Raw genomic sequence first — 57,671 nt, 5'->3', positions numbered from 1 at the left:
GATGCCCGCATTGACAGACTGGTCCATGGCCAGCGTGATGTGTTGACCGCCCAATTCGATATCGAGTTTGTCATTGCCTTTCTTGAGCGTGGTCTTGCGGGTATCGCCGCCGAATGCAGCTTCGCCGATGGTCCGTGTCTCGGTGTCCCGGACCGTCACGTCATGGTCCTTCTCGGCATGCACCGTGATCTTCTCGGACCCCTTCTTGTCCTCGAAGCTCCACTCGTTGAAGCCGCCGCCACCTTTGGTGGAGTCCGACTTCAAGCCGCCAATCGTCTTTTTCGACGGCAGATCGTAAGGCAGCTTGTATTCGTCGTTGTACACGGTGCCGATCACCAGGGGCCGGTCCGGATCCCCTTCCAGGAACTCGACAACGACTTCCTGTCCGACACGCGGAATGATCTGACCGCCCCAGCGCTTGCCGGACCAAACCTGGGCGACGCGCAACCGGCACGACCGCTTCTTCTTGCGATCCCAGAAAAAGCGGACATAGATTTCGCCGAGCGACTCGACGTCGATTTCCTCGCTCGAATTGTCGTCTTTGGTCACTACCTTGGCAGTCTGGATGCCATTGATCCTTGGCTTCGGCGTCGTCATTGGCGCTCGAAACGGCCGATCGCTCGGCAGAAACTCGTAGCTGCCGAAATAGACGTGTTGCCCGGCGTCGCTCGGACCTCCGGTGCGATAAGATTCGATCGAGAACGAGTGCGTGGCTCGCACCACGAGATATTCCACGTTCTGCGAATCCTTGGAGTGCTTTTCAAGCTTCGTTAACCCACCGGGGAACAGGTTGACGGCGTCGCCGTTGCCGCGGCGCCTTCGGTCCATTGCCTGCTCGGCCTGGAGCTGGATCTTCGCGTAGCGCTCGCCGTCGGATTTTTCCTTGAACTTCCCTGGATAGTCGTAAAACTCCATCTCCGACCGGGTGTAGTGCTCGGAGCCCTTGGCGTCGCTGATCATCTGCGCGTTGGGCTTTTGATAGTTGTAGTCGTTAAGCTCGATCTTGCCGGTTCGAAACCGGCGCTCCGAGACCCATTCGTAGATATGCTGCTCGCCTCGACGATCGGCCCCCGTTAACGGGATATAGGGAATCGTAGCAAGACCGTTGATCGGGCTATGCGACGATTTGGAATCCGCCAACACCAGCGTATGTTTGCCGCCCTCGTGTTTGAAGAAGTAGTAGATGCCGTGCTGTTCCATCAGCCGGCACACGAAATTCATGTCAGTCTCGCGGTACTGAACGCAATATTCGAGCTTCGGACAGGACCCCTCTTCGGTCAGTTTGGATTCATAATCGGTGAAGCCGCGTTCGTTGAACACCTCCTTGATGATGTCGGGCGCTTTCTTGTCCTGAAAGATCCGGCAATCGGTGGTCCGCGACAACAGCCAAAACCAGGGCCTCAGCACGATCCGGTAGCTGAAATAGTCGTTCCTTACCCCGAGCCACTGGGCCTCCGTCAGAATGCCACTGAACTCGCGCTCCTTTTCATGCAGCTTTATGGTCAGCGTGCATTGCTGACCGATGGCTCGGTCGAAGTCGAGGTCGGCATCCTCACTGAGACACTCTATGCGATACTCGAACAGTTCGCTGAGACCTTCCGAGCCCTCGAATCCGGCAAAAACCAGAACGTCCTTGCCAAGAGGCGTCTTGAGTTCGCAGAGGCGGGTATCCTGAGTAAGCTGGCCCATGTGGGCTTAAACTCCCTCCTTCGATCGAATGACCCGCTGCAAAGAGCTGATCAGACGTATGCAAGATCCGCGGAAATCCTGCCCCGCCAATTGGCAGTGCCGGCAAGTCCGCCCCGGGGCTGGCCTCCTGACGTTTCACGACAGCCGTCCAAAGAACCACCCCGGCCATCAAGTAGTCGGCTCCAAGAGCTTGCCGGTTCACGAGAAAATGGCATGATCTTCGGGAATGAACCAAGATCAGCAGGCATCTGACCCATAGGTATAGAATCGGATCATGCGCCCCGCGCGATCCCTTAGTCGTCACGGCTCGGCAGCGGGGCCGTGACCGAGCAGATGGACGATCCTCGCATGCTTGATGTCGCCTCCCTGACGCTGCCCATTACCGCTGACGATCCCTGCGGGCCGGATCTCGACGCCATCGGAGACGTCCAATATCTGAACTTCTTCGCAGGTGCGGAATCCCTGCTGCCAATGTCGTTCTTCGAGGTCGTCAATGCCAATGGGGAGCGTGGACGCTTCGATCCAAAGGCAGTCGATTTTGCCGGCCAATTTGCCGCTGCACAGCCCCTCCTGGCGCGTACCCGCGATCTGCGCCTAAACCTGCTGCTCGCGAAGTTTTCAATCCTCAACCGCGATCTCGACGGCTTTCTTAACTGCCTGAGGGCGACCAACTTGCTGCTGCGCGAGCAGTGGGAAGCGGTACATCCGAGGGGCGAGAACGGCGACTACGCGCTTCGGGCCGTCACGGTCGAAGCAATCGACGTGTTTCCGACCGTGATCAACCCGCTCCAGTTCCTCCCCCTGATCGAGAACCGCAGACACGGCAACCTCCACTACCGTGCCTATCAAATCGCGCAAGGCGAAATTCCCGCCGGCGATGCCGACGCCGACGGGCTCGATCTCGCGACTATCGAGCGCATCGTCAGCGAGACGGATCTCGATACTCTCAAGGCAATCAGCGCGCGGTGCTCCGCGGTCGCTGCTGAAATCGCAGGTATCAAGGCGACCTGGCGTGAGAAGATGAATTCGGGGCAACCTATCAGCCTCGACAGGCTCTCCGGCTTGGTTGACGGCATGGCTGCATGGCTTGCGGGTCTTGTCGCATTGCGTGATCCGGTGGCGATTGCCGCAACTGCGGAAGATGCCGGTCCCGTCGATACGCAGGTGCCGTTGGACGCAACCACGATGTTTGCTTCATCTGCACAGGCGTCCGCAGCGCTCGGCGCAGCGGCCGCCTATTTTGCCCGAATGGAACCATCCAACCCGGCGCTGTTGCTGGTACGTCAAGCGCAGGAGATGGTCGGCAAATCATTTATTGAAGTGATGCGGATGCTGGTGCCGTCCCACGTGGAGAGCGCTGCCATCAACATCGGGCGGGACAAAGTCTTCGACCTGCCGATCGAACGGATGGCGGAGCTCGCGACCCCGCTCTCATCAACGACCGATGAGAGCGCCCAAGATATTGTTTTTTCGGTGGAAAATAGAGCGCAGGCCTTGGGTCTGCTGACGAAGGTGGCGTCGTTTTTCCGAACCACGGAGCCGTCCAGCCCGATCCCCTTTTTGGTCGATCGCGCGCGCGACCTCGCACAGCGGGATTTCCTCAGCCTTCTGAATGATGTCCTTCCTGAGGGCGCTCTCAAGACAATCGACAAATCGTATTGAACCACCTTTCTCTCGAAGGCACTAACTGGACATAAGGATGTTTTGCCGACCGCAAGTTGAGACGCCTTAGTCAATCTGCGTCGTGCAATTTGGCTTCTGATGCGATTTCGCAGGGAGGGGAACCATGGCTACTGACAGCGGTCAAAAATTCATTCGACGAAACCGCGCACCACGCGTGCACATAACATACGAGGATCCTTACGATGCCGAGCGGCTGATCGAGCTGCCGTTCGTCATGGGCGTCCTCTCCGACCTCTCCGGCAATAATCCCGGCATCGAGAAGTCGAAGGTCGAGGAGCGTAAGTTCCTCGAGTTCGATATGGACAATTTCGACAACCGCATGGCCGCAATCCAGCCCGGCGTGACGGCGCGCGTCGCCAATCGCCTCAGCGATGGTTCCGACGAAAAGATCTCGGTCAACTTGCGCTTCAACAAGATGGCAGACTTCACTCCGGTGGCAGTCGCCCGCCAGGTGCCGGCCACCGCCAAGCTGCTCGAGGCACGCGAACAACTCGCCAACCTGCTGCGCTACATGGACGGCAAGGTGGCCGCCGAGGACCAGCTGAAAAAACTTCTCGCCGATCCTCAACTGATGGCAGCGCTGCGGGAACGCGCGACAAGCCAGTCGAGCGAACCTGGCACCGAGAGCTAAGGAAGGAATGGGGACCATGGCAAAAGAAGCTGTTCACACAGAGAGCCCTACCCAAGTCAAAACCGTCGAAGCTGATGAGTTTGCCAGCCTGCTAAAGCAAAGCTTCAAACCGCGCACTGAACGTGCAGCGACCGAAGTCGAAAACGCCGTATCCACGCTCGTTCAAGAGGCGTTGAAGGACACAAGCGTCATAAAGTCGGACGTCCTCGACACCATCGAGGAGATGATCGCGCGGATCGACCAGAAGCTGACCGCGCAAATGAACGAGATTCTTCATACACCTGAGTTCCAGGCAATCGAAAGTGCGTGGCGCGGTCTCCACTACCTCGTCTTCAATTCCGAGACCGACGCCAACCTGAAAATCCGGGTGATGAACGTCTCAAAGAACGAGCTGTATCGAAATCTGCGGCTTTATCCCGATGCACGCTGGGACCAGAGCCCCCTTTTCAAGCAGATCTATGAGTATGAATTCGGCCAGCTGGGTGGCGAGCCTTTCGGCTGCCTGATCGGCGACTATTATTTCAGTCACCTCCCCACCGATGTGCAACTGCTCCGCGATCTCAGCAAGATCGCCGGCGCCGCACACGCCCCCTTCTTCAGCGGCGCCGAGCCGACGCTGATGGGAATGGACTCTTGGACCGAGCTGTCCAACCCTCGGGACATCGGCAAGGTGTTCGACACGCCGGAATATGCCGCATGGAAGGGACTGCGCGATCAGGACGACTCGCGCTATCTCGGCCTGTGCATGCCGCGCGCGCTCGGCCGCCTCCCCTACGGCGCGAAATCGGAGCCCGTGGAAGAGTTCGCCTTCGAAGAGGAGACGGACGGACACACCGGCGACAAATACGGCTGGATCAACGCCGCCTACGCAATGGCCGTCAACATCAACCGCGCCTTCAAGGAGTTTGGCTGGTGCACGCGCATCCGCGGTGTGCAGTCCGGCGGTGAAGTTATCAACCTGCCGACGCACACGTTCCCGACCGATGACGGCGGCGTCGACCTGAAATGCCCGACCGAGATCGCCATCAGCGATCGCCGTGAGCACGAACTTGCGAAGGCGGGCCTCATCCCGCTGATCCATCGCAAGAACACCGACAAGGCGGCGTTCATCGGCGCTCAGTCGCTCTACAAGCCGAAGAAGTATTTCGGCGAGAAAGGCGTGGATGCCACCGCCTCTGATAACCTGTCGTCACGACTGCCCTACATGTTCGCTGTGTCTCGCTTTGCGCACTATCTGAAGTGCATGGTTCGCGACAAGATCGGATCCATGAAGGAGAAGGATGAGCTGACGGTCTGGCTGCAGACCTGGATCAACGAGTACGTTGATGCCAATCCAGCCCTGTCGTCAGAAGCTCAGAAGGCGCGCAAGCCGCTGGCCGCTGCGAAGGTAGAGGTCATAGCAAACGAGGAGAACCCGGGATATTACAACGCGCGCTTCTTTCTTCGTCCACACTTTCAGTTGGAGGCGATGGACGTCGGCCTCAGTCTGGTTTCGCGCCTTCCCGGCCCCGGCCCCGGCTCCTGACGCCGCAGCATCGCAACCGTAACATGCAGAAATTTGAAAGGACTATGCTATGGCTGTCGACATTTTCCTGAAACTCGATCCGATTAAGGGCGAGTCGCTGGACGACAAGCACAAGGACGAAATCGATATTTTGAGCTGGTCTTTCGGCGAGAGCCAGTCAGGCACTTTCCACAGCGGTTCGGGCGGCGGTGCCGGTAAGGTCAGCATCCAGGACCTGCACTTCACGCACTTCGTCGACAAGGCCACGCCGGAGCTTTTCAAAGTCTGTGCGAACGGCAAGCACATTGATACGGCGATCCTCACGGTGCGCAAGGCGGGCGAAAATCCGCTGGAGTATCTCAAGATCGAGATGAAGCACATTCTGGTCACGAGTGTATCGACGGGCGGATCGCACGGCGAAGATCGCCTCACTGAAAACGTGAGTCTGAATTTCGCCAAGGTCAAGATGACGTACAAGACCCAGACGGAAAAAGGCGGCGCTGGAGCGGCGCCGGTGTTTGGCTGGGACGTTCCCGCCAACAAGGAATGGGCCTGATCGTCGGCTTCTGCTTGGCGTTGGTTGCGATTAGCTGAGCCGGCGCCGCACGGTGCGATTGCGTTGACGTCTCGGCGGGAGCGGTTACGAGCACGACCGCCTGCCGAGGCGACAACCATCCTAGAGACCAGCTGATGCTCCGCGAAAGGGCATAGCGGGCCCGGCATCTTGGGGAAGGTAAATGACCATTACTCCAAAGAGGGATCGTCTCTCTCCCCCGCTAATGCTGGCCTTTCGCTTGGCTCATGAAGCTCGCGATGCGCGCAAGAAGCTCAATTTGCGCGATGAATTCGGTGAACGGGTCATTGCCGGACGGCGTAGCGCCGGCCGCTTTCCGATCTCGGAAACGCTGTTGCGGCGGGAAATCTCTCATGACCTAGAAGCCCTTCTCAATACCATTGCTCTGGAATCGACTTTGGATCTGAGCGACCGGGATTGCGTCCGGAGATCGATCTTGAACTACGGCTTCCCCGATATCGCCCACCGCTCGATCGACGAGGTTACGGACGACGAACTCACCGACGCGTTGCGCGAGACGCTAGCGACCTACGAACCCAGACTCGACCGCAAGACGATTCGGGTTCGTCGCGACGGCTCGGTCGGCCCTGAGCAGCTGAAGCTGCGCTTCATCGTTCACGCCGACCTCAAAGCTGAGCCGCTCAACGTCCCCGTGGAATTTGTCGCCGACGTCGATCTCGACAGCGGCGACATCCAGATCAATCGACTTTAGCATGAATCGCGAATTCCTCGATTTCTACAATCGTGAACTGTCATTGCTGTACGAGCAGGCGGGAGATTTCGCCGAAGAATATCCAGGTATCGCAGAGCGCCTCGGCGGCCTGATCCGAGACCGCTCGGACCCGATGATCACGGGACTGCTGGAAGGCGCTGCCTTTCTTGCCGCCCGCGTTCAACTCAAGCTCAAGCACGAGTTCCCGGAATTCACTGCAAACCTGCTCGAGCAACTGGTACCGAACTATCTTGCGCCGACACCTTCGGCCATGCTGGTGACCGCACGGCCACCCTATGCCGACCCGGCGCTGCGTGACGGCAGGAAGATCGCGCGCGGCGCCTATTTCGACGCGACCTATCGCGAGAGAGAGCGAAGTCTTTCCTGCCGGTTTCGACTTTGCCGCGACATCGTGCTCTGGCCATTTGACGTCACAAGCGCCGAGTATTTCTCGACGGCGGGCGCTCTGCAGGCGCTTGGTATCCCGATCGACAGTGACGTCATCGCGGGGCTGAGGCTATCGTTGACCCATCGTAGTGCGGCCCGGCTCGAGGACGAGCCGCCGGACGCGGAGGCTCGGACCAAGCCGGAAACGTGGTTCGCAGGCTGCCGCGTGAGCGAGCTTCCGATCTACCTGTCCGGTGCGGAATCCGACGCCATCGCGCTTTACGAGCAGTTGATCTCGAATTGCAGGGGGGTCTACTTCCGGCATCTCGACGACTTTGGCGATCCGGTGGTGACTCGTGCCCCCCATGACAGCGTGCAGCAAATTGGTTTCGACGAGAATGAGTCTCTATTTCCTAACGATAACCGGATCTTTCGTGGCTCGGAATTGCTGCGTGAATACTTCATGTTTCCACGCAAGTTCCTCGGCATTACCCTCACCGGACTTCGCGGCGTGATGTCACGGCTGCGCAGCAAATCGATCGATATTGTCTTCGCATTCGATGAACACAGTTCACGATTGGCCGCCTCGGTGCGCCCCGAGACGTTCAGGCTCTATACCGCGCCGGCGATCAATCTGTTCGAGAAGACGAGTGACCGTATTCCGGTCAAGTCGAATACGCACGAGTACCATGTGGTGCCAGATCGCAGCCGCTATCTGGAATACGAACCGCACCAGGTGCTCGAAGTCTACGCACACCTTCCGGCAGAGAAGGATAAGCGCCCCGTGCGCCCGCTATATTCGGCCGCCGTCGACCGGAGCGGCGGGTCGGCCGACAGGCTTTATTTCACTGTGCGCCGCTTGCCGCGGCGCCGCACAGTGGAAGAAAAGACATACGGCGCCTCCTCAGACTACACCGGGACGGACATGTTCCTGTCACTGCTCGAGCCCGGTGAATTGAGCGGCAAAGGCTCTGTCGCCGAACTGAGCGTTCGGGCTCTCTGCTCCAATCGCCATCTCACGGAGCACTTGCCGGTCGGCCAGGGCGGCGCCGATTTTCGTTTGCTGGACGACACATCTCTTGATCTGATGTGCGTCGCTGGTCCGACTCCGCCGCGCGAGCCGGTGGTGGCCCAATTGCGCAGCCGCAGCGAAATCGTCAACAGCGGCGTTGTCAGCTGGCGGCTCATCAACATGCTCAGCCTCAACTATCTTGGGCTCGTCGAGCGCGGTGGCGGCAAGAACGCCGGAGCGCTGCGCGAGATGCTGTCCTTGTTCGCCGACCAATTCGACGACGCCACGGAACGCAAGATCCGCGGCGTGCGCAGCATAGAAAGCCGCCCCATCGTGCGACGCGTGCGTGAGCGCACCGGCAGCGGCGCAGCACGTGGCTTAGAGATTATCGTCACACTCGACGAGAAGGCATTTGAGGGCAGCGGCGTGTTCTTGCTCGGGGCGATCCTGGAACGCTTCTTTGCCGACTATTCCGGCTTCAACACCTTCACCCAGACGGTCATCTCGACGCCGGAGCGCGGCGAGATCATGCGATGGCCGCCGCGCATGGGCACGCGGAGACCGCTATGACCCTGATCGACCAGATGAAGGCCGAGCCCTGGCGTTTCGATTTCTTCCATACGTTACGCCAGTTCGAGCGCGCCAACCCGGATCGACCGCGGATCGGTGACAGTGCCGCGCGCCGCGACGAATATGTCGACCTCGGCCAAGTGCCTTATCTGGAGTTTCCCGCCTCGAATCTCGCGGCCGTGGACGACCAGAGTGGCCGGCTCAGGATACTCGTCAAATTTCTCGGCCTCCTGGGCCCGCAGGGCGCCCTGCCCATTGCCACCACCGACGAAAGCCTCAGCTGGTGGCTGATGCGGGATGACGCTTTCCCGCGCTTTCTCGATCTGTTTAACGGGCGCTTCCTGCAACTCTTCTTTCGTGCCTGGGCCGACGCGCGCCCGATCGCGCAGCACGACCGCCCGGCGGACGATCGCTTCATTGCCTATGTCGGCTCCTTCGCCGGCTTGGGCACCGATGTTTTCGCCGATCGCGATACCGTTCCGGACATGGCGAAGCTCAGCTTCGCTGGACTGGTCGCGCCAAGGGCGAAGTGTGCATCACGGTTGACGCGATTCCTGCAAGGACTGTTCGAGGTCAAAGTCGAGATCGACGAATTCGTCGGCACTTGGCTCTCGTTCGACCCAAGTCACTGCAGCCGGCTCGGCGGAACGCATGCGAGGCTCGGTCAGGACGCCCTTCTGGGCTCGCGCGTGTTCAGCGTCGAGGACAAGATCAGAGTTCGGGTCTTTGTCAGAACATTTGCTCAGTACGAACAATTCCTGCCGACCGAAACACCCAACCTGTCGGAGCCACTGGCCGACGCCGTTTTCTTCTATGTCGGCGACGAATTGGAATGGGAGGTAGAGCTCGCCATTCCTGCCGGAGAGGTTGTACCGGTCAGGCTCGGACAAAGTGGTCGACTTGGATGGACTTCTTGGGTCTCGCCGAACTGGGCCTCCACAGAAGAATATCGCCGCGATGCCCGCTTTCAGCTCGGGGAGCGATTGAGATCCCGCCGGAGCGCCGCAGCCAATGCCACGGCGATTTGAACCTATCCATAGTGCTGATCGCCTAATACTATGGAATTTGAAGCCAATTCCGCATGATGACAAGCATCCGCGGAGGAGTTGAGCAGGAGGAGCCGCCGTGACCGACATCAGCATTGAAGCTGTAACGGGCAAGCTGAACCGGGCCGGCTATGATGCCTTCATACAGGCCCTGCGCCACGCAAAGAGCGCCGGCAATCGCAACGTCGAGCTTGCGCACTGGCTGTTTCATATTCTGCAGCAGGAGGGCAACGATCTCAGCCTCTCGGTCGATCACTACAAGCTCGACCGCGCGCGCTTATTGTCGGACCTGGCCGGCGTGATCAGCGGCTTTTCTAAGAACGAGACCGACATGCCGGGCGTCGCGAATTCGGTCATCGATCTGCTCGATCGCGGCTGGCACTATGCCACGCTCTTCTTTGGCGAGACCCAGATCCGCACCGGTCATCTGCTCGTTGCCGGCCTGAAATCGAACGATATTCGTCGCGCGCTGAACAACCTCTCGCGGGAATTTGCCAAGGTCAACGTCGACGCACTGGCGGCGGAACGCCGCGCTGTCTGGACCGGCTCCGACGAGGAGGACATGCGGCCGATGGACGGATCGGGCCTGGTTGGCGCCGGCACGGAAGGCGCGGCCCAAGCTGGTCCGAAGGGCACGACGCCGCTCGACCGGTTCTCCCAGGACCTCACTGCCAAGGCTAAATCGGGCGAAATGGATCCGATCCTTGGCCGGGACGAAGAAATCCGCCAACTGATCGACGTGTTGATGCGTCGGCGGCAGAACAATCCAATTCTCACCGGCGAGGCTGGCGTCGGCAAGACCGCAGTTGTAGAAGGCTTTGCGCAGCGCATTGCTGCCGGCGACGTGCCGCCACCGCTGCGCGGTGTAAGGCTCTGCGCACTCGACATCGGCCTGATGCAAGCCGGCGCCTCCATGAAGGGCGAGTTCGAGCAGCGCTTGCGGTCGGTGATCGACGAGGTCCAGAGCTCACCTACTCCCATCATCTTGTTCATCGATGAGGCCCACACACTCATCGGCGCCGGCGGCGCCGCCGGTACCGGCGATGCGGCCAATCTCCTGAAACCTCCCCTCGCCCGTGGCACGCTGCGTACGATCGCCGCCACCACATGGGCGGAATATCGCCAGTACATCGAGAAGGATCCCGCGCTCACCCGGCGCTTCCAGCCAATCCAGATCGATGAACCTGATGTGGAGACCTGCTGCATAATGCTTCGCGGACTTCTCGGTCCGATGGAAAAGCACCATGGCGTTCGCATTTCGGATGCTGCGATCGTCGCAGCAGTCAACCTGTCCCACCGATACATTCCTTCACGGCAGTTGCCGGACAAGGCGGTCAGCCTGCTTGATACAGCCTCGGCACGCGTAGCCATCAGCCAGAGCGCGACGCCGGCCTTGATCGAGGATGCACGCGTGGCGATTGCCGCTCGTGAAGCTGAGAGATCTGCGCTCGTCAGCGACGGCGACCTTGGGATAGAAGACAACGAGCGCATTGTCGCGATCGACAACGACATCGCCGCACTGAAAGACAAGCTGACGAACCTCGATGGCGATTGGGCGGTCGAGCAGGAGCTCATCAAGGACATCCGCAGCATTCGTGAAATCCTGTCCAGGCCCAAGGAAGGCGAAGATCCGGCTGCCAGGCGCGCGGAGCTGCGCGGCAAGTTCGACACACTTGAGACCATCAATCCGGAAAAGCGACTGGTCTATGCCCATGTAGACCAGCAGTCGGTGGCGTCCGTTGTCTCTGATTGGACCGGCATCCCGGTCGGCCGGATGATGCGCGACGAGATCGAAACCGTGCTGAAGCTACCGGAGATCCTCAACCGCCGCGTCGTCGGCCAGTCCCATGGGCTGACAATGATCGCCAAGCGAATTGAGACCAGCCGCGCTAAGCTGGACAACCCGTCGAAACCGATCGGCGTATTCATGCTAGCTGGCCCGTCCGGTGTGGGCAAGACCGAAACCGCCCTGGCGCTTGCCGAGACTCTTTATGGCGGCGAGCAAAACATGATTACGATCAACATGTCAGAGTTCCAGGAAGCGCACACCGTCTCGACCTTGAAAGGCGCACCTCCCGGGTATGTCGGCTATGGCGAAGGTGGGCGCCTCACCGAGGCCGTCCGGCGCAAGCCCTATAGCGTCATTCTGCTCGACGAGGTGGAGAAAGCTCATCCTGACGTCCATGAGATTTTCTTTCAGGTATTCGACAAAGGAACCATGGAGGACGGCAACGGGCGACGGATCGACTTCAAGAACACTTTGATTATCCTTACCACCAACGTCGGCACCGATATGATCATGGGCCTATCACGCGATCCAAAGTATCGCGACGAGCCGGAAGAGCTGGCCAGGATGCTAAGGCCGGAGTTGCTCAAGGTGTTCCCAGCGGCGCTGCTCGGACGCATCGTCTCGATACCTTACTTCCCGCTGTCGGACGAGATGCTGTCCGGGATCGTGCGTTTGCAACTCGACCGCATCGGAAGGCGCCTTCGCGACAATCATAACGCGACCTTCGGTTATGACGACGCGGTCGTCGAGCACATTGTGTCGCGCTGCAACGACCCCGACTCCGGTGGGCGAATGATTGACAACATCATCACCAACACCCTGCTCCCCGAGCTGTCGCGCGAATTCCTCAGCAAGTCGCTCGCCAAGGAAGAGGTGAAGGAAGCACGTGTCTCGATCGAGAACAACAAGTTCGCATATTCGTGGAATTGAGCACGATGAACATTCAAACCGAGCATCGTCACCCAAACATCGGTCCAACGCCATACGACGAGGTCTACTACCCGGGCCATGTTTATGGGCTTACTCATCCCAACCATCTTGCTACCATGGCTGCCCTTTACGGCATGCAGCCGGCGCCGGTCGAGCGTTGTCGGGTGCTGGAGCTTGGCTGCGGCGTCGGCGGCAACCTGTTGCCGATGGCCTTTCAATACCCGAACAGCACGTTCGTCGGCGTCGACCTGAGCCGCGTGACGATCGAGCGCGGCCAGCAAAATATCGCCACATTGGGCCTCGGCAACATCAAGCTCCTGCATTGCGACATCATGAATGTCGATGCAAGCTTCGGGGAGTTCGACTACATCATCGCTCACGGCGTGTATTCCTGGGTCCCGGCGACAGTGCGCGAGAAGATGATGATGATCTTCAAACAGAACCTCGCGCCGCAGGGGGTCTGCTACGTCAGTTACAATGCGCACCCGTTCTCACATATGCGCGACATGGTCCGCGACATGATGCGGTATCACACCCGCCGCCTCACCGGCATGAAAGAAAAAGTAGGACAGGCCCGCGCAATCTTAAAGTTCTTGAGCGAGGGATCGAAAGCCAACTCGGTTCACGGCGCGGTCATGCGCGATCAGTACAACCGCGTCCTCAAGGCGCCCGACGAGCTGTTGTTTCATGACGATCTCGACGAAGGCGCCGAGGCCTTCCTGCTGCACGAGGTTGTCGAGCTTGCAGGCTCTCATGGCTTGCATTATCTAAGCGACGCCGATTTCTCGCGACGCAATCTGGCGGGCTATTCCGAGGAGGTACGCGCGACGTTGCAACGCTTCCCGGAAAGCGAGTTCATGGCACGCGATCAGTATCAGGACTTCATCGACGGTAACGGCTTTCGCCGTACCTTGCTCTGCCACGACAACGTCTCGCTCTCCCGCCAGACCGACCTCGATTTCGTCACCCGGTTCTATTTGCTGAGCACGACGAGCCCGGTTGATCCGGACGCCTGCGTAACGAACGATTCAGCGATGGAATTCGAAAATGAGGACGGTAGCAGGATCACGGTGACCAATTCGCTCTTGAAGGCAGCGCACCTATGCCTCGGCCGCGCCTGGCCTCGCGCGCTGTCATTTGACGAATTGCTCGATGGTGCCCGAGCGCTGCTTGGCGGCGGGCAGGCAGATGATGACCAAAAGGCGTTGACCGAGGCGATGTTTATCCTGGCTTGCAGCGGCGAGGTCTCGTTCCTGCTGTCGCGTCCCTTCTTGTTGACGGAAGCGACCGAGCATCCGCAGGCGAGCCTGCTGGCGCGAAAACAAGCGCAAACAGGTCCGCTCGTCACCAATCTCCTCCACCAAACCGTGCAGTTGGAGGACGACCGAACCAGGGATTTCCTGCAATTGCTCGATGGTACGCGGACCATCGACCAGATCACGGCCGAAATGACCGAGAAATTCGGCCCGACCATCCAGGTAGATCAGAAGGATCGTGCCAGGAAGCCCGCCGAGCCGCTGCTGCTATCAACGCGAGAAAGCGTTCAACGCTCGCTTGCGGTGGTCGGCAAGCTGGGCTTGCTAATCGCCTGACGCGCTCATGTGCGCCGGGCACCGTGGAAGGAGTGGCGGAAGGAACCAGAAGATCTGCTACCTCCCGAAACAGGCGTGGTGCCCATCACTCAGCCATCGTGGGTGTACTGCTGGCCGAGCAGCCATCCGGTGAGAATACCACCGGGTCCGCTGGTATAGACCGGATGAAGGCCCACACCGGCGCGCAGCATCCGCCATTCACTCTCTCCGACCCAGGGAATGCCAGGTTCACCCTTTTGGTATTGCGACAGTAACGTTTTGGCGACTTCGGCGGCATTGGCGTAGATCGGGCCGTTGGCCCAGCGCGGCCGCGGGAGGCCGGTCATGCGGCAATAGAGCGCCGTGCACACGTACGCGGACGCCTCTTCGGCATTGGCGTCGAGGCCGGTACGCAACAGATCGTAGGCTGCATGCAGGCTCTCATGGACGATATAGGCTCCGTCCATCCGCCCCGCCGCCGACACGACCTCCAGCGTGTTCGCAGCGACCGCTGTGCCGTCCGCCCTGGTTCTCGCCACATCGTTATATTGTGCGGCAACGCCAGCCGCGAGATCCGTCGGAGCCCTGACGGTGACCCGCCCCAACCGGATCGCGCGGGCGACGTGATGGAACGTTTGCGGCGCAATCGTCACGTGGCTGCCGCGGATCGGAAATCGGAAACGAATGCGTGCGACCGCCGGCCCATTGAGTATATCCAATACCCTGCCTCGCAGTGACATCTGATCATCCTCGCCGCTTAAAGTACCCCCTGCATAGTGGTCGCCGATTCCAGTTGGCGGGTTCAAACTGCATCGGTGCTGGGGCAATAGGGGTTTGACTTTTGCCGGAATTGGCATGGGGCCTTCGGCAACTTCATAGAACGAGCAGACATTGAACCCGAACCCGTTCGGGCGAGACCAATCTGAGGTGAGGATTGCCACGGAGGGCGCGCCATGACGACGACCGATCCGACGACGACCGACACTTACCGGAAGATCGCGGCGCGACTGACCATGCTGCGACCGCAGATCGATTTGAAGAATTACTTTGCCGGCGCCAACCCGAATGTGCGCCTTTATGACGAGAAGCCCTACATCCGACACCAACTCGAGAAGTATGGTGTCGCTGCCGCGACGACCACGCTCGACGGCGTCACCTTCCTGCCCAAGGACTGGGAAGAGCTGATCAAGAAGCTGCGCATTGCCAAGACGACGGACGGATTCGACGCATTCGCCGAAGGGCAAAGCCCGGAAAAGGCGTCGCATTGGGCTCTCGATCTGTCGATGGCGGCAACGATCGGCAAGGGGTTTCGGGAGATCTGGCGCCCAAAGCTGTCCGACAAGCCACTCTCAACGCGGGATCTCCCGGGCCGGCACGGCTTCGGGCTCGGACGCGACCGCGGACAATGGAGCGATGCCTACAGCTCGCAATTCGGCAAAGACCCGCAGCCCCAGGACATCACCTCGCTGCATTTCGCAGTAGCACCCGACCGGGTGAACGTGCACATCGACGAAACAGGCTTCGTGTTCGAGGGCGTGGACGGTGCCCTTACGGTCGGGCCGAACTTCATGCACCACGCCGGCAACGAGCTGTTCTGGAAGAGCAACTCACATGTGCCGCGTTGGGCGGCCGAACACATCGACTTGATATTGCCGAACAGCGCGAACGACTTTTCGCGCGTGGGCGTTTCGGTCGACATGTACCAGCGCAAAGATCTGCGCGTCACGGTCACCGGCTCCTGCGGAATTTTCGGCGGTTTCGAGTGCTCCGGAACCGTGAGCGTCAGCGGCACGCATGACCTGCTAGGCTCGAGGTCAAAAGGCCGGCGCTAAAGCGGAGATTGCTGGTTCGATTGTCCACGCCTCCAAGCTACGAATGAGGCTCCTCCCTAGCCTACCTGTTCGCGGCCCGAATGGAATGGAACCATCGAACCGCCTCAAAGTAACGGCGACCAATGAATATTGGCGGCAAGATCGGGTAGTTCTGCAGGACTCAGCAAGGGAGGTCCTTACATTGCCGAACCAGGAAAGACCCTTGAAGCCTGTCGTCGAAAGCTACGTACCGCCAGCGGGAACGCGACATGCGGTGGCGGCAGGCGAGACTTGGATATCCCTCGCCAAGCGGATCGGCATCGATCCATGGGACCTCATCGAGTTCAATTTTCCGGGCATCAAGCTCGTCAAACAGCGCGATTTCCAACAAGCCGCAAGGCAGGTGAACTGGTACCTGGCCGAGTATGTAGGCTGCCGCGCGATATCGCCCGACCGCCAGAATTTTGCGTTTTCTTCCGGTACGACCGGCGGGAAAGGTGGATGGAAAGGCGGCTTCATCTATCTACCGCCAGGTACGCCGCCTCCCCCGCCGATTGCGCCCATTCCACCGGTTGCGCCCACCCCAGTGGCCCCGATCCCACCGGCATGTGAAGGAAGCCGACCCGACTTCGCCCGCGTGCTGGACGTCAGCGAACGGGATTTCGCGCGCAACGTCTTTGGCCCGACCCTGCCGCCGTGGGAGACGATCGCGATTACCAATGGCCTGGGAGCAGGCGGAAGACCGTGGACGAACGACGGACCGTTCTTTAGAGGAAGCAATCCCATGGTGCCGAGCATGCGGTATGCCATCAATCTTGGCAATGTCGCGTTCAGTAACCTGGCATCTCCTAGCCCCACCTTCGGCCTCCTGTGCGACAACTTCGGTCGAATTTGCGACCTCTTCGTGCACGAAATGACCCATGTGTGGCAGGCGTTCAACGATTCGAACTGGACGATGGCGCGCTCTTTCTGGGCGCAGACAATCGGTGCCGGCTACCATTACACGCCCGGCGACTCCTGGGACTCATACAACGTCGAGCAACAGGCACACATCGTTGAAGATTGGCACAAATACAAAATCAGTTTGCCGATGCTTGCCGAGGAACGCTATCCGTACGTCCGGCTCGTGATCCGATCTGGACGCCTCACTTTTCCTCGCGGGCTGGATCTGGCGGCATTGAAAAAGGACCTTCAAGATCTGCGCGCAAGGCACCTGGAGTAGGTCCGTCGCAAGGGAGTGGTCGGGAGCTTACTCAAGTGATGCACCAACACGCCGATAATTCGCCGCGGTGCGGTAGCGCATTCTTCCTCTCTCCGAGAGTAGTTTTACGACTTGTCCAGCGTGCTGGTCAGCTTCATAGCGCAAGCACACGGAGAAGAATTGCGCGGCCGCCATGCGACAGGCAATCGACGTCCTGGCAGATTGTTTTCTGCGTCGCTAGCGCGCGGCGCATAGCTCGGGACATCCGCGGTCAGAATAGCCTCGGCTCGACGTACAATTTGCTCGCCCTCGCAGCCGCCGACGAAATCCAGACCGCAAAATCATCGATCGAGGTTCAAATCTACACCAACCAAACTCGACACCAGCACATTGCCCCGCATGACGAATTTCCGGTATGTTACCGGCTCAACCGGCGAGCAACGATCCGGATGATTATCCCCGGCGCGGTGAACCGGCGCGACACTATTGTGGATTAAGGTTGGGGAAAGCTATAGCAAGCTTCGCACAGTCCTTGCAGGATTCCGGTGTATACGCGGCGCAAAGCTTCATGATCGTTCCTCGGAGAGGCTTCAACCTGGTCTGCCCTCACGGGCTTTCAACGGGCCTGGGGACGAGTAAGATGCTGTCTCGTGGCCCGGAGGCGGCATGAGCCAGCGCAAGTTCATGGGACTTGTCGGCGGTGCGACAGCATCAGGGCCGGGCATTGCGCCAGCGAGCCAGCGATCAGCCAACGCAGCCGCCGAGCCCGCTTACGATGATGAGCAAGAATTCCCACTGATCATCGCGAACATCCCCGCAACCCCTCGTCAAAAGGCCTGGGCGGTGGGTGTCGCCGTCTTGCTCATCGTCCTTGCAGCGGTCATCGCGCCGTTCGCCCGGATCCAATTGGGCCAGATTAATGGTTTCGTTCCAGTGTTGCAGACCGCGTTGGCCTTGGCCGAGTTCATCACGGCAGCCCTGCTATTTGCTCAATTTTCGATCCAGCCTCAACGGGCACTTCTCGCACTGGCAAGCGGATACGTTTTCAGCGGATCATTCGCATTCTTGCAAACGCTCGCCTTTCCGAACGGATACGCTTCCGCGGGTGTCATTGGGGATGGACTGAACAGCCCCGCTTGGCTTTACGTGCTATGGCACGCAACGTTCCCCGCGGCGATTTTCGGCTACGGGTTCACGAAGGATCATACCGCCGGCGGCAAACCAGGCAAACCTGCAACAGCCGCGATCATAATAGTTGTCGGGTGCATCGGCGCCGCCGTGGCAGGACTGGCGTGGATCGTGAACGCGAAAGCCGAATGGCTTCCTAATTTCTACGTGAACGACGTCAGGCACCAGACCCCTCTCGGCAATCAGGTCAACCTGATACTTTTGCTATGGAATCTGACTGCTCTCACCGTTTTGTTTGCACGCATGCGCACCATTCTTGACCTTTGGCTGATGGTGACTTTGCTCGCCTACTTGCCGAACTTTCTGGTAGCAATCATCGGCAGCTCGGTTCGGTTCACCATCGGTTGGTACGCAGCACGCGGTTTCGTTCTCGTCGGCAGTTGCATGTTGCTGACCGTATTGCTCATCGAAACGATGTTTATCTATTCGCGCCTTGCCAGCGTCATTGCCCTGCAACGACGCGAACGAGCGAACCGGCTTCTCAGCATCGACGCGGTCACTGGCGCGATCGCCCACGAGCTAAGATCGCCATTGGGGGCCATCTCGCTCAATGCTGCGACAGGCCTCAGTCACCTGCGAGCTGCCCCCCTTGAATTGGAGGACCTCGAAAACATCCTGTCTGACATCGAAGCGGACAGCAGCCGCGCCGCTGACATCATATCGAACATTCGCGAGATGACAATCAAAACGGCGCAGGGCGGCGCTTCAGCAAACGTCGAGGATGTCGCCGAGCTTGCGCTGCGACTGTTGAGGCACGATCTCCTTGCCAATGGCGTATCAGTAATTACGGAGTTTCAGGGCAACATTCCCCCAGTCGCTCTGGGCGGCACTGAGCTTCAGCAGATTGTCCTGAACCTCTGCAAAAACGCGCTTGACGCAATGAGTTCTGTCCCCGCCGATCAACGACAGCTCCGTATGAAAACCAGCCTTGATGGTGGCGCAACGGTCCATTTGTCCGTAGAAGACTCCGGCACCGGCATCACACCCCGTCACCAAGAGCGCATCTTCGATCCGTTCTTCACGACGAAACAAGGCGGTATGGGGTTGGGGCTGGCCATCTCCTCCAACCTGGTCGGAAGGTGCGGTGGAAAGCTGAGGCTGGTCAAATCGGACGTCAGGGGCTCCGTTTTCGAGCTGGAAATGCCCGTCTCCGCCCCCGCTTCGGTGCAATGACGGTACGGGACCGTCACGACCATTCCGCCTTTCGCGCGCTCACTTCAGAGAGATCATGATTGTGCTGAGATTAGCGGCGAATTCCACCCCGGCTTTTGGTCCCTGCAGCACCATCGTGACCCCTTTGTCGTTGCGCAGCTGAGCGCCATTGATGCCGCCGATCAGGGCAGCCCCGCCACCGACCGAGCTGTATGCGCCGGCAAAATCGCTGACCTCTCGAATGCCTGAAGCCCAGCCCTCGAGCCACCCAACGGTAGCGCCGACGGTAAAACCCAAGCTTACCCCGCTGATGCGGAACGGATGATGGCGGCCGCGATAGGTCAGCACGCCGCTCCCAGCGCCACCGCCCACGAGCAGCCCCGCCTTTACGATCTTGATCCGGACCTGCGCGGATGCCTGTGCAAACGACGGGGTCGTCGGGATAAGGAGTGCGAGCAGCACGAGGCGTGCCAAACGCCAAAGAAGCCCACGCAAGATCTGCGTGCGTCGCTCAGGGTTTTACACCATCCAGCTTCTTCCAGGTCTGGTCCGGATCGAACGCGCTGATGCGGGAAACGAGGACCTTGGTCCGAGGCCCGAGATCCTTCTGGTAGACAACGCCCGCATGGTTGACCAGGAAGGTCATGACGCCGGAATTGCCGTACTCGGCCGGCCAGGCGACCAGTGCGAAACCTCCGATCATCTTGCCGTTGACGATATAGTTCAGCGCGCCGCCTGGCGTGTTCGATCCCTGCCCCTTCAGGATGCGGAAATAGTAGCCATGATAGGGCGCCGGCCCCTCCTCGGCCTTGTAGCCTTCGGCCGAAGCCTGCGCCGCCAATGCACCGAGCGGGCTCGGGTCGCTGTCGTCGCGCCAGAACAACCCGTCCTTCTTGCCTGCGCTGCTGACGATGCGCTGCGCGTACACGCCAGTACCCTCACCGCGATCCTTGTCGGCGTATTCGTTCTCGGCATCGACAAAGGCGAGACTGGTCTGGATCGCGTCGAGTTCATTGCGGCCGATGCGGCGATACAGGACCTCAATGCGGCCTTCGGCGGTATCGAATTCCCAGCCGGTCCTGGTGTTGACGAGCGGAATCGGGAACGGAAAGTCGTCCGGACCCAACATCAGCACTGCCTTCCTGTTACCTTCCGCCTTGATCGCATGCTTCGCATCATACATCGAGGTGAAGCGTTTCCGGATGTCGACGTCGGCGACCTCGTCGCCGGAGGAAACGATGTCCTCGGCAGCGCTGCCGAGGACTTTCAGGATGGCCCGGTCCGGCCCGCTTTTCACGGCGGCAGCGAGCGCCCCTGCCGCATCCTCCGGTGTCGGATAGGACTGCTGCGCAAGGGATGGCGAGCTCAGGAGCCCAAGCGCAATAATGGCCGGCAAGATGGCGAGACGAAGCGACTTCAAACCCATCATGGCGTCACCTCGCCAGGAATCCGCGCGCCGCTCTCGAGCCAGTCGCGATAGGTACGGAATTTCAGACCGAGCTTTTCGTAATAGACCCGGAGATAGCCGTCGGCTCCGCGGGTGACGGCTACCGGCTTCACGTCCTCGACTTCTTGCGCAATGACGCCGACATAGGCCTTGTCGCTGCCGATATAGCTGAAGCGGTAATAACCAAGACCGCTTGCGAGATGGCCGAGCAGAACGACGTCATGCTTCAGCGCGATATCGGAACGCCGTCCGCCGCCACCACCACCACCACGGCCTCCGCCACCCTGGAAGCCTCCGCCGCCGCCTCGGCCGGCGAAGCTCGCACCTCCGCCACCGCCACCGCGCGGTCCCATGCTCGCCATGCTCGCATGACCACGCGCCGATGCTGCGGCCGCCGAGCGGCCCGACGACACGTTCAGCACGCTTCCGCTACCACCGCGGTTCGCGGCTTTGGCGCCCCCGCCCTTGGCGCCGCCGGCTTTAGGGCCAGCACTCTTTGCGCCGGCATTCTTGGCACCACCGCCCTTGGCCGCGCGATCGCCACCGCCTTTGGCGCGATCGCCTCCCGCCTTGGCGCGATCCCCGGCGCCTTGACGGTCGCCACCTCGGTCGCCAGCGCGATCTGCCGCACGATCCCCAGCGCGATCTGCGCCACCAGGCCGATCCTGTCCCGGCTTCAAGACTTGCTGTCCGTCGCGGCCGCGGAAATCCATGCGGTCGGCGGCGCCGGCCTTCAGATTGCTATTGCCGAAGCGCTGCTGAACGTTGGCGTTGTTGTAGCGTACCCCTTGGCGATGCGACGGATTGTGCTGCCAGCCAGTTCCGATGTTGGTGGTGCGGTGATTGATATAGACGTTGCGGTTACCCCAGTTGCAGCCGCCGCCCCAATAATTGCCCCAGCGACCGATAGCCCAGGCTGTGCCGAACGCGAGACCCGCCGCGACGACGCCTGCGCCGATGTAGGACGGGTAGCCGAAGTAATATGGTGGATACTCGGTGTAGGGCCACGCGCCGTAGACCGTCGCAGGCTCGTAGTACGGCACGTACATCGTATCGGGAACCGCCGGCTCGATCACGACCACCTGCCTGCTTTCCTCGGTCTTGACGCTCACCTTCTGCTGCGTGGTGGTCAGCAGCTTCTTGTTGTCATAAGCCTTGGTCCGCAGCCGCTGGACCGCATCCATCACATCCGATTGCTGCGCGAGCACCGCGTCGCCCAGCACCTTGGTCCAGTCGAGCTTGTCGCTCATCATGGAAAGGACCTCAGCAGTCGAGGCCAGCGCCTTGATGCTGTCATCCCACGGCTGCTTCTCGACTTCAGTCTTTAGGGCATCACCCCTCAGAGTCTTGTGCTCTTTCAGCCAGCGATCGGCCTGAACGACTTCCAGAGGATAGGTGGATGCCGCCAGCACGTTGGCAAGCAACTCGTCGGGATAGAGCGCGATCGGTGCGACCAGAGCTTCGAGCTGCTCGGGCTTGAGCATTTCGGCAGCCGCCCGCGGCTGACCCGGCGTTTGGGCTTGGGCACCTGTGGCGGCCGAAGTGTCCGCAGTTTGGGCTGCCGCGGGCACGGGCGCCAAGAGCAGGACCATCGCGATCAGAGTTCTACCGCAACGAAGCATCGCGTCCTCCCTTGAACCCTCATTGGGCCAAGCATCTTGGACGATCAGTGACCTTTATTGATCAAGATCAAGGAACAAGGAGCTCTCTCGAAGTCCGCGCTATACATTCCACGGCGGCCCGACGTTTGATCCGGTCGAGATCCGGCCGCGCCGCTCAGGCGCTGGAGCCCGGGAGCGCGGACAGCAAAACCCGGCGATCATGAATCAGGCTCTGAAGGCGATGCGCCGCGACATTCAAGGTCGTGACATCGAGCGCATTTTCGTCTCCTGCCGCGGCTTTGGCCTGCTGAGCCTGGAGAACCCGGTCGATTTCGGCCTCGATATCGGACAGTTCGGCTACTGCCTCCGCCCTGCGTATCCGCACACCCAACGCATACAGCAAGTCCAGCCCCCGTTCGGCCTTCGATGGATCGCCTACCCGAAGGAATTTCCAGGCAGCCGCCAGTACCGAGATGAGGCCGCCGAAAATCATGGGCGCGAGAAAGATGATGTTTCCCCATTCGTCCAGAAAGCTCTGCTGCGTTCCGTTGTAGAATGCCGCGGCGCCGGGATGAACCGGGAGAAAGGCGTCCGAATCCGTGCTCGGCGCGGTCATTTGAGAGAGTATCGGCAATTCGCCGAGCAGGTCCCTGCGCGCCTTCATCAGCGCGTCGGCCAGGCTGCCCGCCACCTCTGCGCTGAGCTGCTTTTGCGCGACCACATAGAACGAAACCCGCAGCGTGGTAAGATCCTCGCTCGGGACAGGCGGCGAACCGCGCAACGTGCCCTTCGGGACATCGAAGCTTTCATAGGCGCGCTGCTTTTCCGCGATGGCACCAGCCGCCTCGACGGGAAGGAGGACCGGCGCGGTCTTCGGCGTCTGCAGAAAGAGACCGCGCAAGAGGGCCAGATACTTTTCGGCAAGAGGAACGACGATCAGAATCGCCCGTACCTCCTTGGCATCGAGTGCCCGCCGCGCGTCTGCCGGTTGGAGATTGCGGAATGTCACGTTGGCGCGTCCGAGGCCGTATTCGTCGCTGAGGACGTCGACGACCTTGCGATTTATCTCGCCGCCGATCACGCCGACGCTGGTGCGCTTCAGACCAGCGATTTCGGTAATGGAGGAGCCCGGCGGCGCAACCAGCAGGACAACGGCGTGGGCGAGAACCACGATAGCCTGCGCCTGCGATAGGTCGCCGACGTCGCCGCGGACGACAGCAAGCTCGACCTTTTCCGCCGCAAACTGCTCGGCAGCATCAACCGCGTTGGTCGTTTCCACCAGTCTGAGCCGGACCGGGGCGTTCACCACGGCAAGCCGGCTCGCCAACGCCGATACCAGACGCGTGGCTTCGCCATCCAGCGACCCGACCGCGATGGTCAGCGTCGTCGGGTGAGAGTACCAGCGGTAGCCGAACAGGCCCGCTCCAAGCACGAGCACAACAGCGCTGGCGACAATGAAGGAACGAAGCCAGATCGGCATTTTTGCAGGGACCATGTGGCCCTCATAGTGAATATGCGCTGGGTGGTCGGACTGGCTCATGATGCCAGACCGGCTCAACTGAGGCGCATCGCCGAACCGAAGTGCGATTCAAACCAAAGCGAAGCCGGTCAGTGCCCGCTCAGCACCAGCGTCTTGATCGGCAGCAGCAGCGCCTGAATCCGCAAGAGCATGGCGTGCACGAGGCCGACACCGTCGACAACATGCAGAGCGACGGCCCGACCCGTGCCCGTCTCCTTCGCGGATATCTCCTCGTGATTGCTGGTATAGGCATTGACGATGCAGCTGCTACCCGGCGTCACGCCTTCGAGGCCGCCCTTGTAGAGGGGCTCAAGGAAGGCCAGGATCGTGCCGGGCCGCCCGACGTTCTGCGCCTCGATCAGCTGCTCACCGCTTCGGAACTGGCCGGCTGCGATGTAATCCTGAACACTGGTGACGACCATGGGAATGATCACCCACGGCTTCGAGATGCAGGTTGCTTCCGCCACCATGCCGACCTTCATCACCTGTGCCTCGATCTGACCAAAGCCGGCCTGCAAGGCGCGCCGGCCGGCGCCGTCCGGAACCAGCACGCCGGCCGGCCGCATCAGCTGATTGACGACATCACCGGTGCGGACCAGGAATTGCTCCACGCGGCCATCGACGCCGGCGCGAACGAAGGTCTTGTCCAGATCGACCTGCGCTTCGGCCAACGCCGCCTGGGCGCTCGCTTTTTCAGCCGGCAACAGGGTTGAAAGCCGCAACGTCGCCGACGTCTTGGACGCAGTGGCCGAGTCCACACCAGCCTGCCGCTGGCTGACCACGACCTGTAATTTCTCGATATCGCGTTGCGGGACGATGCCGGGGTTGCGGCGCTGCAATTCCGTCTTCACGTCCAACTCGTCCTTGGCCTGCTGAAGGCTGGCCTTGGCTTCCTGGATCTGCGCTTCGGCCTTGACCACGTCGTTTTCCGCGCTTGTCATCGCGGCATCGACCTCAGCGATCTTGCGAGTGGCCGTCTCCAAAGCCGCCTTTTGCTTCGAACTGTCCAGCCTGAAAAGTACGTCGCCTTTCTTCACTGCCTCGCTGTAGCCGACATTGACTTCCGCGACGCGGCCCGAACCCTCGGGCAGGATCGGCACCGTGCGGAAATAGAGCGTGGCCGAGGTCGTCGACGGATGAAAGTAGAAGATCATCGTGATCAGAGAAATCGTGAGCATCAGGCAGCCGGTGATGCCCCATCGCAATTCGTACCAAATGGAAAAGAACGTGATCTCTTTGCCGAAACGTTTGCCTTGGGCATAGCGGCGGTAGAGGTAGTCCGGCAGGATGGTCAGAAGAGAGCAGAACATGAGCTCAAACATGGCTGTGTTCCTTCCCCTTGACGATCGGCTTCTCGACCGGCGGCAGGATTGGCAGTTCGGGCTCGCGGCCCTCACCGGGCGCCGCGTCAGCGATTCTCTCGACCGAGCCTGCGATGCTCCGCAGCGGCGTGCCGAAATCCGGTAGGTCGATCATCGCGAGCAGAAGACCGGCCACCCAGAAAATGTGCATGTGCGTAAAGAGCGAGATGATGCCCAGCACGGCCACGATCTCGAACTGCAGCTTCTGCGACTTGTGCGCCATTCGTTCGGGGAGGCTGTGCAGCTTCCAATAGAGCGTACCGACCCAGAGCACGCTGCCGATCAGGAAGATCCCCATCACCACCATCAGCACGTCCGTGCCGCTTCCCGGCGCGAGATAGAACGGCAGATGATGCGGGGCCAACGGGTGAATTTGCTCGGTCAACGGTAGCTCTCCACCAAAAGGAATGAGGGCAGTACGCGCTCTAGACAACGACCGTGGCAACGCAGGCGAGAAATTGATTGATATGAATCAAAGGTCCGAACGGCGCGGAACCTAGCCTAGCCCTGACTCTACCCCACAGCAAGCCAGGAGCTCGTCAGTCATGCCCGGCATCGATGATCTCATCCCCCACGCCGCGCAAATCCGCAAGGAAGCGGCGCTCGAAGACACTAAAAAGGCCGAAGAATATGTGCGCCTCGCCGCCGCCGCCGAAGCCGAGAAGCGCGCCCTGATCGAGCGGCTGAGCAAGCCGTCCGGCAAGACCGAGGAGGAGAAGATCAAGCTCGCCTCGACCATCATCCAGCGCGCGGTTCGCAACGGTCTGACCGAGGTGCAGGTCTACCGCTTCCCGAACACCCTGTGCACCGACAAGGGCCGCGCCATCAACCAGATGGAGGGAGGATGGGAGAAAACGCTGACGGGAATTCCAAAAGAGATATTCGAGCTCTGGACCGAATACCTCAAGCCGCGCGGCTACCGGATCGGCTATCAGGTCATCGACTTTCCTGGCGGCGTGCCCGGGGATATCGGCGTCATCATTTCGTGGGGCGACTGATCACGTTTCGGCCGGATTGACGGAAGGCGGAGCAGCATGGCGAAGGATCGAGCCACAGAGCGGATGAAGCGCAAGGACTACGAGAAGGAGCTCGAAAAGCTCCAGATCGAGCTTTGCCATCTTCAGGATTATGTGAAGGAAAATAGACTTCGGGTCATCGTCCTGTTCGAAGGCCGCGACGCGGCCGGCAAGGGCGGCACGATCAAGGCGATCACGGAAAAGGTCAGCCCGCGCGTGTTCCGGGTGGTGGCACTGCCGGCGCCATCGGATCGCGAAAAGACGCAGCTTTTCTTCCAGCGCTACATGAAGCAGTTTCCGGCCGGGGGCGAGATCGTGATCTTCGACCGGAGCTGGTACAATCGGGCCGGCGTCGAGTATGTCATGGGATTCTGCTCGCCCGCCGAGCACGATCGTTTCCTCGCGCTCTGCCCGCAAATGGAAAAGTACGCCATCGACGGCGGCATCATCCTGATCAAGATCTGGCTCGAGGTCGGGTTGGACGAGCAGGAGCGCCGCTTCAACGCCCGCATCGACGATCCGGTGCGGCAATGGAAGCTCAGCCCAATGGACATCGAATCCTTCAAGCGCTGGTATGATTATTCGCGCGCGCGCGACCTGATGCTCAAGAAGACGAGCACGAAGGACGCGCCTTGGTACATCATTCGGTCCGACGACAAGCGGCGGGCGCGGCTGAACTGTATCGCGCACATCCTGGAGGCTATCCCGCACAAGCGGATCAAGAAGGACAAGGTGAAGCTGCCGAAGCGCTCCGACAAGGGACGTTACAATGACCAGGCCCCCTTGCGCGGGATGAACTTCGTCGCGGAACGATATTGACGAAGTGATCGCGGGCCGCACGGCGGGCGCGGTCCGATCGTTGACGGTCAGATCGATGCTGCCGACGGACTTCGCTGGGTCCGTCAGCAGCGCATTCTTTCAATACGGATACTGGTTGGGGCAGACCCAATTGCCGTACGTGTCCTGATAACAACCGTTATTGTAGTTGTTGTTGTAGTATCCGTAGGCGCCCGCGGCGGCCGCACCGACGGCGGCGGCACCGTAAGCCGCGCCTCGATAGCCATATCGCGGATAGCCTCCGGGATAACCGGCGACCGGACGACCGGGACGGCCCGCAACGGGGTAACCTGGACGGCCAGGACGACCGGCGATCGGATGGCTTGGCCGCGGACCTCCTGCATAGTGGCGCCCGCCTCCGCCATGGATCCGTCCGGCGTGAACGGCGCCGCCATGAAAACCTCCGGCGCGCATGCCCCCTCCACCTCCACGATAGCCACCACCGCCACCTCCGCGGCGGGCATAGGCATCATCGGGAATGAGCGTGGCCGTGAGAAGAACGACGGCCGCAACAAGAGCCAGAAGATAACGAAGCATGGCATGTCCTCCCTCGATATGGGTGCCGTGATCCGCTTTCGACGATGCCTCGCGGAACGCGGTTGGCACCCGAACGTGGCACTGAGTTGCGGCCGCTTCCCTGACCTATGTGCATGAGAGAAGCAGCCGCCATTCAAGCTAGAGCGCCGCGACCGCCGAAGCGGCGCGACTGCCGCTCTACCGCTTCAAAGCTATCGTCACGCCCCCCACAGCGGCTGACAGCTCCGCACCGACCTTCGGCCCGCTAAGCTGCAGAATCACGCCGTTGCCGTTTTGCAGCTGAACGGCACCTGCGCCGGCGGCGACGGCACCGCCCGCACCGCCCACAGCATAAGAGCCTTCGATCGACTCCGGCCCCCTCAGGTTAAGAGCGCGGCCGACCAGCTTGGTGGTCGAGGCGCCGATTGTGAAGCCGACGCTCATGCCCGAGACGGTGAAGGGATATTTGTGGCCCCGCAGCAGCAGAACGCCCTCGCCGCCACCGACGCCGACGATGAATCCGCCTTTGGTGAAGACCACGGCGACCTGGCCGGTCTCTGCCTGCGACGGCGTGCTGAAGCCGGCACTTATCAGCAGAGCAGTCAAGGCGACACGGATGGCGACTTTTCTCATGAGATTCGTTTCCTCTGGTTGTTATGCCGATCTATTGAGCCAGTATCATCGCGAAGTAGCCAAACACGGTGAGCAGAATGCCCGATACGGCGTAGCCGACTGGGAACCCGATCCAGGGCACGGAGCTCTGGATTTCCACCGCGGCTTCGCGGCACGGACCGGAGTGCGACCGCGCACCGGCAACGCCGCCCATCAGCACGGCCGGATTGATCTTGAAGACGTGGAAGCCGATCGCCCAGACGACGAACGGCGGGATCGTGCAGGCGATGAAGCCAGCGACGAAGATCTTCAACGCGACCGCACCCGTGAGCTGCGCCAACAACCCGGCGCCGGCATTGATGCCGACGATGGCGACGAAGACCACGAGGCCGAGATCCTCCAGCACATTGCGCGCCGCGTTCGGTGTGTTGCCGAAGAAGCGCAGTCGGGAGACCAGCGACGAGACGATCACGCCGGACAGCAGCAGTCCGCCGGCATTGCCGAGGCCGATCTTGGCGCCGAAGGCTGGAAATTCGATCATCCCGATCAGGAAGCCGATGATCATGCCGGCGGCGAGCGTCAGCAGATCGGTCGAAGTGTTGGTCCGCGCAATGCGTCCCCACATCTCGCCGAGCTCGTTGACGGCCGACTTGATACCGACCACCGAGACGATGTCCATCCGCTGCAACTCCGTCTTGAGACCGGCCGGAATCTGCACGCCGCCACGTTCGACCTTGGTGACCTGCAGCTGGCCGGCAATCGCGGTCTCACGGAAGGACTCGAAGGTGCGTCCGACCATCTCCTTGTTGGTGACCAGGATGTCCGCCTGATCCATGGGAATGCCGAGCGCCTTGGCGTCGGCAACCTCAGGGCCAATCAGTCCCATCTTGTCGGTCAGATGCTCGGTCGCGCCACCGAGCGCGACGAGGTCTCCCTTTTGCAGCACGACGTCGGGATCGGCTCCCAACGGCTGACCGCCTCGCACCACGTTGACGATGCGGTATTCCGGGTTGATCGTGCGGAATTTGGCGATGCTCATGCCGACCTGGGCCGGATTTTCGAGCCGGTAGGCGCGCAGGCCGAACTGCCGATAGCCGGTCAGGCCGCCACCCTCGAGATCCTTGACGCCAAATTCCTTCTCGTATTGCCTGGCAGCCGCCTTGGCATCGACGCCCCACCAGCGCGGCAGGTATTTGCAGATCAAGATGATGCCGACTGTGCCCCAGATATAGGTAATGCCGTAGGACAGCGCGATCATGCCCGACGCGTCCTCGGGCTTCATGCCGTCAGGAAGCTTGACGACACCTGAGGTGATGGCCTGCTCGGCTGAGCCGATCGCGGCGGACATCGTCTGCGACCCCGCCAGCATGCCGCCGGCAGCGCCGATCGGCAGCGCAAAGAGCTTTGAAAGCATAACGACAAGCGCCAGACCGAGAACGCTCGACACCAGCGCCAGGATGCAGAACTTGAGACCGTCGCCCTTCAGGCTGTTGATGAAGGACGGTCCCACACGTAAGCCGACGCCATACATGAACAAATAGTAGAACAGACTCTTGGCGAACGTGTTCAGCTCAAGCTTCACGCCGTAGACCGACGCCCAAACCGAAAGGGCTGCGCCCACCACGATGGCGCCGGCGACCATGCCGAGGCCGTAACCCTTGATGCTGGCACGGCCGATCCAGACGGCGAGGCCAACGACGAAGAACAGCAACAGAAACGGGTTCTGCTGCAAGAACGTGAAAAAGCTCTGCATGTCCGTCCCCTTTATTACGATGCCGCCTTCAGCTTCGGCGCGGCGCCGGGCTTGGGCCGGCCAATCTTCGCCAGGGCTTCGGCACGTACGAGCTTCAGCCCCTCCTTGGCGTCGTAGCCGTGGATTTCCTTCACATCGAGCTTGCGCATGAAGTCGATGGTTTCCTGGGTGATGACCTGCCCCGGCACCATGATCGGGAAGCCCGGCGGATACGGGATCACGAAACTGGCAGAGACGAGGTCGGGACCGGCCTTGAGGCGACGGTCGATCTCGGGATCGCCGAGCCGGATATATTCGCATCCCGCCGCGTCGTAGGCCGAGTAGAAGCCGCTGCGGATATCGCCCTCATTGGTCCTGGTGCCGGCATCGCCACGGAAACTGTCGTGGAACTGCGAGAAGTTCGGCAGGTCGGGCACATCGGTCATCAGGCTCTTGACCCGCGCCTCGAAGGTCTTCTTCGCATTGGCGCCACCCTGAACCAGTCCACGATCGACCTCGCCCGCAATCTCGGCCAGCACCCTCACCAGATGCGCAACATCGCTGCGGGTATTGTTGATGTTGGACTGGAACAGCACCGAATTGCGCGAGGTCTTGTTGATCTGGATGTTGTACTCGTTTGCCAGGATTCCCTTGAACTGCGTACCGTCGTATCCGGCGGTGCCGCACACCAACGTCATGCGGGTCGGATCGAGGCAGAACTCGTCGTCGTCAAGGCTCTTCAGGACACTCGCCCAGTTTGTGCCGGTGGCCAGATAGTCGGTGAAGCCGCTCTGGCGGTATTGCGCCGGCACCATCGCGTCCGCACCGAGAATCCGGAAGTATTTCGAGATCAGTGGATTGTTGTTGACCGCTTTGCGGATCGCGAACGCGATTTCGATCGCGTTCGCTACCAGACCATAGCCCTCGAGCTCCATCTGACGCCGCGAGACGTCGAGGCTCGCGATGAGCTGCTGGTTCGGGCTGGTCGACGCGTGCGTGAACACCGCCTCCTTGAACTGTTGCTCGACGGTATGGAATTCGACGTCCTTGACCGACAGCATCGAGCCCTGCCGGATTGCCGACATCGACTTGTGGGTCGAGTTGGTCTGGTAGACGCGCAAGCGGATCTGACGCGGATCGGGAATCAGTCGGGTCTTGAGCAGCACCTCGTCCGATGGATTCTTGTCGAGCTCGGCCTGCTGCTTCTCGTAAGCCGCAACCGATTTCGGGTCGTGCATCCAGGCCTCGATCTCGTTCGCGGCGCCCATCGCGGTCCGCCGCCGCAGGAACGGCGAGAAGCGTGCAAAGCCGAACCAGGCTTCATCCCACAGGAAGATCAGATCGGGCTTGATCGCGAGGCATTCCTCCATCACCCGGCGGGTGTTATAGATGTGGCCGTCGAAGGTGCAGTTGGTCAGGTCGAGCATCTTGACGCGGTCCAGCCGGCCATCTGCCCGCGCATTCAGCAGCGCCTGCTTGATGGTCTGCAGCGGCACCGCGCCGTACATCGAATACTCGGTCATCGGGAACGCTTCGACATAGATCGGCTGGGCGCCGGCCAGAACCATGCCGTAGTGGTGCGACTTGTGGCAGTTGCGATCCACGATCGCGATATCGCCTGGCCCGAGCAGCGCCTGCACCGCCATCTTGTTGGAGGTCGAGGTGCCGTTGGTCACGAAGAACACGCGATCCGCGCCGAGCGCGCGTGCCGCCTTGTCCTGCGCTTTCTTGATGGTGCCGGTCGGCTCCAGCAGGCTGTCGAGGCCGCCGGTGGTGGCGCTGCTTTCGGCCAGGAACAGATTCAAGCCATAGAACTCGCCCATGTCGCGGATCCAGTCCGACCTGAAGACAGATTTGCCGCGAGCGATCGGCAGCGCATGGAACGTGCCGATCGGGCGTTGCGCGTATTTCTTCAGGTTGTCGAAGAATGGCGTATCGAATCGATCCTGGATCCCTTCGAGGATGGAGAGATGGAGCTCGAGGAGCTCCTCGATGGAGTAGAATATCCGCCGAGCCACATTGGCCTCGGGGTTCCCCGCCATTTCCTCGACGTCGCGATTCGACATCAGATAGATGTCGAGCTCGGGACGTACCCGCTTGATGACGTGGGCTAGCCGGAGCGCGGACGCGTCCGACTCGTCATTGATCCCCGCGGCGGCGGTCATGGTGCGCAATACCGGCGCGTCGTGACGCGAGCGCAGAGCGAACCCCTCGTTGATGACGACGGCGGCGATATTGGGGTTGAGCATCGTCGCGCAGAAGGCGTCTTCCAGACTTCCGACGATCACCGGCTCATAGACGAACGAATCGACCGGACGCCGCAACTTGCGCCATTCGGCAGCGAGAGCTGGCCACTTCTCGGAGGAGACGCCGGTGACGACCAGCGTTTCGAAATAGGGTCGCCGAGCTGCATGCGATCCGAAAGTTGACGGCACAAGCTCGGGCGCATCACCGTCGCCGTCGTCCTTGGCATCCCAGTCGCCGGCAAGCTGGCGGAAGGATCTCGTCATCAACGCCTGCGTAATGCGCGTCGCGAGAGCAAGTGAACCCGCCGCATCCCCGGCCGAGGCGGCTTCCCGCAAAGCCGCCATCAACTGCAGCCCCGGATAGCCGTGAAACTCCTCTATCACGGAGAGATCGGCCAGGGCCGCGTCAAACATCGCACGGTCGCCGCCGCGCGCCCATGCTTTGGCTGCTTCGACCAGATCGCGCCAGTTGTCTGCCCGTCCGCCGGGCCCGGAAATGAACTGATCGATGCGCTTCTCTGCAGGCTTGGCGTCCTTGGACATGTCTCTCTCCGGATCTTTGCGAGGTCGCAGCCGGATCGTGATGCCCGCTCACCTCGGTTTATTGATCCAAGTCAACGGACGCGCATCTTGAAGAGACCCGAAGCACCTCGCGATGCAATATCGTCCGAGGTGGTTGCCCGATTCCGATTGCAGGCGAGAGAGATCGGATCAGAGCCGGGTGGCCAACACGCCGGCCGGATCCTCCGATATGGGATCAGACGATTGCTTGCTTTCACCGAGCACGCTGTCGACCGAGCGAAGCCAAATCGCACTGTCGGTCTTTTCCGCCAATCCCTCGGCCCGCAGCAGATCGCGCAATTGTGCATGTGCACCGACGATGCAGAAGGCGATATGGACCGAGGCGAGCTTGTCGTGAAGGTCGTGCAACATGCGCGCCCCAGCCAAATCAATGTAGGGCGAAGCGGAGAGATCGCAGACAACCAGCCTGATATCGGACGACTTCAGCAAGGCATCCGACACTGTTTCCAGGATTGTTTCGGCATTGATGTAAAGCAGCGAGGCTTCCGGTCGAAAGGCGATGATACCGACCAATGGCTCGACGCCTTCGTGCCTCGCATCATCGGAGTAGCGGCCGGTGCCCGGGAGCCGGCCGAGGAAGGCGACATTCGGACGTGAGGCTCGCGCCAGGAGCAGGACAATCGAGGCAATCGCCGCCAGCAGAACGCCTTGCAATATCCCCAGGAGCAGCACGGATACCAGCGCAATTGCCGCAGCGTTAAAGTCGATGCGGCTGACCTGCCACATCCGCAACAGCGCGCGGATGTCCACCAGCCTGTAAACGGCAGCAAAGACGATCGCCGCCAGCACCGCCTTGGGCAGATTCGTCAGGGCTCCCGTGAAGAACAGCAGGCACAGTGCCAGCGTCGTCGAACAGATCACCAGAGCCAGGGGCGTGCGCGCGCCCGCATTGTCATTGACGGCAGATTGCGACAATCCGCCCGCCACGGGGTAGCCGTGGCCGAATGCGGCGACGAGGTTGGCCGCGCCAAGCCCCAAAAACTCCTGACGGACATCAAGGGCATAGCCATGCTTGGCAGCAAAGCTGCGCGCGGCGGAGACACCTTCGATATAGGCCAGCAGCACGCATCCCGCAGCCAGCGGGAACAGTTCGTCCGGCTCCAACAGACCAAAGCTGGGTAGTCCAAACGCCGGCAATCCCTCCGGAATTTTGCCGGTCACCGGCACGCCAAGCGATGGAAGGCCAAGCAGTGTCGCCAGCATGATCGATAGCGCCATGATCGTGAGCCCGACCGGCTTTCCCCGCAGCCACCGCTCTCCCACAAGCAGGGACAAGAGAGCGAGGGCTCCGATCGCCAGAACCAGCCAATTGATGCCGCCGAGCTGACCCGCGAGCTTGATGGCGCGATCGAAAAAATTGTGACCGCCTCCGGCAACGCCGAACAGGCTCGGCAACTGGCTCATCATGATGGTAAGTCCCGCGCCGGCCTTGAAACCGACCAGGATACTGTCGCTCACCAAGCGGACGAGAACGCTGAGCTTGAACAACCAGGCGATCAGGCACAGCAGCGCCACCGCGCAGGCGGCCAGGCTCGCGATCTCGGCATATTTCGCCGCGTCTCCGCCGGCCAGCGTCCCGACGGTCGCCGCAATCATCAGCGAGATCGCCGAGGTTGGACCTATTGCAAGCTGGCGCGACGACCCCAGCAGCGCATAGCCGATGCCGCCGAGCATGTAGCCGTAGATGCCGATCTGAGGCGGCAGGCCCGCCAGCGTCGCATAGGCAAGTGACACAGGGAGGGCGTACGCCGCAAGCGTAATGCCGGCGATGGCGTCCGAACGCAGCCAAGCGCTACGGTACTGCGCCAACCATGTCGCCGGCGGAAACAGGAAAGTCCAGCGCGATCTGCGGTTGGATGAGGTCATGAGCTGGCCTCCTCGCCTGGACTTTCGCAACGCAACAGCACAACCAGCAGCGCGATCACGGGGACACCGAGCGCCAAATTCGGGATCTGCTTGGTCGCGAAGGCGCCAAGAGCCGCGCCGAGGCCGAACGTGATACACAAGACAACGAAAATGCCGGGGAGCCGTAGCGCCCCCTCGCCAGACGCTACAGCAAACACACCTTCAATCGCCTGCCGCATGTTGCCCGTGATCATGACGGAGCTGTAGAGCACGCCTTCGACCCTCGTGAAGACGGCGCTCTGTACGGCGGCGACGAAGGAAATGCCAAGCGTTCCCGCAAGATCCGGCAGGCGATTGTGCAGGATGGCGATAGTAACCAGCAGCAGGATTTCGATCAGCGTACCGATCGCGCTGGCGCGCGCTCCGGTTGCCCGTCGCAGCCATGCAGCGACCAGGATACCGGCGGCGAATGCAAGGATCGGCGGAACGAAGTGCAGCGCCTTCGTCCAATTTCCGATCGAGCCATAAACCCACAACAGCACAAGGTTTGCGGTCTGGGCATTGGCCATCACGCCGTGGATGATCCACGTAAAGGCGTCGATATAGCCCCCGGCGAAGGCAAGCAGCAGCGCAATCGGCACCGTTTCGTCGCGGCGTATCGACGAAGCAGCGGCAGTATCCATCGTGCTCATGTCCGAAGGTCGGCTTTGACTCTTGAGGCTCCACAAGAAGCGAGCTTGCCGCCGACCAGGATTGATCTGGATCAACTGTCGCCAGCTTTCGGCAACGAGATTGGCCCCTAACTACTGGAGGCAATGCGCCATGATTACCGTCAGGTGGATCATCTCTGCCGCGCCGGAAATCTTCCTGCTGCTGTCGGTCGCGCTCGGCACCATCCTTGGCCGCGTCCGTATTTTTGGATTTTCGATCGGCACCACCGCATGCACGCTCATCGTGGCGGTCCTGATCGGGCAGCTCGGCACCTTCACATTTCCAGCGCTACTGAGAGTCATCCTCTTCAGCCTGTTCGTATTCACGATCGGGTACCGGTCGGGGCCAGAGTTCTTTGCTTCTCTGAGCATCCGGACCTTGGCGCAGGTCGCCCTCGCGCTCGTGCTTGGCGGCACCGGGCTTGTCATCGTTCTCATATTTGCCAAGGCATTCGCACTCGGTCCCGGCACCGCTTCGGGGCTCGCTGCGGGAGCCCTGACGCAATCTTCGGTGATCGGCACCGCGTCCGGCGCGCTGGCCCAACTCGGGCTCGCCAAGGACGTGCTGGAGCAGCAGGAGGCGAATATCGCCGCCGGATACGCGGTGACGTACGTCCTTGGTTACATCCTCACGCTTCTGTTCGTACCCTTTGTCGCGCCGAAATTGATGCGGATCGATTTGAAGGCGGAGGCTGCGAAGCTGGAAGCGGAGCTGTCAGGAGGAAACCCGCCGCAGACCGAAAATCTGCATTATCGAAAGTTCCAGGCGCGCGCGTACCGGGTGTCGGCAGCGGCGGGACGCACGGTCGGCGCCGTCGAAGACGAGATCGGCAGCCGCAGTGTAATCGAGCGGATCGTGCGCGGGGGAGCTGACGTCGAGCCGCATCGTGACACGGTTCTTGAAGCGGCCGACGACATCGTCATCGCGGGTCGCACGGCGGCCATTGTCGCCGCAAAGCCGATTGTTGGCACCGAAATCGACGCCGACGAGATCCTGAAGGCTCTTCCAGGCAATGTGGTCGACGTCCTCGTCGACAATCGCAAGCTCCACGGCCGCTCCGTCAAGGACGTGGCCGACCGCGTCGGCGACGCCGCGCGCGGCGTGTTCCTGCGCACCTTGACGCGGATGGGACGCGAGGTCCCCTTGAGCGCGGAGACCCGCGTCTATGTCGGTGATGTCATGACGCTGGTCGGCAGCACCCGCAACATCGAGCGCGCCGCCTCGCAGGTTGGACAGATCCTGAGCTCCGAAGACCGTACCGACATCGCATTCCTTGCCGCAGGCATTGCCATAGGTCTGCTTGCCGGTCTCGTGAGCGTCAAGATCGGGTCTGTGCCCCTGACGTTGGGAGGTGGCGGCGGCGCCCTGATTGCAGGGCTTTTCTGCGGCTGGCTGCGCTCTCGGCGGCCGACGATGGGTGCAATGCCTCCCGCAGCGCAGCAGACGCTGAGCGACCTCGGGCTCGGCGGCTTCATCGCCGCGATCGGGCTCGGCAACGGCCACGCGGCCTGGGTCGCGATCCAGTCGCACGGCTTGTTACTGGTCGGCATGGGCCTGGTCGTCACGCTGGTGCCGCTGATCGTGACCACCCTGTTTGCCCATCGCGTGCTCCGCATGAACCCGGTCATCATTTGCGGAGCGCTGGCCGGCGCCATGACGGTCGACGCCGCCGTGACCGGCGCCTGCGAAGTTGCAGAAAGCCAAACCCCCGTCCTCGGAGTCGCCGTGCCTTACGCTGTCGGCAACGTTGTGCTCACCGTGCTTGGACCGATCATCGTGGCCAGCACTTTCGCCGGCTGAAGGAGGCGCGCGTGAACCTGCGGCATGCTTCGACAGTGACCTACTTCGCCGCGGCATTGAGCATCCTGGCCTGCTTTCTAGCCCCGGGAGGCGCCGACCACAATGTTCGTATCCAGGAAGAGGTCTGGGCCTTGCCACTGCCGCTACCTATGTTCGCCTATGTGGTTCGGCCCGTCAGCGACGGACATTTCCTCATCGGCTTGCCCTACACGATTCCGATGTGGGCACCGCTCGTCGAACGATTCCTTGACGCGCAGAAATAGCCGCAGAGCTGGCGCCTGGAGGCAGAACATGATCGACGCAACTTCAGTGCTTTTGTCCGGGCGTGCGCTCGTCTGCGTGTCGATATTGTTCGCGGCGGCTGTTGCCCGACCAGCTTCAGCGCAGAATATAGCCGCGCCAAAGCCGACCCCAGAGGTAAAGTCCGCCGAAATCGCACCTCGCGGGCAGCGCGAAGCCAAGGACATCACCTATGGCGGCTGGACAAAGCTTTGCGTACGGCCTGCAGGAACGCCGATGCTGTGCCGAACCTCGATCACGGGGCGGTTTGCTACGGGTCAGATGGCAATCCGCGTGGACCTCATCGAGCGTGACGGCGACCCCATTGCGCGCCTACAAGTGTTTGTTCCCGTCGGCATGTATCTGCAGAAGCCGGTCAAGCTGACGATCGACGGGGCCAACGTCCAGTCATTGCCTTACACCTGGTGCCTGAGCAATACCTGCATTGCCGCCGACGCAGCCGATCCCAAGTTCATCAACGACATGGATGCCGGCACGGCTCTCGTCCTTGAGGTCACCGACTCCAACCTTCTGTCTCTGACGACGTCATTGCCGCTGGCACAGTTCGGCCCGGCTCACAAAGGCGCGCCTGCACAGATCCTGGAGCAGGACATCGAGGAGTGAGCAGGTGAGAACAACTCAAGCGCTCTTGGCGCAGGCGCGTTCAACCGTTGCGATCAGCTCGCTGGCCGCGAAGGGCTTGCTCAAATAGGCCGCACAGCCGGAATCGATCGCGGCCGCCTGATTTGCCTGGCTGTCGTTGCCCGTGATGTAGACGACAGGCACCTTAGCGCCGTCACTTGCCAGCTTGCGCCGCAGGGCGATACCCGACTCGCCGTTCAGATTGACGTCCAGCACGAGGCAGCACGCGTCTTCGAGGTGGCCATGACTAAGCAATGCACCGGCGGACTCGAAAACAACCGCGGTAAAGCCGTGGTTCCGCAGCAACCGCTCCATGCTTCGCCGCATCGATGAATCGTCATCCACAACGTATATTGACCTGCGTGCAAACAATGGGTGAGCTTTCTCATCGAACACTCTGCACCCGCCTCACAACGACGAGGCGCCGCAAATGTTCCTGCGCAAATCCAACGGCCAACTAGGCAGTCGTTGCCAGAATCTGTCAACAATATTTCGTATTGTCCTATCGTACAGGTCTGATCGCGAGATTGACGTCACCTACCGCAAACAGTCCGACGGTTCACGCCGGCTGCGAGCTCAGAAGTCCGAGCCGCTCGGCGACGGAGACCAGCTCGGCCAAGGACGGCACCTGCATCTTTGTCATCACCTGGTGCCGATGCGCCTTTACGGTGCGCTCGGTGGTTCCAAGCTCGTAAGCGATTTGCTTATTGATCTTCCCGCGCACGATGAGGTCGAAGACCTGTCGCTCGCGTCGCGTCAGAGACGTCAAACGAGCACGAAACGAATCCAGCTTGCCCTGTTGGCCGCGCACCACCTCTTGTCGAACCAGTGCGCGCTCGATCGCGTCGATCAACTGTTCCGAAGATACTGGTTTGGTCAGAAAGTCTTCCGCGCCGGCCTTGATCGCGCGAACAGTCGTTGCGGTATCAGCATGCCCTGTCAGGAACACGATCGGCAACGGCGAAGGTCGTTGGGCGAGGCACGCTTGCAACTCAGGGCCGCTCAGGCCCGGAATCTGCACGTCGAGCAGGATGCAGCCCGGATGTTCGGAGCCCGGGGGATCCTCGAGCAATTGTTGCGCCGACGCGTAGGTCACAACCTCATAGCCGGCAAGCTTGAGCCGACGCTGGATGGCGGTGCGAAACGATGGGTCGTCGTCGACCACATAGACGAAGCCAGGCAATGTTTTCCTCCCGACCTGTTCTTGCAAGCAGAACACCACCGCTCGCGCAAGCCTTAGAAGCAATTCAAGACGCCTCGCAGCCCGCGGTCAACATCAATGAAAGCAGCCCGCCCGCAGTGGCACGACTTCGGGCGGAATGCGCGACGTAAGCCTACGCCGCGCAATCCGACAGATGTTCTGACAGGTTTCTCATCCAGCGCACCATCGCCGTCCCTGTACTTTGGTACAATGCACCTACAGACAATGGCTGCAAAGCCTGCTTTTGGCTTAAACAACCTTTGCGGGAAGGGTGATTTATCGGCGGCTCCGTATTCCCGGTGACGGAAATAAGCTGCTCGCGATTATCGCGTCAGCACCAGTTCGGGAGTTGACCATGCTGGTTCGCAACGCTGCCGACGCTTCCTCGCGGCATCATTCACTCCGCGAGCTTGGCCTGAATACCAGTTCAAATCCGATCATCAGTTTAAACGAATTTACCTATAAAAAGGGCACCGAAATCTACGGCGAGAAAGAGCCGGCCGAATACGTCTATCAGGTCAAATCAGGCGCCGTGCGAAGCTACAAGCTCCTGTCAGACGGGCGTCGCCAGATCGGCGCCTTCCACCTGGTTGGCGACATCTTCGGGCTCGAAAACGGCAGCGAGCATAGATTCACAACGGAAGCGATCGTCGACACGACCGTACGCCTGGTTAAACGGCAGAGCCTCGAACTCGTCGCAGAAGGCGATGCCATGGTTGCCCGAAACCTGCTCAGCATGACCACCAACAACCTTCAGCATGCGGAAGATCACATGCTGCTGCTCGGCCGCAAGACCTCGCTGGAGCGGGTGGCGGCCTTCCTGCTCGAGATGGATACGCGGCTAACGGCCGCAGGAATTCTGGCCCTGCCAATGTCCCGGCGCGACATCGCGGACTACCTCGGATTGACCCTGGAGACCGTGTCCCGCGCCCTGTCCCGCCTTCACGACCTCGGCATCCTCGGCTTCATCGGCAACACCCAGCGGCAGATCATGCTCCTGGACCGGCATCAGCTCGCAGCTCTTGATGATCTCCAGAATTGAAGCCGGGCGCCGCGATTGCCGAGAGATGTTCAAGGGTCTTGCGTAACACCTCGAACAGGACTGCGGTCGACCAGCCGAACATCAGAATGCCGTTCATGGCAGTCATCGGCCCCGTCAGCCGCCATCCCTGCACTGGCGTGACATCGCCGTAGCCCAGCGTGGTGTAGTTCACGAAGGTGAAATACAGCAACTCGCTCCCCTCGGGCGCGGCACCAACCAGAGCGTAAGCCAGCGCCCAGACAAGAACCTCGACCGTGTGTGCAACCATCAAAATGACAGCTATCGTGACCATCACCGCCATCATGTGAGATCGGGGCCGCATTGTATGCTTCAATCCCGCGCTGCGGGCGATGTCGATCGCTGCAACGGTCACCAGCGCGTGAATCATGATGTTGATCACGCTAATGAAAGTGCCGAGCAGAAATTGGACAGCCATCGCGAGCTCCCTCCGACGCTGCCGGGGTTTGGTTGGTCAGCGCTGCCATCCGGCCCGCGGTATGATGCGGGCGTTTGATGCAGATCAACGTGGCGCGGGCGTGTACGCTCATTGCCCGCACCCCGGCCACCAAGGAGCCCGGTCATGACGCTCAGCTTGGCGCTCTCGGGCTACCCTTCATCAGCAGTGCCAGCGTGTGCCTGGCGATCATAAGATCCTCGTCGGAGGGGATGACATGGACCGGAATGCGGCTCGCCGGAGAAACCGCAGAATGGTCGGCGACTGCGGCATGCGTTCGGGGAAATGCGGCATCAAAGCAGGCGACCTGCGGGATTGCCGGGAAATTCGCCAGAATGGAACGGATTGGCGCCAAGTTGTGCGGCAGATCAAAAAGTGCGGACCTGGTCAACCGCTCCAGGCGGGCCATGACTTCATGATCGATTAAGACGGGGCGGTCATGCTCTGGACCGCCGTGAAGGACGCGGTGCCCGACTGCAATCGGATTTATATGAAGCTCGTCCCGCAACCAGGTGCTGGTGATGTCCATCGCAGCCGCAACATCCGGCACTGTTTCGACTGGATAAGCGCGATTGGCGAGCGGACCACCGCCAGCCTTGCTCGCCCGCAAGCGCGGACAGCGCCCGATGCCGTCCATCTGCCCCTTGAGCCGTTGCCGTAGCCTGCCTTCTCCTTCGACAGAGTAGATCTGGAATCGGAGATCAGAGGAGCCGGCATTGATGACAAGGATGGTGTCCATGGCACTCACACCGCAAATTTTGCAGCATGCCGACGCCCCGCATCGACTCTGATGGTCCGAGCAACGTCAGCGGGCGAGCCAGGCATATCCACCACCATCTCCGACCGGTCGTCGTATCTTCACCCGAGAGCTTCCATCGAGCTCATCGAGGTCAACGCTCGATTGCCAGCTGTGCGGGCGCAGCCCGTTCAGCGCGGATCCAGGCGACTGTCAACTCCCAGACGACAGACAGAATGATCGGTCCGATGAAGAGGCCGATGATTCCGTGGAAGAGAGTTCCGCCGATCACCCCGATCAGGATGACCAGCGCTGGCGTGGTCAGGCCGCGCCCCATGACGAGCGGCTTCAGGATATTGTCGAGCACCGACACGATCACGAGAAACACCGTCAGTAGGAGCGCGATCGGGAATTCCTTGTCGGTCCATATCCAGATGATGACCGGCAGGATGACGATGGTCCCGCCGATCTGCACGATCGACAGCAACAGCACCACGAAAGCAAGAAGGCCCGCGCTGGCGATGCCGGCGAGCTTGAAACCTATTCCCGCCAGCAAGGCTTGGATGATGGCAACGCCGATCACGCCTTGAGCCACCGCACGGATCGTGGCTCCTGCCAGGTCCAGAAAATGCTCGCTTTGGTCCGGCACGATGCGGGACAGAAAGCTGCGCCCTGCGGCCACGAGCTGAGGTCCATACGGAAACAGCACGCCGGCCACCGCCACCGACAGCAGAAACTTGACCGTTCCCACACCAGCATTGCCGGCAAACCCAAGCAAGGTGGACGCGAATGGCTTCAAATAGGGCACGACCGCGCGCAAGAGCGACCGGAGGTTGGTCGTCGCCTGATCCCAGAGATCGAAGAGCTGAGGCCCGATGACTGGCCACTCTTTGAGCGACTGCGGCGGCGAAGGCACATGCAATTCACCGGCCGTCACCTGGGCGGCAAGATCGGTGATCCCGTCGACCGCGCCCATGCCCAGCCAGGTCGCCGGTCCGATCACCACAGCCAGGTTCACGAGCGTGAGGATCGTCGCCGCAAGCTTCGGCCGTCCGCCGAGAATGTCGCTGAGGCGCCGAAACGCCGGGTTCAGCGCAGCAGCAAGCACGACACTCCAGGCCAAAATGGGGATGAATGGACGGACCAGGAGGAGCGCCCAGACGAGCAGCAGCCCCAGCAATCCGAGTCGGATCAGAAGCTGGATGATCTCGTCTCCGGAGAATATCTGACGGAGTGTTTTCACGGACGCGCCTTCAGCCATGCCGCGCATGCTGAGGCGAACTAGCCCCTGCTCTCACGCCGCACGCTTGATCCAGATCAAGCGTCGAGCCTCTTCTAGGGCTGAGGTCCAGACAGAGTCAGCTCGCGCTCGGCCCGAAATATGTTGCCGTAGAGACTCGCTATCCATTGCCGGCCTCGGGACGTCACGTTGAGATGACGTATCGCCGGCTGGATCTGGGGAGCTACGTTACTCCAATAGAATGGCGGATATTTGTAAACGATGTCCGCTGGCGTCGCGTAGCCCAAGGTCCTGTTGAGGCCGATCTCCTCGAATTCGTAGAACAGCGCGTTGGACTTCTTCAGGTAGTTGGGATCGCCGAGCTGACCGATGAGATCGGCGGCCCGCAACAGCAATCCTTCCTCCTCGATCAGGCTATCATTGGAAGACATCGTGTAAGGAAACCGAGTGTATTCGATCGCCCGAGCAACCCGGCCGCTCGACGGAATCCAACCGCTCCAGCACGAACAGTTTTGAGCGATCGACATTCTATGGCGCGAGAGCCGCATCGGACGATTCTCGCGGCAGACGAACCGTTTTGCCGGTAACGTCCGCAACGCGCAGGCTTCCACTACGGCTCCAAAAACAGGAGGCCAAAAATGAAGCCATCCATCGCATTAGCAGTTGCATTGATGACGGTCGGGTTCGTCTTCACGAGTTCTGGGAGCGCCAACGCCGTCGCATACTGCCAATACGTGGACTATCCCGCGCATTGCGTTGCAAGACCGGGCGTCGTCCTGGGGGTGCGTCCTGTCGCGCGCGCTGGCGCACGAGAAGCAGTGCGGCCCGGCACACCGACCAATCGCGGCGGTCCGGTCGATCGCGTTGGCAGGCGCCGAGGATAGGACGCGCCAAAGCGCAAAAATGAGGGCCGGCGTCGCTGCCGGCCTCCTGAAGACATCAGACCAGGAAAGTTCAGTACCTCGCGACGACCGGATTGCTGCCCCAGCCAAACCGGTAGTTGAAGCGCACGGTGAGCATATCCACGTCCTGGGTGATCCGATCGTTCACGAAAGCAGCAAGTCGCGGATCAGCGACCGTAAACGAATTATTCCGGTGCCCCATGAACAGATGGTCGTATTCGAGACCCACCGACCAGTTCGGCGTGAAGCCATACTCGAATCCGACACCGATGACACCACCCCAGCGGGTTGCGCTTTGCGCCGCGAGCTCGGCGCCGGTCGCAGTATCAAGTACGCTGAGGCGATTGTCTGTCACCGCAGCGCCGCCTTTCACGTAGAGCAGTGACGCATTCCAGGCGTAGCCGATCTGGCCGGTGAAGAGGCCGATAGCGCTGGTTTTGGCGCGCGTGGAGAGCGTTGGATCGAACAGGCTGACGCGCTGATTGCTGAGATCCGCCCAATCGCCCTGAGCTTCCAGACCAAACACCCACTGGCTGGCCTGCCAGCGATAACCAAGCTGGCCACCGATAACACCACCGGAACGATCGCGGCAGCCGGAAGCGACGGCGACGCCGGCCGCGTCAAGGAAATCGACGCAGCTGTGGTTCTGCGCCCAGCCACCATTGCCGCCGATGTAGAGCCCCGTCCAATTGTAGATCGGAATGATCGGTGCCGGGGGCGGCGCCTTCACGGCCATATCGGCAGCCATGGCGGGTCCCATGGCCAGCGTCACCACGCCAATGGTTGTCAGCAGAAGTCTTTTCATCATGCTCTCCTTGCCGGCCGCTTTTTGATTGCTCGAACGGTGGCTTGTTGCACTGCGATCATCCCCCAACTTCCAGCTGAAACTCTACGGGCGAGGGCACAAACTCCACGTGCCATAATGGCAACACTCAAGACATTTCGAACGTGACATCGGCATGAAGCACCAAGACATGCTGCCTATTTCTCCGGTTCGCGCTTGTCATCGTGGCCGCCAACCTCGCCGCCTCGGTCTTGCTCTATCCAGGACGGAATGTCGCTCGAGGGAATCAGCCGTCGTGGCAAAAAGGGATTGAGCGTGCCTGCAAACACGATCAATCCCTCATTGAATTTCTCTCGCGCGAAAGCCCGCGCCTCGGCTTCGCTCTCGAATGTGCGTGTCTCCCGTGGACTTCGCCGCTTCGGCAAGGTCCCACGCTTGTGCACCTCGAATGTGACGTAGCAGGTCTGCGGCATCCGCCAGCTTCCGGATCGCGATCAAGCAGACTTCTGCCGGCGAGCGATGATCGGTGAGAGCATGTTGACGTCCTAGTTGCGCCGCTCTTCACGGCGCTCCGTGCGCCCTGAACGCCTTTCCTGGCGGCGTTCAGTCCGGCCCGTGCGCCGTTCCTGACGTCGCTCGTGGCGGGCTCCCCGCCTCTCCTGGCGTCGCTCCATGCCGATCGTCTGCGCCGGCGCTTCTGTTCCTAACAGCACCGTGCCGGGTGCCGCCAATCCGAGTACAGCGGCCCATCCGGGCAATGAAAGAGCCCCGCGACGATCTAACCGTTCAAACCTTGACGTTTCACTCATGTCAGTTACTCCCGATCTTGAAGGACATTTGATTGGGCAATCCCTCGACGTGCACTCGTTGATAGTATCGATGGCAGGCGCCCCACGCCGAAGATGCGACGATCGGAGACGCTCACCAAACCTGGTTGCCAAACCAGCCGTACTGCGGCGGCCGCGCGACGAGGCGGATATTTTTTTCGATGTGCCTCCGCGCACTTTTGTTTTGACGCTGCGGCTTCACATCAGCTTTTGTCGACGGACGCGCCGGCGGTCGTTCGGCATCGGCTGCTCCTAGCTGAGCGAAGGCCTCGCGAGCGCGCCTCTGTGAGAGGTCGGCGCCCGGCAGGGCACCAGGCTCGACCTTGGCGATGTCGGTTGCGACGATCGTCGGCAGGCTAGTGTCGAGAACGACCCGCTCGGGCAATTTCCAATCGGAATGGATGCGGATGGTCGCGGAGCGCGCAGCTCCACCGTGGATGGCAGGCCGATCCTGCACCAGGGCGTCCACAACGAAGAGCATCGCGAGCAACGCACCGCCGACATAGACCAGATATCGCGAGATGGGCATTGTCGGCGCCATTGCCGCCGCAGACCTTCGTCTGGCAAGCAACGGGCCACGGCGGCAGGATTGGCGAAGAAATGCGACCTGCATGGGCATGGCTGCCTAAATCGAGCCGCCGTTGCTTCCGCCGCGGCGCGCCCCTGGTGAAGCACTTGCTGATGCATCGGTGGCGCTTCACTGGTAAGCGCACGCACGCTGCAGCAGGCTAATGTTCACCGCGTTCGAATGCGGCGTCGCTTGAGCCAGATCAACAAACTGAATTTTCGCAACACCGCCTCGCGTAGTATCGCGCGGCTTGGTCAGTGGCTGTGACATGCCCCTTGGTACAATGACCGGAAGGTCAATTGCAGAGACGTGGCACGCAACGCAGAGTTCTCACCGCGTACATCGAGCTTCTGGCAGGGAGGGACGATGATGAGTCAATTCGAGCTGAGTTCGCGCGCAGCACTTTGTCGGCAGCTCGCAAGCGAGGATGCGGCAAACCGCACCGTCTGGATGGCTGAGGCAAGAAGCTGGTCGCTTATGGCGGCAGAGGCGCTTCGTGATGAGCGCGGATCGGACGAGGGTGTCGTCGCCAGATTCTTCTTTGCGTTCAGCAAATTGGTCGCTGCGCAACAGGATCCTACGAACCGATCGGCAGAGCTGATGAAGAGCAGATCCCGAACCGCGATGCCGTCTCCGAGCTCGTCCCCGACTGCCTGAAGCATTCTGGCGAAAAGCACTCGCACAATTGCATACTTGGCTCCAGTGCAGAGAGAGCCGGCGCTGCCACCGTGACAGCGAGCTTTCCGATGGTGGGCCGCACTTGTCGGGCTGGAGTGCTATCCTCCAGATTCGCATTATTTGATCCGAACTGATCCTGCGAATTCGAAGGAGAAGCAGATTCGATTTGTTTGATTCCCTTGATCTAACGCAAATCGCCGCCCTGTTGTGGCGTTGGTGTTGTGGCGTTGAAGTTCATTTTTTGAGAACGTCCATGAAGTCGATAAGCGCAAGGAAGATTGCCGTCGCCGCGCTCGTATGCGGCACGACGCTGTTCATTGGCTTGACCGACCGAAGCGGGATCTCGCTGCGACTCGACAACGCCCAAGCGGCCGCCCGATTGTACGTCACTCCTTATTATCGCGGTCACTACTACACGAATGACGGTTTGCCCTGGTACGCGGTGCGAGCTTATTACTTCGGCGGGCCGTGGAGCTACGGCTATAGCGGCTGGCCGTATGCGGCGCGCAACGGCACCGGATGCGTCGCACGCTCGTTGGTGAAGGGCGGTGATGGCATCATGTATGTGTGCCAATAGAGCTTGATGATGGCGCGATGGGCGGCGCTCATTGAGCCGCCGCCTCTCGCGCCAATCTGCGCTCAGGAGATCGACGCCTAGGGGGAGGATACCATGACCTATGTTCTGGTCGTCATCAGCTGGCTTGGCGTCGCGAATGGCGCCGTCATATCGACACAAGAGTTTTCAAGCGCAGAGCGTTGCGAGGTAGCCCGGATGGCGTTGATGGAATACGCGAAAGCGCGCAGCAGCGACGAGACGCTGAGACCGCTCTGCGTGCAGAAGTAAAGAGTCGGAGAAGCTCGCTCCCGCCCCCATTCTGCTGGAAGCGTCTTCGCGTGTCGCCCGCGCTTACCAGCTGCACCGTTTTCTTGCGATTCCTTGACCTTGATCAATGGTCCGAGCAGCGAACCATGAGCGATCCAAATTCACTCTCACAGGACGGAAACCATCATGAAGCATGGCATGCTCACAAAATTATCACTCGCAGGTGCCGTGATCGCCCTCGGAGTGTCCGGCTCAATCGACTGGTCGGCCGACGAAGGCCTGTCGCTCTCGCTAGGCCGGGCAGAAGCACGGGTCGGACGCCCCTTGACACCCGTGTCAGTGGCCGGCGTTGCACGGCGCACCACCAGGCGTGCGGTCGTAGGCGGCGCGGCAGTTGGTGCGGCTGCGGTGGGCACCGCGTGTGTCCGCGTTCTGGTTAACGGCAGCTACGTCTGCCGCTAACATCTCTTGCTGGCAGTATGTACACCGCATCCTGCAGGATGAGTTCTTGCAGGATGTGCTGTTCAGGTCGAGCTTCAGATAGCTGGCGCATGGGCGGCGAGGACGCAAAATGCGATTGGCATTGGCGTGGTCATCGGCACGGTAGATTGGATGTTTCATCTCTACCGTCAAACGTGGTCCCCAGAAGACAGCTAAGCGACTTCAGCCTTTGAGCCCCGGTCAGTGCCGGGTTCATGAGACTGGCATCAAAATGATCGGTGAGTACATCTTGCAAGATGGCCGACGACTGGGGACGCGCCGGGTCGCAAGTATTGACACCGCTTTCGTCGATCAGCTCTTCGAAAGCTCTTCAAAGAAGCCAAGGGGAAGGCATGTTACCCGCTGCTAATGGCAGAGCTCGGTGCGATCAAGGAGCTGCGTCCGACAGGAGGTCTGATGTTGCGACGTGATGGGAGCAGTCTACCCTGGTTTGGCAAGGGCGAGACGCTGACTCAAGTCCAACGCATCACGAAGAAAATTATCTTGGCTGCAGGTTTACGGCCCGAGCTAACTTTTACCTCTTTCGGCCGCCACGGCGGCACGACCGAAGCAAGCACATCCGGGCTAACGGAAACGCAGCTAATGAAGAAGGGTCAGTGGTCGTCGACGGCAGCTATGGCGCACTATCTGCACGACGACGATCAGGCAAAGCAAGATGCGCAAATGAAACGCATCAAGCGCCGTGCAAAACAAGCGAAAGGAACGTTTGTCAGAATGAGAATGCGCGGCTTGTCAGAATGGAAAGGCCTTAACGCGCTAAGTTATTGAAATAATTGGAGCGGGTGAAGGGAATCGAACCCTCGTATTCAGCTTGGAAGGCTGCTGCTCTACCATTGAGCTACACCCGCGACAGGGGCTCCCTAACACGGCCGGGCGGCGGTCTCAACTGCCCAAGATCAACTGCCTAAGAGACGGCTTCCAGCGTCTGCCCGGCCCTACGAACAGCCGCTGGTTCCTCCCGACCCGCCTCCCCTTAACAACGCCGGAATTGCCGCCTATATTGAAATCTTCCGCAACCAACGAAAGGAGGTGATCCAGTGTCTTTTACCAAGCGCTGTCACCTCGCTGGGATCGCCCGCTAAGCCTTTAATAGAGGCTTGGCATCGGGGCGCTCTCAGCCCTGGACCAGCGAGCAAGAAATCGGGCGCGACGGGGGCCTTCCCCGCCGCGCCTTTTTCGTTGGCATCGCGCGCCGGCTGCTCAGGCGGGCGGCTCGCCGGCGAGGACCTCGCGGATCCTCAACGACAGGTCCGCCTTCCGGTACGGCTTCCTCAGCAGCGCAACGCCGGGACCGAGCTGACCCTCGTGGTCGAGGGCGTTGTCGGTATAGCCGGACGTATAGAGCACCCTCATCCCCGGGCGGAGGCGCCACACGGCCTCGGCCAATTCCTGCCCGTTCATGCCGCCGGGCATGATGATGTCGGTGAACAGCAGATCGAATTGGGCGCCCTGCTGCACCAGCGCAAGCGCGGTTGCGCCGTCGCCGGCTGCGAGGATGCGATAGCCGAGGCTGCCGAGCTGGGCGATGACATAGCCCTGCACCAGCGGATCGTCCTCGACGACGAGAATCGTCTCGTGCCCGCGTGCCGCCGCGGGCGCCTGGAGCGAGCCGGTCCTGGCCTGCGCTCCGCCCGCAGATCGCGGCAGAAACAGCCGAATCACGGTGCCGCGGCCTTCCTCACTCTCGATCGCAACGCTGCCGCCGCTCTGCTTGGCGAAGCCGTAGACCATGCTGAGGCCGAGCCCGGTGCCGCGACCGACCCCTTTGGTGGTAAAGAACGGCTCGAACACGCGGTCGCGGATGTCGGCGGGGATGCCATGGCCCGTGTCGGCCACCGCAACCATGATGAAGGCGCCGCGCGTGGCATCGCCGTCACCAGCACCATCCGCGCCATCGAATTCGCGGTTCGCGGTCTCGAGCGTCAGCGTGCCGCCGCCAGGCATCGCATCCCGCGCATTGACGGCGAGATTGATGATCGCCGACGACAGCTGCGACGGATCGGCCATCGCCGGCCAGGCGTCGTCCGCGAGGCGGGTCACGATCTCGATGTTTCCGCCCAGGATCGGCTTCAACAGCTTCGCCGTCTCGAGCACGAGGCCGTTGACGTCGATCTCGCGCGGCTCCAGCGGCTGCCTACGCGCAAAGGTCAAGAGCTGCGAGGTGATCTCCGCGCCTCGCGCCGCCGCATCGTCAATGAGCTGGGCGATCGCGGCGAGGTCGGGCTTGTCCGCCAGCCCCTCCCGGATGATCTCGATGGTGCCGGTGATGACAGTGAGCACGTTGTTGAAGTCATGCGCGACGCCACCGGTGAGCTGACCGATCGCATCCATCTTCTGCGACTGGCGAAGCCGCTCCTCCGTCTCGTGCTGCTCGGTCAGATCAGTAGCCGAACCGCGATACCCCATGAAGCGTCCATCGGCGCTGAACACCGGCTGGCCGTTAACGCTGAAATGGTGCGCGCGGCCAGCCGCATCGCGGCCGCGATACTCGAACTTCCGGAACGGCTCGTGGCGATCCAGCGTGGCCCAGTGACTGCGCCATTTCTGCGGCTCGGCATCGTGGTCGAAGGCGGCGTCTGAACGGCGCCTGCCGATCAGCGCCTTGGGGTCCATGCCGAAAGCACCGGCCCGATCTGAAATATAGGTGAACACGTGATCCGGACCGGTCTCCCAGAACCAGTCGGATGCGGTCTCGGCATAGTCACGGAAGCGCTGTTCGCTCGCGCGGGCGTTCTCCTCGGCATGCCGCCGGATCTTCAGGTCGCGCTCGAGATTCCCATTGGCGCGCGCAGCTCGCCATAGGCATGTTCGAGGTTGGCGCACATGGCGTTGAAAGCAACGACCACCTTGTCCAGCTCGTCGGCCTCGTCAGGCGGCCGGCGCTCCAGGCGCAGCGGCGGCGGCGGCCGGCCGAGGCTGTACTTGCCGACGTACTCGGCGATCGCGACGAGATGCCGGGTCACCAGCAGATGAAACATGTAGATGATGAACAACGAGACGAGGAACGTCTTTGCCGCCTGGCTTGCCAGAATGACGAGGGCCCTGTTCAACAATTGCTGATAGACGTCGGTCAGCGTCGCCTCGACCCGGAGCGTGCCGATGGCACGCGAGGTCCCCTGCACCATCGTGCTCAGCGGAAACTCCCGGGTCATGATCGAACGAGTGTTTCGCTCGCCGACTTCCACGCGGATCGGATTGGGCCGATCGGCGATCTCGCGGACCTCCGCCGCACGGATGTCGGGCAGCCGCAGAATGCCATCGAGCTGGAGCTTGAGCTGGTTCTGGTCGAGATTCCACAGGCTCTCTCCGAGGCTGCCCGTAGTGCTGCGGCCGATCTCGTCGAGCCGCGTCTCAATCAGTCCGACCTCACGATTGTAATCCAGATAGAGCTGGAGCGCGGTCAGGGTCAGCGTCACGACCGATGAGAACAGCAGCACGGCGGCAAGCAGCCGAGGCCCGACGCCGCTGCGCGACCAGTTGAAGATCCGCGACAGGAGCGCCGCGAACATCGGAGGCGCGAACGGGGCGCCGATGCCGGTCAAATCCTGCTTCGAAGCCGCCGGCGCAATGGCGCGGCCACGCTTGATATCATCGTCACCTGCGTCGCCCATGCACCATGTCCTCGAAAATGGCGGCACCTGCTCAGCTTACCGATCGCAGCCGCGAGCAGGTGAACGGTTGAGGCGCTGCCTCAGCACGCGATACACGTGGCGATCTTGTCGGCCGATGATCCTGTTGGCCCTTGGGCGGCTTGAGCTCGACGGGGTCATATCTTGCGCCCAGCAGCAGGCTTCCCAGGCAAACTACCACCTCGCGTGCTAGAATGACATCGGTGAAAGTCCGGAGCCGCCATACAGCGGGAACGCGCTCTCAACGTTGCGGACCGGCGCAGCCGCCATCTCCGGTAGATCGCGGCACCGGAATCCGATGGTAGCAGGGCACGCCCAAGAGGCATGGCCAGGGAGATGCGTCATGAGGCGGATAGTCGTGGTCTGCCTGTTGCTGCTCGCGGCAGGCCCGTCGCAGGCGCAAGAGGTCATCAGGCTGGCGCGCATCGCCGATATCCCCGATCAATATGTCGGCGGCGAGATGCTCCGCGCGGTCTATGCCCGGCTGAACATCAAGCTCGAATTCGAGGATGTGCCCGGCAAGCGCGCGCTCGCGCTGTCGAGCACCGGCGAGGTCGACGGCGAGGTCCAGCGGATCGGAACGCTCTCTCGCGACTATCCGACGCTGATCCAGGTGACACCTGCGATCAATTACATCGAGCCTACTGTCTTCACCACGAAACTGCAGTTCGACGTCGCCGGCTGGAATTCAATTAGGGACTACAGCATCGGCATCGTACGCGGCGTCGGCTCGTCGGAAGCCGGTACGCGCGGCATGACCCGGGTCACGGCGACGACAAGCCTCGACAACATGGTCAAGATGCTCGACGCCGACCGCATCGACGTGATGGTCACCGACCTCTTCAGCGGGTTGGCTGCGGTGAGGAAGCTCAATCTCCAGGCCAGGATCCATCCGCTCTCACCACCCCTCGAGCGCATCAGCATCTACCACCATCTGCATGAACGGCATCGCGATCTCGTGCCGAAGGTCGGAAGGATGATCGAGCAGATGGAGGCGAGCGGCGAAATCGCCCGGTTGCGGGAAACCCTGATCAAGCAGGTGCTGAGCGGGATGTGACACGCGGTCAGGTCGTGCGAGTCCGCTCCCGCACCGCAACCGCCGCGATCAACAGCCCGAGCACCAGGCCATGGCCGCCCGCGGCGGCTCGCTGCCGAGAAGCACGGTGAAGATGCCCGCCAGCAGGCTTGGCGCCATCGCCTTGCCGGACCTGCTCGCGAGCGAGAGCAGGAACGGCATCGCGGCGATCGATATCTGCACGACGTTCATGGTCGCAGGCTGTTTCGCAAGCATTGGGCTTAGAAGCCGCAAACGTTCATTGCGCGCGGGCGCTTGCCGCGCCGGCTTTCAACGATGCGCTCGCCGCCGCTCTCGGCCGAGCTGTCGTAATAGCGATGGTGGCCGCTCTGGTCGTGCAGATCCGCAAGCTCCGACTTTCCCGTCCGACGCGCGTCGCAGATGATCTTGATGGTCGACATGGCCGCCTCCGAAGTGCTCTTGGTGGCAATCAGTCGCGCCGATTTCGCGCGGCGTTCACACCTTTCGGCCGCAATCGGGTTTCGGGAAGGTTTCGTCGCCGCACCCGCGACGCAATATTTTCCGCAGCCCCATTGTCGGCTGCGACGGTGGTGATACGTCCTTTGGACGCGCGCAGCGAAAATCAACGAGGTGACGATGCTTTACGCCATCCTGGCCTATCACGTGGAAGACGAGATCTTGTCCTGGACGCCCGAGAAGGACGCCGCGGTCGTGGCAAAGGTCATCGAGGTTCAGGCTCCCCTCCGGGCAAGCGGGCATTTTGGCCCGGCCGCCCGCCTGGATGAGACCCGAAAGGCCCGCACCTTGCGCGGCCCCGGCGCGGGGGTCGTGCTGGACGGCCCATTTGCCGAGACCAAGGAGCAGCTTCTGGGCTTCCACCTCGCCGAGTACGACACGGAAGAGGAGGCGATCGCGGCGGCGCGAACGCTGCGCCAGGTCAATCCCTCAGCGGTCTACGAAATCCGCCCGGTCAAGCTTTACGTGCCGGCCGACGGGTTCGGCGCGACGCCCTCCGGCGAATGAACGGCAGGCCTAATTGTCCGTCCCGGTGGGCCCGACATAGAAGCGCTGGATCAGCAGCCCGCCGAAGGCGATGAACCACACGAACGGCGCGACTTGCGGCGCGAACGCCGCAACGACCGTGCCCGGGATGAACACCAGCAGCGGAAACAACGAGGCCATGATCTCCTGGCGCCAGCCGCCCAAGATCCTCCACCACAGCCAGGCATTGAGGCCGGCGATTGCAGTCAGGTGCAGGCCGTAGAGCACGGCGACCGCACTGCTCGTGGCGTAGTTGGTGTAGAGGCCGTTGGTCACCGGCAGCAGCACGATCGACAGCAGGAAGAACAAATTGAGGATCACCGCGCCGCGGCTGCCGACGGGCTGGCGCGCCAGCCGCCGGTGATGGCTGATCCAGAACACGCCGGCGATGATGAAGCTGAGCGCAAGACCCGCGAGCTTGCCGGAATAGACCCGGGCGAGATCGTTCCAGTCCGGCGCGCTGGTGAAGACCGCGGCCCTAGGCAGATCGTAGGCGAGCAGCGTCATGGCGACGCCAAAGATGGTGTTGCTGAGCGATTCCAGCCGTCGCATCTCGAACTGGTCGGATTTGAGCTCGGTCATGCCGGGTGGCGCTTTTCGGAATGGAACCTTGGGCCGTCTTGTCCCTAGGTCTTAACATCGGTCCCGTCCAGACGCATTGCGATTCGCAGCGGGATCGCCGACTCTGGCTGTTTCACCGGGGCGATTCGTGGCGACATATCTGGACACGCTCAATGCGGAGCAACGCCGCGCCGTGGAGCATGGCGTGGCCGATGGTGCGACCGTGGGCGCGCCGCTGCTCGTCATCGCCGGTGCGGGCTCCGGCAAGACCAACACGCTGGCCCACCGCGTGGCGCATCTGATCGTCGCGGGCAGCGATCCGCGCCGCATCCTCCTCATGACGTTTTCCCGCCGCGCCGCGGCCGAGATGGCCGGCCGGGTCGAGCGCATCGCCCGAAAAGTGCTCGGCGAGAACAATGCCGCGATCATGCGCGACGCGCTCAGCTGGGCCGGCACGTTCCACGGCATTGGCGCACGGTTGCTGCGCGAATATGCCGAGCGGATCGGCGTCGATCCTGCCTTCACCATCCACGACCGCGAGGATTCCGCCGACCTGATGAATCTGGTCCGGCACGAGCGCGGATTGTCGAAGACGGAGAGCCGCTTTCCCGCCAAAGGCACCTGCCTGTCGATCTACTCGCGCTGCGTCAATGCCGAGATGGAGATTGAGAAGGTGTTGGGGGCGCACTATCCCTGGTGCGCAGGCTGGGCGGCCGAGCTGAAGGGCCTGTTCGCGGCCTATGTCGAGGCCAAGCAGGCCCAGCACGTGCTGGATTACGACGACCTGCTGCTCTACTGGTCGCAGATGATGAGCGATGCGCTGATCGCGGAAGAAATCGGCGGCCGCTTCGATCACGTCTTGGTCGACGAATATCAGGACACCAACCGCCTGCAATCCTCGGTCCTGCTGGCGCTGAAGCCGGACGGACGCGGCCTCACCGTCGTCGGTGACGACGCGCAGTCGATCTATTCGTTCCGCGCCGCCACGGTCCGCAACATTCTGGATTTTCCGCAGAGCTTCTCGCCCCGCGCCGAGATGATCACGCTCGACCGCAATTACCGCTCGACGCAACCCGTGCTGGCGGCGGCGAACGGCGTCATCGGTCTGGCGCGCGAGCGCTTCACAAAAAACCTCTGGACCGACCGCAGCTCCGCGCAAAAGCCGCAGCTCGTCACCGTGCACGATGAGACCGACCAGGCCCGTTACATCGTCGAGGAAGTGCTGGCCAACCGCGAGCAAGGCGCGCTCCTGAAGCACCAGGCAGTGCTGTTCCGGACCTCCTCGCATTCGGGCCCGCTGGAGATCGAGCTGACCCGCCGCAACATCCCGTTCGTCAAGTTCGGCGGGCTGAAATTTCTCGATGCCGCGCATGTCAAGGACGTGCTGGCGCTGCTGCGCTTCACCGAAAATCCGCGCGACCGCGTCGCCGGCTTTCGCATCCTGCATCTGTTGCCGGGCATCGGACCCGCGACGGCGCAGCGCGTGCTCGATCAAATGGCGGAGAGCTCCGATCCGCTCGCCGCGCTCGGCCAGCTCCCGGTGCCGCCGCGCACCGGCGCGGACTGGACCGACTTCGTCCGCACCATCGAAAATCTGCGCTATTCGGAATGGCCGGCCGATCTCGAACGCGTGCGGCTCTGGTACGAACCGCATCTCGATCGCCTCCACGAGGATTCGGAGACGCGCCGCGCCGACCTGATGCAGCTCGAGCAGATCGCGAGTGGCTATGCCTCGCGCGAGAAATTCCTGACCGAGCTCACTCTCGACCCGCCGGATGCTGCCAGCGACAAATCCGGGCCGCCCTTGCGCGACGAGGACTATCTGATCCTCTCCACCATCCACTCCGCCAAGGGCCAGGAGTGGAAATCGGTATTCGTGCTCAATGTCGTCGACGGCTGCATGCCGTCGGATCTCGGCGCCGGCACCAGCGCCGAGCTCGAGGAGGAACGCCGCCTGCTCTATGTCGCGATGACGCGCGCCAAGGACGATCTGCACCTCGTGGTGCCGCGGCGCTTCTTCACCCATGGCCAGCAAGCCAAGGGCGACCGCCACGTCTACGCCTCGCGCACCCGCTTCATCCCAGAGCCGCTGGTCTATCTGTTCGAGCGCACCGCCTGGCCGAAGGCTGGGGCAGGCGCGGCCCGCACGGCGGCGCAAGGGCCGAAGGTCGACATCGGGGCGCGGATGCGCGGAATGTGGCGGTAAGACACAAGAGGCTGGTGTCGAGACGTGTCAGCATAACTGGACAACAGAGGTCCGACATGAAAGCCGTCGTCGTCGAGCAATACGCGTCGATCGATCAAATCGCCCTGAAGGACGTTCCGTCTCCACGCATCGGGCCCGGACAGCTGCGCGTCCGGGTAGAGGCTGCAGGAATCGGATTTGTGGACGGCTTGAAGATGGAGGGGCGCTATCAGACCAAGGATCCCCTGCCGTTCATTCCCGGAACCGAATTCGCAGGCATCGTGGACGAAGCCCCCGGCGCACCAGGCGGCTATCAACCCGGGATGCGCGTAATGGGGATGACGCGCTCGGGCGCGCTTGCCGAAGAGATCGTCGTCACCCCCGAAGCGCTCTATCCCCTGCCGGACGGCGTCGCCGCCGAGGTCGCCGCTTCGTTTCGTGCCAATTACCTGACCGCCCTCTATGCGCTGAGTGCGCGCGCGTCGCTCGGCGCAGGCGAACAGCTTCTGGTGCTGGGCGCAGCGGGCGGCACGGGAATCGCGGCCGTCCAGATTGGCAGGCAGCTCGGCGCCCGTGTGATCGCAGCGGCATCGACACCAGACAAGCGCGCGTTCGCGCGACAGCACGGCGCCGACGCCGTGGTGGACTACACGCAGACCAACTGGCGCGACACGCTGAAGGAATTGACCGAAGGACACGGCGCCGACGTGATCTTCGACCCCGTCGGCGGCGAGATCTCGGTACAGGCCTTTCGCTCCATCGCCTGGCGCGGCCGTCATCTCGTGGTCGGTTTTGCCGCCGGCGCGATCCCTGCATTGCCATTCAACCTGCCACTGCTGAAGGGCGGCGCCCTGCTCGGCGTCGACCTCGCGCAGCTTCCAATCCGCGAGCCCGAGGTGCAGAAGCGCCTGATGTCGGAGCTGACGGCCTGGTTGGTCGACGGCCAGCTGAAGCCTGTGGTCGGTCGCATCTTCGCGCTGGATGACTTCCGGGAAGCGTTCAGGACGATGCAGACGCGCGGGGCGCTTGGCAAGATGGTCGTGCGCATCTCGAAATAGGATTAGCTACGCGCCCCCAGCCGGTCGAACTGGACCTTGCCTGCCTTCATCACCATCGGGATGTGCTCGCCCTGGCCGAGCAGGCAGGCCACGTCGCGGAGCGGATTGCCATCGACCACGAGCAGGTCCGCAATGGCTTCGGGCATGATGCGGCCGAGCTTGCCCTCCATGCCGAGCACCTCGGCGCCGACCAATGTCGCGCTGGCGAT

General features: G+C 61.4%; 52 protein-coding genes, 1 tRNA gene and 4 pseudogenes (2 of these 57 only partly in view). 28 read left to right on the top strand and 29 right to left on the bottom strand.

The window, feature by feature from the left end; genetic code table 11:
- Positions 1–1,689: the 5' portion of a type VI secretion system tip protein TssI/VgrG gene (gene tssI, locus IVB13_RS32650; RefSeq protein ID WP_018457631.1), read on the bottom strand. The gene continues 180 nt to the left of window position 1, outside the view; 1,689 of the gene's 1,869 nt are visible here — the first part of the coding sequence; it begins with the start codon at positions 1,687–1,689; its stop codon lies beyond the left edge, outside the window.
- A gap of 321 nt (positions 1,690–2,010) precedes the next feature.
- Between tssI and IVB13_RS32645 the strand changes: the two genes are divergently transcribed.
- The 9 genes from IVB13_RS32645 to IVB13_RS32605 all read left to right on the top strand — a co-directional run bounded on the left by IVB13_RS32645 (position 2,011) and on the right by IVB13_RS32605 (position 14,119).
- Positions 2,011–3,351 carry a type VI secretion system ImpA family N-terminal domain-containing protein gene (locus tag IVB13_RS32645; RefSeq protein WP_085348545.1) on the top strand — a complete coding sequence of 447 codons (1,341 nt, stop codon included), beginning with the start codon at positions 2,011–2,013 and terminating at the stop codon, positions 3,349–3,351.
- A gap of 124 nt (positions 3,352–3,475) precedes the next feature.
- On the top strand, positions 3,476–4,003 hold the full coding sequence (gene tssB / locus IVB13_RS32640) for a type VI secretion system contractile sheath small subunit (protein WP_026233414.1): 528 nt from the start codon (positions 3,476–3,478) through the stop codon (positions 4,001–4,003).
- 16 nt (positions 4,004–4,019) lie between these two features.
- Positions 4,020–5,528, top strand: coding sequence for a type VI secretion system contractile sheath large subunit (gene tssC, locus IVB13_RS32635; protein WP_247491325.1), 1,509 nt, complete (start codon positions 4,020–4,022; stop codon positions 5,526–5,528).
- A 49-nt stretch (positions 5,529–5,577) separates the two neighbouring features.
- Positions 5,578–6,063: a type VI secretion system tube protein Hcp gene (locus IVB13_RS32630; protein ID WP_018457635.1), complete on the top strand. Its 486-nt coding sequence runs from the start codon at positions 5,578–5,580 to the stop codon at positions 6,061–6,063.
- 181 nt (positions 6,064–6,244) lie between these two features.
- The gene (gene tssE, locus IVB13_RS32625; protein ID WP_026233415.1) at positions 6,245–6,793 is read left to right on the top strand and encodes a type VI secretion system baseplate subunit TssE; all 549 of its coding nucleotides are present in this window, start codon (positions 6,245–6,247) and stop codon (positions 6,791–6,793) included.
- Position 6,794: 1 nt separating this feature from the next.
- A complete protein-coding gene (gene tssF / locus IVB13_RS32620) occupies positions 6,795–8,762 on the top strand; it encodes a type VI secretion system baseplate subunit TssF (RefSeq protein ID WP_018457637.1) in 1,968 nt (655 codons plus the stop codon).
- Positions 8,726–9,790, top strand: a complete 1,065-nt coding sequence (tssG, locus tag IVB13_RS32615) for a type VI secretion system baseplate subunit TssG (protein ID WP_018457638.1) — start codon at positions 8,726–8,728, stop codon at positions 9,788–9,790. The genes tssF and tssG overlap by 37 nt, the downstream gene beginning before the upstream one ends.
- A 97-nt stretch (positions 9,791–9,887) precedes the next feature.
- A complete protein-coding gene (gene tssH / locus IVB13_RS32610; protein WP_247491324.1) occupies positions 9,888–12,527 on the top strand; it encodes a type VI secretion system ATPase TssH in 2,640 nt (879 codons plus the stop codon).
- Positions 12,528–12,532: 5 nt separating this feature from the next.
- Positions 12,533–14,119 (top strand): class I SAM-dependent methyltransferase, encoded by a 1,587-nt coding sequence (locus tag IVB13_RS32605; RefSeq protein ID WP_247443754.1) that lies wholly within the window; start codon positions 12,533–12,535, stop codon positions 14,117–14,119.
- 89 nt (positions 14,120–14,208) lie between these two features.
- Here IVB13_RS32605 and IVB13_RS32600 read toward each other — a convergent pair whose 3' ends face one another.
- The gene (locus tag IVB13_RS32600) at positions 14,209–15,039 is read right to left on the bottom strand and encodes a hypothetical protein (RefSeq protein ID WP_247443663.1); all 831 of its coding nucleotides are present in this window, start codon (positions 15,037–15,039) and stop codon (positions 14,209–14,211) included.
- 12 nt (positions 15,040–15,051) lie between these two features.
- Here IVB13_RS32600 and IVB13_RS32595 point away from each other — a divergent pair, with 12 nt between their 5' ends.
- The 4 genes from IVB13_RS32595 to IVB13_RS32580 all read left to right on the top strand — a co-directional run bounded on the left by IVB13_RS32595 (position 15,052) and on the right by IVB13_RS32580 (position 19,471).
- The gene (locus tag IVB13_RS32595; protein ID WP_162496436.1) at positions 15,052–15,930 is read left to right on the top strand and encodes a hypothetical protein; all 879 of its coding nucleotides are present in this window, start codon (positions 15,052–15,054) and stop codon (positions 15,928–15,930) included.
- A gap of 202 nt (positions 15,931–16,132) precedes the next feature.
- The gene (locus IVB13_RS32590) at positions 16,133–17,131 is read left to right on the top strand and encodes a hypothetical protein (RefSeq protein WP_247491323.1); all 999 of its coding nucleotides are present in this window, start codon (positions 16,133–16,135) and stop codon (positions 17,129–17,131) included.
- Between the two features lie 278 nt (positions 17,132–17,409).
- On the top strand, positions 17,410–17,607 hold the full coding sequence (locus tag IVB13_RS32585; RefSeq protein WP_247362306.1) for a hypothetical protein: 198 nt from the start codon (positions 17,410–17,412) through the stop codon (positions 17,605–17,607).
- A gap of 169 nt (positions 17,608–17,776) precedes the next feature.
- Positions 17,777–19,471 (top strand): MASE4 domain-containing protein, encoded by a 1,695-nt coding sequence (locus IVB13_RS32580; RefSeq protein WP_247362303.1) that lies wholly within the window; start codon positions 17,777–17,779, stop codon positions 19,469–19,471.
- A gap of 39 nt (positions 19,472–19,510) precedes the next feature.
- Here the strand turns inward: IVB13_RS32580 and IVB13_RS32575 are convergent, their stop codons facing one another.
- The 6 genes from IVB13_RS32575 to IVB13_RS32550 form a co-directional block, all read right to left on the bottom strand.
- The gene (locus IVB13_RS32575; RefSeq protein WP_247362300.1) at positions 19,511–19,912 is read right to left on the bottom strand and encodes a hypothetical protein; all 402 of its coding nucleotides are present in this window, start codon (positions 19,910–19,912) and stop codon (positions 19,511–19,513) included.
- 49 nt (positions 19,913–19,961) lie between these two features.
- A complete protein-coding gene (locus IVB13_RS32570; RefSeq protein ID WP_247362297.1) occupies positions 19,962–20,879 on the bottom strand; it encodes a DUF2950 domain-containing protein in 918 nt (305 codons plus the stop codon).
- On the bottom strand, positions 20,876–22,519 hold the full coding sequence (locus IVB13_RS32565; protein WP_247491322.1) for a DUF3300 domain-containing protein: 1,644 nt from the start codon (positions 22,517–22,519) through the stop codon (positions 20,876–20,878). Before IVB13_RS32565 ends, IVB13_RS32570 begins: the two co-directional genes overlap by 4 nt.
- 154 nt (positions 22,520–22,673) lie before the next feature.
- On the bottom strand, positions 22,674–23,993 hold the full coding sequence (locus tag IVB13_RS32560; RefSeq protein ID WP_247443757.1) for a TAXI family TRAP transporter solute-binding subunit: 1,320 nt from the start codon (positions 23,991–23,993) through the stop codon (positions 22,674–22,676).
- A gap of 113 nt (positions 23,994–24,106) precedes the next feature.
- Positions 24,107–25,339, bottom strand: coding sequence for a biotin/lipoyl-binding protein (locus tag IVB13_RS32555; protein ID WP_247491321.1), 1,233 nt, complete (start codon positions 25,337–25,339; stop codon positions 24,107–24,109).
- The gene (locus tag IVB13_RS32550) at positions 25,332–25,763 is read right to left on the bottom strand and encodes a hypothetical protein (RefSeq protein WP_231190719.1); all 432 of its coding nucleotides are present in this window, start codon (positions 25,761–25,763) and stop codon (positions 25,332–25,334) included. The genes IVB13_RS32555 and IVB13_RS32550 overlap by 8 nt, the downstream gene beginning before the upstream one ends.
- A gap of 160 nt (positions 25,764–25,923) precedes the next feature.
- On the opposite strand from IVB13_RS32550, the gene IVB13_RS32545 reads away from it, so the two are divergent.
- A complete protein-coding gene (locus IVB13_RS32545) occupies positions 25,924–26,376 on the top strand; it encodes a hypothetical protein (RefSeq protein ID WP_247362288.1) in 453 nt (150 codons plus the stop codon).
- Positions 26,377–26,412: 36 nt separating this feature from the next.
- Positions 26,413–27,213, top strand: a complete 801-nt coding sequence (ppk2, locus tag IVB13_RS32540; protein ID WP_247362285.1) for a polyphosphate kinase 2 — start codon at positions 26,413–26,415, stop codon at positions 27,211–27,213.
- 99 nt (positions 27,214–27,312) lie between these two features.
- Here ppk2 and IVB13_RS32535 read toward each other — a convergent pair whose 3' ends face one another.
- The 6 genes from IVB13_RS32535 to IVB13_RS32510 form a co-directional block, all read right to left on the bottom strand.
- Positions 27,313–27,768, bottom strand: coding sequence for a hypothetical protein (locus tag IVB13_RS32535; protein ID WP_247362282.1), 456 nt, complete (start codon positions 27,766–27,768; stop codon positions 27,313–27,315).
- A gap of 177 nt (positions 27,769–27,945) precedes the next feature.
- A complete protein-coding gene (locus IVB13_RS32530) occupies positions 27,946–28,380 on the bottom strand; it encodes a hypothetical protein (RefSeq protein WP_247362280.1) in 435 nt (144 codons plus the stop codon).
- Positions 28,381–28,411: 31 nt separating this feature from the next.
- Entirely contained in the window at positions 28,412–30,112 is a 1,701-nt protein-coding gene (locus IVB13_RS32525; RefSeq protein ID WP_247368047.1) for a transporter, read from the bottom strand.
- A 14-nt stretch (positions 30,113–30,126) separates the two neighbouring features.
- Positions 30,127–32,880, bottom strand: coding sequence for a decarboxylase (locus IVB13_RS32520; protein ID WP_247362274.1), 2,754 nt, complete (start codon positions 32,878–32,880; stop codon positions 30,127–30,129).
- A gap of 168 nt (positions 32,881–33,048) precedes the next feature.
- Positions 33,049–34,785: a SulP family inorganic anion transporter gene (locus tag IVB13_RS32515; protein ID WP_247362271.1), complete on the bottom strand. Its 1,737-nt coding sequence runs from the start codon at positions 34,783–34,785 to the stop codon at positions 33,049–33,051.
- Complete coding sequence (locus IVB13_RS32510; protein WP_247364666.1) at positions 34,782–35,456, bottom strand: YoaK family protein; 675 nt, start codon at positions 35,454–35,456, stop codon at positions 34,782–34,784. Before IVB13_RS32510 ends, IVB13_RS32515 begins: the two co-directional genes overlap by 4 nt.
- A 130-nt stretch (positions 35,457–35,586) precedes the next feature.
- On the opposite strand from IVB13_RS32510, the gene IVB13_RS32505 reads away from it, so the two are divergent.
- From IVB13_RS32505 to IVB13_RS32495, 3 genes are read left to right on the top strand one after another with little or no spacing between them, the layout of a single operon-like run.
- Positions 35,587–37,275: a transporter gene (locus IVB13_RS32505; RefSeq protein WP_247362270.1), complete on the top strand. Its 1,689-nt coding sequence runs from the start codon at positions 35,587–35,589 to the stop codon at positions 37,273–37,275.
- An 11-nt stretch (positions 37,276–37,286) separates the two neighbouring features.
- Positions 37,287–37,538 (top strand): hypothetical protein, encoded by a 252-nt coding sequence (locus IVB13_RS32500; protein ID WP_247362267.1) that lies wholly within the window; start codon positions 37,287–37,289, stop codon positions 37,536–37,538.
- Positions 37,539–37,566: 28 nt separating this feature from the next.
- Positions 37,567–38,178, top strand: coding sequence for an invasion associated locus B family protein (locus tag IVB13_RS32495; protein WP_247362265.1), 612 nt, complete (start codon positions 37,567–37,569; stop codon positions 38,176–38,178).
- A 15-nt stretch (positions 38,179–38,193) separates the two neighbouring features.
- On the opposite strand, the gene IVB13_RS32490 is transcribed toward IVB13_RS32495, so the two are convergent.
- On the bottom strand, positions 38,194–38,541 hold the full coding sequence (locus IVB13_RS32490) for a response regulator (RefSeq protein ID WP_345956893.1): 348 nt from the start codon (positions 38,539–38,541) through the stop codon (positions 38,194–38,196).
- Positions 38,542–38,755: 214 nt separating this feature from the next.
- Positions 38,756–39,379 (bottom strand): response regulator, encoded by a 624-nt coding sequence (locus tag IVB13_RS32485; protein ID WP_247364663.1) that lies wholly within the window; start codon positions 39,377–39,379, stop codon positions 38,756–38,758.
- 373 nt (positions 39,380–39,752) lie between these two features.
- Between IVB13_RS32485 and IVB13_RS32480 the strand changes: the two genes are divergently transcribed.
- Positions 39,753–40,439, top strand: coding sequence for a helix-turn-helix domain-containing protein (locus tag IVB13_RS32480; RefSeq protein ID WP_247362263.1), 687 nt, complete (start codon positions 39,753–39,755; stop codon positions 40,437–40,439).
- Here the strand turns inward: IVB13_RS32480 and IVB13_RS32475 are convergent.
- From IVB13_RS32475 to IVB13_RS32460, 4 genes and pseudogenes are all read right to left on the bottom strand, one after another.
- Entirely contained in the window at positions 40,387–40,875 is a 489-nt protein-coding gene (locus tag IVB13_RS32475) for a potassium channel family protein (RefSeq protein ID WP_247362262.1), read from the bottom strand. The genes IVB13_RS32480 and IVB13_RS32475 overlap by 53 nt on opposite strands.
- Before the next feature lie 262 nt (positions 40,876–41,137).
- Positions 41,138–41,632 (bottom strand): annotated as a pseudogene (locus IVB13_RS32470) (acetate kinase); the annotation flags it as partial.
- A 151-nt stretch (positions 41,633–41,783) separates the two neighbouring features.
- Entirely contained in the window at positions 41,784–42,899 is a 1,116-nt protein-coding gene (locus tag IVB13_RS32465) for an AI-2E family transporter (protein ID WP_247362260.1), read from the bottom strand.
- 65 nt (positions 42,900–42,964) lie between these two features.
- Positions 42,965–43,451, bottom strand: a pseudogene (locus IVB13_RS32460) (metal-dependent phosphohydrolase); the annotation flags it as partial.
- An 89-nt stretch (positions 43,452–43,540) separates the two neighbouring features.
- Between IVB13_RS32460 and IVB13_RS32455 the strand changes: the two are divergent.
- The gene (locus tag IVB13_RS32455; RefSeq protein ID WP_247364660.1) at positions 43,541–43,753 is read left to right on the top strand and encodes a hypothetical protein; all 213 of its coding nucleotides are present in this window, start codon (positions 43,541–43,543) and stop codon (positions 43,751–43,753) included.
- Between the two features lie 70 nt (positions 43,754–43,823).
- Here the strand turns inward: IVB13_RS32455 and IVB13_RS32450 are convergent, their stop codons facing one another.
- The 3 genes from IVB13_RS32450 to IVB13_RS32440 form a co-directional block, all read right to left on the bottom strand.
- Positions 43,824–44,579 carry an outer membrane beta-barrel protein gene (locus tag IVB13_RS32450; protein WP_247364656.1) on the bottom strand — a complete coding sequence of 252 codons (756 nt, stop codon included), beginning with the start codon at positions 44,577–44,579 and terminating at the stop codon, positions 43,824–43,826.
- Between the two features lie 173 nt (positions 44,580–44,752).
- Complete coding sequence (locus tag IVB13_RS32445) at positions 44,753–45,028, bottom strand: hypothetical protein (protein ID WP_247362258.1); 276 nt, start codon at positions 45,026–45,028, stop codon at positions 44,753–44,755.
- Between the two features lie 448 nt (positions 45,029–45,476).
- On the bottom strand, positions 45,477–45,863 hold the full coding sequence (locus IVB13_RS32440) for a hypothetical protein (protein WP_247364649.1): 387 nt from the start codon (positions 45,861–45,863) through the stop codon (positions 45,477–45,479).
- A 1,018-nt stretch (positions 45,864–46,881) separates the two neighbouring features.
- Between IVB13_RS32440 and IVB13_RS32435 the strand changes: the two genes are divergently transcribed.
- The 4 genes from IVB13_RS32435 (at position 46,882) to IVB13_RS32420 (ending at position 48,720) form a co-directional block, all read left to right on the top strand.
- Entirely contained in the window at positions 46,882–47,205 is a 324-nt protein-coding gene (locus IVB13_RS32435; RefSeq protein ID WP_247491319.1) for a hypothetical protein, read from the top strand.
- 93 nt (positions 47,206–47,298) lie between these two features.
- Positions 47,299–47,472, top strand: coding sequence for a hypothetical protein (locus IVB13_RS32430; protein WP_162847287.1), 174 nt, complete (start codon positions 47,299–47,301; stop codon positions 47,470–47,472).
- Between the two features lie 165 nt (positions 47,473–47,637).
- Entirely contained in the window at positions 47,638–47,913 is a 276-nt protein-coding gene (locus tag IVB13_RS32425; protein WP_247368041.1) for a hypothetical protein, read from the top strand.
- Between the two features lie 435 nt (positions 47,914–48,348).
- Positions 48,349–48,720, top strand: a complete 372-nt coding sequence (locus tag IVB13_RS32420) for a hypothetical protein (RefSeq protein ID WP_247362254.1) — start codon at positions 48,349–48,351, stop codon at positions 48,718–48,720.
- A 6-nt stretch (positions 48,721–48,726) separates the two neighbouring features.
- Here IVB13_RS32420 and IVB13_RS32415 read toward each other — a convergent pair.
- Together IVB13_RS32415 and IVB13_RS32410 are read right to left on the bottom strand one after the other, a co-directional pair.
- Positions 48,727–48,800: transfer RNA gene (locus IVB13_RS32415), tRNA-Gly, on the bottom strand.
- A gap of 352 nt (positions 48,801–49,152) precedes the next feature.
- Positions 49,153–51,563 (bottom strand): annotated as a pseudogene (locus tag IVB13_RS32410) (ATP-binding protein).
- Between the two features lie 361 nt (positions 51,564–51,924).
- Between IVB13_RS32410 and IVB13_RS32405 the strand changes: the two are divergent.
- Positions 51,925–52,638 carry a transporter substrate-binding domain-containing protein gene (locus IVB13_RS32405; protein WP_026233506.1) on the top strand — a complete coding sequence of 238 codons (714 nt, stop codon included), beginning with the start codon at positions 51,925–51,927 and terminating at the stop codon, positions 52,636–52,638.
- Positions 52,639–52,645: 7 nt separating this feature from the next.
- Here the strand turns inward: IVB13_RS32405 and IVB13_RS32400 are convergent.
- Both IVB13_RS32400 and IVB13_RS32395 read right to left on the bottom strand, forming a co-directional pair.
- Positions 52,646–52,848, bottom strand: a pseudogene (locus tag IVB13_RS32400) (hypothetical protein).
- A gap of 29 nt (positions 52,849–52,877) precedes the next feature.
- Positions 52,878–53,057: a hypothetical protein gene (locus IVB13_RS32395; RefSeq protein ID WP_247362250.1), complete on the bottom strand. Its 180-nt coding sequence runs from the start codon at positions 53,055–53,057 to the stop codon at positions 52,878–52,880.
- Between the two features lie 196 nt (positions 53,058–53,253).
- Between IVB13_RS32395 and IVB13_RS32390 the strand changes: the two genes are divergently transcribed.
- The gene (locus tag IVB13_RS32390) at positions 53,254–53,640 is read left to right on the top strand and encodes a YciI family protein (protein ID WP_247362247.1); all 387 of its coding nucleotides are present in this window, start codon (positions 53,254–53,256) and stop codon (positions 53,638–53,640) included.
- A 9-nt stretch (positions 53,641–53,649) separates the two neighbouring features.
- Here IVB13_RS32390 and IVB13_RS32385 read toward each other — a convergent pair whose 3' ends face one another.
- Entirely contained in the window at positions 53,650–54,240 is a 591-nt protein-coding gene (locus IVB13_RS32385; RefSeq protein WP_247299708.1) for a TMEM175 family protein, read from the bottom strand.
- A gap of 127 nt (positions 54,241–54,367) precedes the next feature.
- On the opposite strand from IVB13_RS32385, the gene IVB13_RS32380 reads away from it, so the two are divergent.
- Positions 54,368–56,425: an ATP-dependent helicase gene (locus IVB13_RS32380; RefSeq protein WP_247491316.1), complete on the top strand. Its 2,058-nt coding sequence runs from the start codon at positions 54,368–54,370 to the stop codon at positions 56,423–56,425.
- Positions 56,426–56,481: 56 nt separating this feature from the next.
- Positions 56,482–57,462, top strand: a complete 981-nt coding sequence (locus tag IVB13_RS32375) for an NADPH:quinone oxidoreductase family protein (RefSeq protein ID WP_085361854.1) — start codon at positions 56,482–56,484, stop codon at positions 57,460–57,462.
- Between the two features lie 2 nt (positions 57,463–57,464).
- Here IVB13_RS32375 and IVB13_RS32370 read toward each other — a convergent pair whose 3' ends face one another.
- A protein-coding gene (locus tag IVB13_RS32370; protein WP_247335740.1) for an amidohydrolase family protein crosses the window boundary here: on the bottom strand, positions 57,465–57,671 show its final stretch. 1,047 nt of this gene lie beyond the right edge of the window; 207 of the gene's 1,254 nt are visible here — the last part of the coding sequence; its start codon lies off the right edge, out of view; the stop codon is at positions 57,465–57,467.

Source organism: Bradyrhizobium sp. 17, from assembly GCF_023073515.1.
GTDB lineage: Bacteria > Pseudomonadota > Alphaproteobacteria > Rhizobiales > Xanthobacteraceae > Bradyrhizobium > Bradyrhizobium canariense_D.
This window is presented reverse-complemented; position numbering and strand designations above follow the sequence as displayed.

Excerpts from the sequence above, each read along its gene's own strand:
- tssE (WP_026233415.1), top strand. The coding sequence starts at position 6,245 with ATGACCATTACTCCAAAGAGGGATCGTCTCTCTCCCCCGCTAATGCTG.
- IVB13_RS32530 (WP_247362280.1), bottom strand. The coding sequence starts at position 28,380 with ATGAGAAAAGTCGCCATCCGTGTCGCCTTGACTGCTCTGCTGATAAGT.
- IVB13_RS32405 (WP_026233506.1), top strand. The coding sequence starts at position 51,925 with ATGAGGCGGATAGTCGTGGTCTGCCTGTTGCTGCTCGCGGCAGGCCCG.
- IVB13_RS32595 (WP_162496436.1), top strand. The coding sequence starts at position 15,052 with ATGACGACGACCGATCCGACGACGACCGACACTTACCGGAAGATCGCG.
- IVB13_RS32520 (WP_247362274.1), bottom strand. The coding sequence starts at position 32,880 with ATGTCCAAGGACGCCAAGCCTGCAGAGAAGCGCATCGATCAGTTCATT.
- IVB13_RS32440 (WP_247364649.1), bottom strand. The coding sequence starts at position 45,863 with ATGCTCTTCGTTGTGGACGCCCTGGTGCAGGATCGGCCTGCCATCCAC.
- IVB13_RS32430 (WP_162847287.1), top strand. The coding sequence starts at position 47,299 with ATGACCTATGTTCTGGTCGTCATCAGCTGGCTTGGCGTCGCGAATGGC.
- IVB13_RS32535 (WP_247362282.1), bottom strand. The coding sequence starts at position 27,768 with ATGCTTCGTTATCTTCTGGCTCTTGTTGCGGCCGTCGTTCTTCTCACG.
- IVB13_RS32630 (WP_018457635.1), top strand. The coding sequence starts at position 5,578 with ATGGCTGTCGACATTTTCCTGAAACTCGATCCGATTAAGGGCGAGTCG.
- IVB13_RS32505 (WP_247362270.1), top strand. The coding sequence starts at position 35,587 with ATGATTACCGTCAGGTGGATCATCTCTGCCGCGCCGGAAATCTTCCTG.
- IVB13_RS32385 (WP_247299708.1), bottom strand. The coding sequence starts at position 54,240 with ATGACCGAGCTCAAATCCGACCAGTTCGAGATGCGACGGCTGGAATCG.
- IVB13_RS32395 (WP_247362250.1), bottom strand. The coding sequence starts at position 53,057 with ATGTCGACCATCAAGATCATCTGCGACGCGCGTCGGACGGGAAAGTCG.
- IVB13_RS32465 (WP_247362260.1), bottom strand. The coding sequence starts at position 42,899 with ATGCGCGGCATGGCTGAAGGCGCGTCCGTGAAAACACTCCGTCAGATA.
- IVB13_RS32510 (WP_247364666.1), bottom strand. The coding sequence starts at position 35,456 with ATGAGCACGATGGATACTGCCGCTGCTTCGTCGATACGCCGCGACGAA.
- IVB13_RS32580 (WP_247362303.1), top strand. The coding sequence starts at position 17,777 with ATGAGCCAGCGCAAGTTCATGGGACTTGTCGGCGGTGCGACAGCATCA.
- IVB13_RS32605 (WP_247443754.1), top strand. The coding sequence starts at position 12,533 with ATGAACATTCAAACCGAGCATCGTCACCCAAACATCGGTCCAACGCCA.
- IVB13_RS32525 (WP_247368047.1), bottom strand. The coding sequence starts at position 30,112 with ATGCAGAGCTTTTTCACGTTCTTGCAGCAGAACCCGTTTCTGTTGCTG.
- IVB13_RS32545 (WP_247362288.1), top strand. The coding sequence starts at position 25,924 with ATGCCCGGCATCGATGATCTCATCCCCCACGCCGCGCAAATCCGCAAG.
- IVB13_RS32515 (WP_247362271.1), bottom strand. The coding sequence starts at position 34,785 with ATGACCTCATCCAACCGCAGATCGCGCTGGACTTTCCTGTTTCCGCCG.
- IVB13_RS32475 (WP_247362262.1), bottom strand. The coding sequence starts at position 40,875 with ATGGCTGTCCAATTTCTGCTCGGCACTTTCATTAGCGTGATCAACATC.
- IVB13_RS32495 (WP_247362265.1), top strand. The coding sequence starts at position 37,567 with ATGATCGACGCAACTTCAGTGCTTTTGTCCGGGCGTGCGCTCGTCTGC.
- IVB13_RS32425 (WP_247368041.1), top strand. The coding sequence starts at position 47,638 with ATGAAGCATGGCATGCTCACAAAATTATCACTCGCAGGTGCCGTGATC.
- IVB13_RS32375 (WP_085361854.1), top strand. The coding sequence starts at position 56,482 with ATGAAAGCCGTCGTCGTCGAGCAATACGCGTCGATCGATCAAATCGCC.
- tssC (WP_247491325.1), top strand. The coding sequence starts at position 4,020 with ATGGCAAAAGAAGCTGTTCACACAGAGAGCCCTACCCAAGTCAAAACC.
- IVB13_RS32570 (WP_247362297.1), bottom strand. The coding sequence starts at position 20,879 with ATGATGGGTTTGAAGTCGCTTCGTCTCGCCATCTTGCCGGCCATTATT.
- IVB13_RS32450 (WP_247364656.1), bottom strand. The coding sequence starts at position 44,579 with ATGATGAAAAGACTTCTGCTGACAACCATTGGCGTGGTGACGCTGGCC.
- tssG (WP_018457638.1), top strand. The coding sequence starts at position 8,726 with ATGGCCGCCGCGCATGGGCACGCGGAGACCGCTATGACCCTGATCGAC.
- IVB13_RS32390 (WP_247362247.1), top strand. The coding sequence starts at position 53,254 with ATGCTTTACGCCATCCTGGCCTATCACGTGGAAGACGAGATCTTGTCC.
- IVB13_RS32480 (WP_247362263.1), top strand. The coding sequence starts at position 39,753 with ATGCTGGTTCGCAACGCTGCCGACGCTTCCTCGCGGCATCATTCACTC.
- tssB (WP_026233414.1), top strand. The coding sequence starts at position 3,476 with ATGGCTACTGACAGCGGTCAAAAATTCATTCGACGAAACCGCGCACCA.
- IVB13_RS32455 (WP_247364660.1), top strand. The coding sequence starts at position 43,541 with ATGACGGTCGGGTTCGTCTTCACGAGTTCTGGGAGCGCCAACGCCGTC.
- IVB13_RS32560 (WP_247443757.1), bottom strand. The coding sequence starts at position 23,993 with ATGGTCCCTGCAAAAATGCCGATCTGGCTTCGTTCCTTCATTGTCGCC.
- ppk2 (WP_247362285.1), top strand. The coding sequence starts at position 26,413 with ATGGCGAAGGATCGAGCCACAGAGCGGATGAAGCGCAAGGACTACGAG.
- IVB13_RS32420 (WP_247362254.1), top strand. The coding sequence starts at position 48,349 with ATGTTGCGACGTGATGGGAGCAGTCTACCCTGGTTTGGCAAGGGCGAG.
- IVB13_RS32435 (WP_247491319.1), top strand. The coding sequence starts at position 46,882 with ATGAAGTCGATAAGCGCAAGGAAGATTGCCGTCGCCGCGCTCGTATGC.
- IVB13_RS32445 (WP_247362258.1), bottom strand. The coding sequence starts at position 45,028 with ATGCCGCAGACCTGCTACGTCACATTCGAGGTGCACAAGCGTGGGACC.
- tssF (WP_018457637.1), top strand. The coding sequence starts at position 6,795 with ATGAATCGCGAATTCCTCGATTTCTACAATCGTGAACTGTCATTGCTG.
- IVB13_RS32565 (WP_247491322.1), bottom strand. The coding sequence starts at position 22,519 with ATGCTTCGTTGCGGTAGAACTCTGATCGCGATGGTCCTGCTCTTGGCG.
- IVB13_RS32555 (WP_247491321.1), bottom strand. The coding sequence starts at position 25,339 with ATGTTTGAGCTCATGTTCTGCTCTCTTCTGACCATCCTGCCGGACTAC.